Origin of the sequence: Streptomyces sp. NPDC001980 (assembly GCF_040296885.1) — a bacterium.
GTDB lineage: Bacteria > Actinomycetota > Actinomycetes > Streptomycetales > Streptomycetaceae > Streptomyces.
In genome coordinates, this window is record NZ_JBEOYD010000017.1 from 110,811 (window position 1) to 166,443 (window position 55,633).

Sequence of the window (55,633 nt, forward strand, 5' to 3'; positions counted from 1 at the left end):
CCCTGTCTAGAATTGCCTTCATGGTCACGAGAACCGACGCCCCGAGCCGCCGCGAGCAGATCCTCAAGGAGGCCGCCCGGCTCTTCGCCGAGCGCGGCTTCCACGGCGTCGGCGTGGACGAGATAGGGGCCGCGGTCGGCATCAGCGGGCCCGGTCTCTACCGGCACTTCGCGGGCAAGGACGCGATGCTCGCGGAGCTGCTGGTGGGGATCAGCGGGCAGCTGCTGACGGGGGCCAAGCGCCGCCTGGCGGAGGCCGACGGGGACACCGCGCCCTCGGCGGTCCTGGACTCCCTCATCGAGGGCCACATCGACTTCGCCCTCGACGACCGTCCACTGATCACCCTGCACGACCGGGAGCTGGACCGCTTGCGCGACAGCGACCGCAAGCTGGTGCGGCAGCTCCAGCGGCAGTACGTCGAGCTGTGGGTGGAGGTGGTCCGCGGCGTCTACCCGGCGCTCCCGGAGCCCGCGGCCCGCTCGGCGGTCCACTCGGTCTTCGGCCTCCTGAACTCCACCCCGCACTTGGGCCGACCGGGTTCCCTGCCGGGCCGCGGGGCGACCGCGGTCCTGCTGCACCGGATGGCGAGGGGCGCCTTCGGTGCGGCGGCGGAGGCCGACGGCGGCTCCCCGGCGTGACGAGCGTTACCCCCGCCCCGCCCTCTCCCGCCCTGGACCCGCCCCCCTACCCACCGGTACCGTGAGGATCTGAGCAAGCGCTTAGACATGCCGAAGTCCGTGGAGGTGGCGGCCGTGCGCCGTACGTTGTTCGACGAGGATCACGAGGCGTTCCGGGAGACCATCCGCGCCTTCATCGAGGCCGAGGTCGTACCGGTGTACGACGAGTGGTTCGCCGCTGGCCAGGCCCCCCGCGACTTCTACTACAAGCTCGCCGAGCTCGGCGTCTTCGGCATCCGCGTCGACGAGGAGTACGGCGGCGCCGGCATCGACTCCTACAAGTTCGAGGCCGTCCTGTACGAGGAGACCGCCCGTGCGGGCGTCGCCTTCGGCGGTTCCGGCGTGCACGTGCTGCTCGGCCTGCCGTACATAAAGCTGCTGGCGACGGACGAGCAGAAGAAGCGCTACCTGCCGAAGTTCGTCTCCGGCGAGGAGATGTGGGCGATCGCGATGACCGAGCCGGGCACCGGCTCCGACCTCGCGGGCATGAAGACCACCGCCAAGCTCAGCGAGGACGGCACGCACTACGTCCTCAACGGCGCCAAGACCTTCATCACCGGCGGCGTGCACGCCGACCGCATGATCGTCTGCGCCCGTACCTCGGCGCCCACCAAGGAGGACCGCCGGCACGGCATCTCCCTCTTCGTCGTGGACACGAAGGCGGAGGGCTACTCGGTCGGCCGCAAGCTCGACAAGCTGGGCCTGAAGACCTCCGACACCGCCGAGCTGGCGTTCGTCGACGTCAAGGTGCCGGCCGAGGACCTCCTCGGCGAGGAGAACAAGGGCTTCTACTACCTCGGCCACAACCTCGCCTCCGAGCGCTGGGGCATCGCCTTCGGCGCCTACGCGCAGGCCAAGGCCGCCGTCCGGTTCGCCAAGCAGTACGTGCAGGAGCGCGTCGTCTTCGGCCAGCCCGTCGCCGCCTTCCAGAACACCAAGTTCGAGCTGGCCGCCTGCCAGGCCGAGGTGGACGCCGCCGAGGCCGTCGTGGACCGCGCCACCGAGGCCCTGGACGCCGGTGAGCTGACCCCCGCCGAGGCCGCGAGCGCCAAGCTGTTCACCACCGAGGTCGCCCACCGCGTGATCGACCGCTGCCTCCAGCTGCACGGCGGCTACGGCTTCATGAACGAGTACCCGATCGCCCGCCTGTACGCGGACAACCGCGTCAACCGCATCTACGGTGGCACCAGCGAGATCATGAAGACGATCATCGCGAAGGACATGGGCCTGTAAGGTCCCCGCAATTACCGGCCAGTAGAAAAGGTGCCATGAACCAGGCACTAAGTGATCTCCTCGACCTGCTCGACCTGGAGCAGATCGAGGAGAACATCTTCCGCGGCCAGTCCCGGTCCGCCGTCGTCCCGCGCGTCTTCGGCGGACAGGTCGCGGCCCAGGCGCTGGTCGCCGCCGGGCGCACCGTCCCGGCGGACCGGCACGCCCACTCGCTGCACGCGTACTTCCTGCGCCCCGGCGACCCGGGCGCGCCCATCGTCTACACCGTCGAGCGCATCCGCGACGGCCGCTCCTTCACCACCCGGCGCGCGGTCGCCGTCCAGCACGGCCGGCCGATCTTCGCCCTGTCGGCCTCCTTCCAGCTGGACGAGGAGGGCCTCGACCACCAGGCCCCGATGCCCCTCGCGCCCGACCCGGCGACCCTGCCCACCTCGGCGGACCGCTTCCGAGACTACGACCACCTCGACCCGGCCGTCGTGGAGAAGTTCCTTGAGGCCCGCGAGGCGATCGACCTGCGCTACGTCGAGGAGCCGCCGTTCGGCAAGTACGGCGAGCCGCGCGAGCCGCACAGCCAGGTGTGGTTCCGCACCAACGGCAAGCTCGACGACGACCCCCTGCTGCACGTCGTCCTCGCGACATACGTCTCCGACATGACCCTCCTCGACTCCGTCCTGCTCGCGCACGGCCGCGGCGGCTGGGCGGTCGGGGACGTGGTGGGCGCCTCGCTCGACCACGCCATGTGGTTCCACCGGCCGTTCCGCGCCGACGAGTGGCTGCTCTACGACCAGGAGTCGCCGTCCGCGCACGGCGGCCGCGGGCTCGGCCAGGCCCGGATCTACACCCGGGACGGTTCACTCGCCATTTCCGTGATCCAGGAGGGTGTGGTCCGCGTCCCCCGGTAGAACTGGGGCATGGCCCAAGCCGAACACCTCGAACAGACCCGGCAGGGCGGCGGCGAGAGCACCTTCACGGTGATCGTCGCCGCCGTCGCCAACCTCGGGATCGCGCTCGCCAAGGCGGTCGCGGGAGTCATCAGCGGTTCCAGCGCGATGCTCTCCGAGGCGGCGCACTCGGTCGCCGACACCGTCACCGAGCTGCTGCTGCTCACCGCCCTGAAACGCAGCGAGAAGCCGGCCGACGAGGAGCACCCGCTGGGGTACGGCCCCGAGCGGTACATCTGGGCCATGCTCGCCGCCGTCGCCACCTTCGTCGGCGGCGCGGTCTTCTCCCTCTACGACGGCATCCACACCCTGGCCGTGGGGGAGAAGCCGGGCGACCCGCTGGTGTCGTACATCGTCCTCGCCATCGCCTTCGTGCTGGAGGGCCTCTCGCTGCGGACCGGGCTGCGGCAGGCGCGCGGGGAGGCGGCCCGCTTCAAGGCGCCGTTCAAGCTGTACCTCCGGCACACCCCCGACACCGCCGTGAAGGCCGTGGTGATGGAGGACTCGGCCGCACTCGTCGGGCTGGTGCTCGCGGCCGGCGGCCTGCTCGGCGGCCAGCTCACCGGCTCCGGCGTCTGGGACGGCCTCGCCTCCCTCCTCATCGGCCTGCTCCTGCTGTACGTCGCCTGGGTGCTGGGCCGCTCCAACGCCGAGCTCCTCATCGGGCGGCCGCTGCCGAAGCCCGTGCGGGAGCGGATCCGCGCGGAGCTGCTGAAGTCCGAGCACATCGTGGCCGTACTGGAGCTGACCACCCTGGTGCAGGGCCCGGACGAGGCGCTGGTCGCCGCCAAGGTGGACTTCCGGGACGTGTCGACCGCGGCCGAGATCGAGTGGGCGTGCGAGCGGGCCGAGCAGCGGCTGCGGGCCGCGTTCCCCGCGATCGGCCGGGTGTACCTGGACCCCACTCCGGGGCCGACCGCAGAGCCGACTCCAGGCCGGTGAGCTGGGCTGATGACAGTCGGTGACCGCCCCGAGGTGCCGTCGCCTTTATCCCGAATTAAGCTCTATGAGTGAAATGCCGCACAGTGCATGTGCCGCATAGCGGACGTGCCGCGTAGCGGACGTAAGTCCGGCAGAAAGGTATTTCCCATGCGAGTACAGCGCGCGAGGCGTCTCGCCGCGATGTCCGCCGCCGGCCTGATGCTGGCCGGTGGCGCCGCGATCGGCGCCGCGGGTACCGCCTCGGCGGCCCCCGCCTCCACTCACCAGAACGTCGTCGCCGGCGGCAGCTACGGCTGCAACAGCTTCCGGGGCGGCGGGTTCAACAACTGCCGCTACGGATACGGCGGCTACGGGTACGGGTACTACCCCACCACCGTCGCCGTCGTCCCCGTCGTGGTCGTCCCCACCGTCAGTTACGGGTTCAGTGGCTTCGGTGGCTTCGGCGGCCTGGGCTTCGGCGGGCTCGGGTTCTGAGCGACCAGCGTCAACACACCAGGGATACAGGGTCTAGGACCAGGCCACGATGTGCGGCTCCCGCTCCCGGGGGCCGCACATCGGTCTGTCAGGCCAGCCCCGCCTCGGCCAGCAGGTACGCGGTCATCGGGTCGTAGTGGCGCGGGCTGAGCACATGGTCGTCGAGCGGTACGGCCACCTGGAGGGTGCCCTCCGCCTCGGCGAGGAACAGCGCCGGGTCGTTGCAGTCCGCGTATCCGACCGAGTCCAGGCCCACCTGCGCCGCGTAGCCCGCCCAGCCGTGGTCGGCGACGACCAGGTCGGGCCGCGGCCGCCCCTCGCGCTCCAGGCCGCCCAGGATGGCCTTCATCGGCTCCCCGGAGTGCGTGTGCCACAGCGTCGCCCCGTGTTCGAGGACGGCCACGTCGGCGAACTGCATGACGTACCCCTCGTCCGTCTGCAGCCCGTCCGGGATGACCACGATCTCGCAGCCGGCGCTGCGCAGCGCGGCCGCCGTCGCCCGGTGCACGTCCAGCAGGCCGCCCGGGTGGCCGGTCGCGAACAGCACCCGCTGCTTGCCCTCGGCCGCCTTGCGCAGCCGCGCCGCCAGCCGGTTCAGGCCGTCCACGGTCAGCTCGGGGTCGATGGTGTCCTGGCCGTACCGGTACTCGGGGTCGTCGTTCACCCCGACCCGCTCGGCCATCACGGCCAGCACGTCCTGCTCGTCGGTCCAGCGGTCGCCGAGTTCCAGTCCCAGCCACCAGTTGCGCTCGCCGTTGGCCAGGTTGCGGTAGTGGCGCAGGTTGTTCTCGCGGGGTGTGGCGACATCGCCCGCGATGCGGGTCTTCACAAGGTGCTCTACGAGCTCGGCGCGGCTGGGCGTCCCGGGTATCGGCATGGCTCCATTGTGAGGCAGGGCGCTGCGCGTTCGCCCTGCGTATCGCCCGCTGGGACGTGCGTCACTCACTCCTGGCGGAGGGCGAACCACAGCTCCATCCGTACGTCCGGGTCGTCGAGTTCGGCACCGAGCAGTGCCGCGCACCGGGCGATGCGCTGCCGCACGGTGTTGCGGTGGACGGACAGGGCGACCGCCGTACGGTCCCAACTGCCGTGCAGGGAGAGCCAGGTGCGCAGGGTGTCGACGAGGGCGGGGTGCTCCGCGAGGGGACCGAGGAGGGCGCTGGCGTGGGCCTGTGCTTCTTCCCTCGGGACGAGTTCGGCCAGGCCGGGGCGGCTGCCGTGCCTCAGCAGCGAGGTGCGGGTCGCTCGGGCGCGGGCGATGGCGCGGGCCGCTTGCGCGGCTGCGGCCGACAGTTGCTGTGCGGGTACGGGGGCGCTGACGCCGAGGGTCCAGCCGGGCTGTGGCTGAAGGGTTCGGTCGGCGGGGACGAGGACTTGGACGATGTCCCCTACGGGGTCGATGAGGGGCGAGCCGAGTGCGGCGCCCAGTGCTGTGGCGGACAGGAGGTCGGGCGGGTGCGGGTGGGGTGTGGCTGGTCGCGCAGTTCCCCGCGCCCCTACCTCGGCAATGTCCCGCTTCTCGATCGGCGAGGCATGCACCACGAACCAGGTGTCCCCTCCGCCCAGCAGTGGGGCCACCTCCTCCGCCGTGCCGCCCAGCAGGAGTCGTACGAGTGCTGAGGTGCGGGCCGCTCCCGAGCCGCTCTGCTGTTCGCCGGTGAGGAGGGTGAGCAGGACCGTGGCCACCGAGGCGATGGTGTGGTCGCCCGGTTCGCGGGCCGGGGTGGCCACACCGAGGACGAAGCCGGTGCTGAGGGCGTAGGCCGCGAGGTGGGTGCCGGCGGTGGCGTGGGTGGCGGAGGCGGGGGTGCCGGGGCCGGGAGGTCGTACGACCTCCGCGAGCTCGGCCAGGGAGGCGGTCACCGGTGCCTCCGGCCGCCGGCCCGCCGACGCGATCTCCGTGCCCTCCGGGCCGTACAGGGCCGTCCAGCCGCCCGTCCGCTGGGCCAGCTGCCGAAGGACCGACGGCACCGGGTCGGGGCGGGCCGCGGCGGCGGCCAGGCTCTGCTGGGCCTCCGTGACGCGGCGCAGTTCGGCCAGCCGGGCCTGGGCCAGCAGCTGCCAGACCGCGCGGGCGACGGCGGTGAAGGGGGTCTGCGGAGGGACCTCCAGGAGCGGGAGGTCGTAGGTGTCGCAGGCCTCGATCAGGGCGCGCGGGACCGTGTCGTGCACGGGGGCCAGTCCGAAGCCGAGGGCGGCGCCGCCCGCCGCGACGATCCGGGAGACGTAGTCGTCGAAGTAGGTGCCCGAGCCCGCCGCGTCGGGGATGTGCACCCCGGCCGTCAGCAACAGCTCGCCGCCCAGCAGGTACGGGTACGGGTCGGCCATCTCCGAGGTGTGCGCCGCGTGGATGACGAGGGAGGGGTCGGACGGCCCGGCGATCCGGCGCAGGGCCAGGTCCTCGCGGGACAGGAGGGCCGCGAGGGGCACGGCGGGCGTGGGAGGCGCGGGCGGAGCCGCGGGATCCGGCATGGTGTGCGTTTCCTCCATCCCGTACGGCTCGAATGGATGAAACGTACACTTCGCGGCCGCTTTCCGGCCACCTAGTGTCGATGCACGTCACCCACCGGCGAGACCCCCAGCCAAGGAGGCCCTGTGGCCGTCGACTACACCGTGATCGTCCTCTACCTCGCCGGCATGCTGGCCATGGGCTGGTGGGGCATGCGCCGGGCCAGGTCGAAGAGCGAGTTCCTGGTGGCCGGGCGCCGGCTCGGGCCCGTCATGTACTCCGGCACCATGGCCGCGATCGTCCTCGGCGGCGCGTCCACCATCGGTGGCGTGGGACTGGGGTACCAGTACGGGCTGTCCGGCGCGTGGATGGTCTTCACCATCGGCCTCGGGCTGCTCGCCCTCTCCGTCTTCTTCTCCGCCCGGATCGCCCGCCTCAAGGTGTACACCGTCTCCGAGATGCTCGATCTCCGGTACGGCGGCCGGGCGGGCGTGATCTCGGGTGTCGTGATGTGGGCGTACACGCTCATGCTCGCCGTCACCTCGACCATCGCGTACGCCACGATCTTCGACGTCCTCTTCGACATGAACCGGACGGTCGCGATCGTCATCGGCGGCTCGATCGTCGTCGCCTACTCGACGCTCGGCGGCATGTGGTCGATCACGCTGACGGACATGGTCCAGTTCGTGGTGAAGACGATCGGCGTGCTGCTGCTCCTGCTCCCCATCGCCGTCGTGAAGGCGGGCGGCTTCAGCGAGATGAAGGCGAAGCTGCCCACGACGTACTTCGACCCGCTGGGCATCGGTGGCGAGACGATCTTCACGTACGTGCTGATCTACACCTTCGGCATGCTCATCGGGCAGGACATCTGGCAGCGGGTCTTCACGGCGCGCGGCGACCGGACGGCGAAGTGGGGCGGCACGGTGGCCGGCACGTACTGTCTGGTCTACGCCCTCGCCGGGGCCGTGATCGGGACGGCGGCCAAGGTGCTCTACCCGAAGCTGGGCAGCCCGGACGACGCCTTCGCGACCATCGTCAAGGACGAACTCCCGGTCGGGGTACGAGGGTTGGTGCTGGCCGCCGCCCTGGCCGCGGTGATGTCGACGTCCTCCGGCGCGCTGATCGCCTGCGCGACCGTCGCCAACAACGACATCTGGTCGCGGCTGCGGGGGCGGGCCGGGTCCGGTGGACGGGAACACGACGAGGTGCGGGGCAACCGGGTCTTCATCCTGGTCATGGGGCTCGGGGTGATCGGCACGGCCATCGCCCTCAACGACGTGGTGGAGGCGCTGACCGTCGCCTACAACCTGCTCGTCGGCGGCCTCCTCGTCCCGATCCTCGGCGGACTGCTCTGGAAGCGCGGCACGGTCCAGGGCGCCCTCGCCGCCGTGACCGTCGGCGGCCTCGCGGTGATCGGCCTGATGGCGGGCTACGGCATCCTCGCCAACGAACCCGTCTACTACGGACTCCTCTCCTCCCTCGTCGCGTACGTCGCCGTCTCCCTGGCGACCAGGCCGACCGACGCGGCCGTGCTGGCCAACTGGCGGGAACGGCTCGCGGGCCGGGGTGCCCCCGAACTCGTGTCCGAACCGGTCCCGGCCCACCAGTAGAGTCGTAGCAGAAGCAGCGCATAGCGGTACGTACGCGATGAAGCGCAGGAAAGAAGGCAGCACCCCATGAGCAGCAACGAGACACCCCGCGGTCCCGTCGACTCCTCCCGCATCCCGCGGTACGCCGGTCCCGCGACCTTCGCCCGGCTGCCCCGCCTCGACGAGGTCGGCCGTGCCGACGTCGCCGTGGTGGGCGTGCCGTTCGACTCGGGCGTCTCGTACCGGCCGGGCGCCCGCTTCGGCGGCAACGCCATCCGCGAGGCGTCCCGGCTGCTGCGCCCGTACAACCCCGCGCAGGACGCCTCCCCCTTCGCCCTCGCCCAGGTGGCGGACGGCGGTGACATCGCCGTCAACCCCTTCAACATCAACGAGGCGGTCGAGACGATCGAGGCCGCCGCCGACGACCTCCTCGGCACCGGCGCCCGCCTGATGACCCTGGGCGGCGACCACACCATCGCGCTCCCGCTGCTGCGAAGCGTCGCCAAGAAGCACGGCCCGGTCGCGCTCCTCCACTTCGACGCCCACCTCGACACCTGGGACACCTACTTCGGCGCCGAGTACACGCACGGCACCCCGTTCCGGCGGGCGGTGGAGGAAGGGATCCTGGACACCTCGGCGCTCTCGCACGTGGGCACCCGCGGCCCGCTCTACGGCAAGCAGGACCTCACCGACGACGAGAAGATGGGCTTCGGCATCGTGACCTCGGCGGACATCTACCGCCGGGGCGCCGATGAGGTGGCCGACCAGCTGCGGCAGCGCATCGGCGACCGGCCGCTCTACATCTCGATCGACATCGACTGTCTGGACCCCGCACACGCCCCGGGCACCGGCACGCCCGAGGCGGGTGGTATGACGTCCAGGGAGCTGCTGGAGATCCTGCGCGGTCTGGCCGCGTGCAACCTCGTCTCGGCGGACGTCGTCGAGGTGGCCCCCGCGTACGACCACGCCGAGATCACCTCGGTGGCGGCCTCGCACACGGCGTACGAACTGACCACGATCATGACCCGACAGATTGCCGAGGCGCGCGCGAAGTGACCCACGACCACGACCTGGTGCTCCGCCCGACGGAGGCGCAGACGGCCGCAGCCCTGAACCCGCCCGCCGGCCGCAACGGCGGAGACCTGGTCGTGGAGACCCTGGCCGGGCTCGGCGCGACCACCGTCTTCGGGCTGCCCGGCCAGCACGCGCTCGGCATGTTCGACGCCCTGCGCCGCTCCTCCCTCCGCTATGTCGGCCTGCGGGTGGAGAACAACGCGGGCTTCGCGGCGGACGCGTACGGCAGGATCACCGGCGAGGCGGCCCCGCTGCTCCTCTCCACCGGCCCCGGCGCGCTCACCTCGCTGGCCGCGCTGCACGAGGCGGCCTCGGCATCGGCCCCGGTGCTGGCGATCAGCAGCCAGATCCCCACCGCGGGCCTGGGCGGCGGCCGCCACGGCTACCTGCACGAACTCCCGGACCAGGCGGCCTCCTTCCGGGGCGTGGTGAAGTCGGTCCACACCGTCCGCACCCAGTCGCAGATCCCGTCCGCGCTCGCGGCCGCCTGGAAGTCGGCGCTGACCGCTCCGCACGGCCCGGTGTGGGTGGAGATCCCGCAGGACGTGCTCCTCGCGGAGACCGCGCTGCCCGTGGTGACGGCGGTCGACGCGACCCCCGACGAACTCCCCCCGCGCCCCGAACTGACGGCGGTGGCGGCCGACCTGCTCTCGCACGCGGCCCGCCCGGCGATCATCGCGGGCGGCGGAGTCGTACGGGCCGACGCGTCCGGCAAACTTCGCCGGCTGGCCGAGAAGCTGAACGCCCCGGTCGTCACCACCTTCGGCGGCAAGGGCGCGTTCCCCTGGCACAACCCCCTGTCCCTCCAGTCCTGGCTGGAGGACCGCCACACCACGGACTTCCTGGAGGACGCCGACGTCCTTCTCGTCGTCGGCTCGGGCCTGGGCGAACTCTCCTCCAACTACCACACGTTCAAGCCGCGCGGCCGGGTGATCCAGATCGAGGCGGACCTCGGCAAACTGGAGTCCAACCACCCGGCCCTCGGCATCCACGCGGACGCCAGGCCGGCGTTGCAGGCGTTGCTGGAGACGGTTTCCGAACGCGAGGACCCGACGGCACCGGAGCGCGTACGCACACTGCTCGCGAAGGTCTCCGACCGCATCGCCGCCCAGGAACTCACCCTGGAGCAGGACGTGCTGGCGTCCGTCCGCCGCGCCCTCCCCGCCGGTTCCCCGTCCTTCTGGGACATGACGATCCTGGCGTACTGGGCCTGGTCCGCGTTCGACGCCCAGGCCCCGAACCTCATGCACTCCGCCCAGGGCGCCGGCGGCCTCGGCTACGGCTTCCCGGCGGCCCTCGGCGCGGCCGCCGCCGACCCGACCCGCCCGGTCCTGGCGGTGTCGGGCGACGGCGGAGCCCTCTACTCCATCGCCGAACTGGCGACCGCGAGGCAGCACGGCCTCCCGGTCACCTGGCTCATCGTCGACGACGGCGGCTACGGCATCCTCCGCGAGTACATGACCGACGCCTTCGGCGAGCCCACGGCGACGGAACTGACCCGCCCCGACTACGTGGCCCTGGCCGAGTCCTTCGGGGTACCGGGGGTCCGCACGTCCCCGGAGACCCTGGAGACGGACCTGGCGAAGGCGCTCGCCGAACCCGGCCCCTCGGTGGTCGTACTCCCGGCCCTGCTACGGATGTTCGCGCCGACGCACCTGGAGGACTAGAGGACTAACAGGCCCCCGCCCCCACCCCGTCGATGCGGCCGCCGAAGTCGCCGAGGTACTGGGAGCGCCAGTCGCCGTTGAAGGTGTCGCGCTTCTCGGTCGGGTCCCAGTTGATGAAGCAGGCGCGGGTGGAGGCGACGAAGGAGCCGACGTGGTCGTGGAGGTTGGGCGGCATGTCGCGGTAGCCGCTGCGGGCCGTCCACTCCCAGTAGTCGCCGCCGAAGCCCTCGCCGCTCCAGAAGCAGACCGAGCCGTCCGGACAGGACGGGGCGGCGGCCGCGTGCGCGGAGGCGCTCTGGGCGGGGACGACGAGCGCGGTCAGGGCGAGGGCGGCGGCGAGGGACCAGGTGCGAAGCTTCACGGGAGTCTCCGGAAAAAGGAGTTGAGGACGCCCCGGCGGAACTGCCGGGGCGTCCCCATGCTGCTGGGCGGTCACACGGACACGCCCGAGCCCAAGATCGACTTCACCTGTGTGAGGTAAGTAGTACGACCGGTCCGCCTACCAGATCGCGTCGACCCACTCCGGGTGGTCGATGAACGGGTTCCGGTTGTGCTGGTAGGTGTTGTAGATGACGTCGTTGCGGTTCTCCTCGAAGGAGTCCGGCGGGTCCTCGTCGTTCCACTGCTTGAGGACGGACAGCTTGCCGATGTACGGGTTGGAGCCGTTGTTGACCTTGTCGTCGGGCTCCAGGTTCGCGAACCCGTCGTCGCCCTCGTAGCGGACGGCCATGTAGAGGATCATGCGGGCCACGTCGCCCTTGACCGCGTCGCGGGGCTCGAAGGAGTCCGAGTCGGCCTTGCTGCCACCGCTGTTGGTGAAGGTGGAGCCGCCCTCGTCGAAGTCGAGGTTGCCGCGCTTGCCGTTGACCGCCACGTCCTCGGGACGGATGTGGTGCAGGTCCGTGCCGGGGCCGGTGGACGTGGTGAGGTCGCCGTGCGAGATCGCCCACACGTGCTCGCGGTTCCAGTCGCCGCTGTCCCCGCCGTTGAGGGACTTGCTGCGCGAGATGCCCGAGTACAGCAGGATCACGTTGTTGCTGTTGTTCGGGTCCTGGTCGGTCTTCTTCAGGGCGTCCCACAGGGCCGAGTACGACAGCTTCGTGACGTTCGCGCTGATGATCGTGTGCAGGGACGACTTGAGACTCGTGCCCGTCTTGCCGATCGCGTTCTTGTAGTACGTCGAGTCGTACGCGGTGGTCGTGGCGGCGGCCGGGGTCGCCGTCAGCGCCGGGGCGGTGAGGCCCACGAGGACGGCGGCGGTCGCCAGGGCCACCGACTTCCAGCGCCGGATGTGTGTCGCCAGCATAAAGAGTTTCCCATCTACGCGGGTTGACGAGGCGGCAAGAGGAGGGTGACATGGACATGAGGACGTTCAGGTGAACGGGGCGTAAAAAGAGGCCCCCGACTGTGCGGTCGGGGGCCTCGGTGCTGCCGGTGCGTCAGCTGACGTCCGACGGGTCCAGCCGGTAGAGCGTCGACGTGTTCGTCGTCTGCGTCGAAGAAGCCGAGTTCGACGAGGAGTTCGACGACGAACTCGAACTCGAACTTGAACTCTTGCTGTACGCGCTCTCCTTCACCGCCGTGCCGTTCTTCTCCACCCAGGCGGTCACCTGCGAGCTGAGGGTGTTGTTGCCGCCCATGCCCATGCCGCCGCTGCCGACCTGGATGTAGTGCAGCTTGCCCGCCTTCACCAGTTCCTTCAGCTTGGCGACGGTCATCGCGTTGTCGGATCCGGTGAAGCCCCACATGGAGATGACGGGCTCGTTCGAGCTCAGCTCGATCTGCGACGCGGACTGCGAGTTGGAGACGGCCAGCAGCCAGGTGGCGCCGTCCATGTGCTTCTTCAGGTAGGCGATCAGGTCGCTGCTCACGCTGCCGCCCATGCCACCGCCGAAGCCGCCGCCGCCCGCCCGGCCGGTGCCGAGCCCGCCGCGCTCACCGTTGCCGGTACCGGTACCCGTGCCGCCGGGAGCCTCGCCGCCGCCGAAGCCGCCGCTCGGCAGTTCGCCGTTGCCGCCGCCGGGCGTCGTCTGACCGTTGCCGCCGCCGGGGAAGCCGCTGCCCGAACCGCCGCTCGGCGCCTCGCCGTTCGCGCCGCCCGGGAAGCCGCCGCCGGCCTCGGTGTTCTGCCCGCCCTGGCCGCCCTGCTGGGTGCCGCCCGGCAGTTCGCCGCCGCCCGGGAAACCGCCCCGGTTGCCGCCGCCACCGCCCGGCCCGCCGCCGAAGCCGCTGCCCGTCGAGGGGCCCGCGGTCGGGTTCGTACCGCCGCGCATACCGCCGCCGCTGCCGCTGCCGAACGGCAGGGTCGCCGCGTACGCCGTCGGACCCGCGAGCGCCGCGATCACGGCCGCCGCCAGGGAGGCCGCCAGCAGCCGGGCCTTGTTCCCGGACCGGAAGACGATCAGGCCCACGATGCCGGCCACGGTCAGCACGCCGATCAGCGGCCACAGCCAGGTGTTCCAGCCGGAGGCCCGGCGCAGCAGCACGATCGCCCAGATGCCGGTGACGCCGAAGGCGGCCGGGAGGACCCAGATCCACCGCTTGTCGGTGCGGAACGCCTCCAGCAGCATCACGCCACCGCCGCCGCACAGCACCGCGATGCCGGGGGCGAGCGCGGTCGTGTAGTAGGGGTGCATGGTGCCCTGCGCGGTCGCGAAGATCACGTAGTGGAGCAGGGTCCAGCCGCCCCACAGGACCAGCGCCATCCGCCTCAGGTCCGTGCGCGGGGCGCGGCCGCACAGCACCAGGCCGCCGACGAGCGCGATCGCGGAGAAGGGGAGCAGCCAGGAGATCTGGCCGCCGAGGATGTCGTTGAACATCCGGCCGAGGCCCGCGGAGCCGGAGAATCCGCCGCCTCCACCGCCGCCGCCCGCGCCGTTGCCCTCGCCGCCGAAGACGCGGCCGAGACCGTCGTACCCCATGATCAGGTCCCAGGCGGAGCCGTCCGTGGAGCCGCCGATGTACGGCCGGTCGGAGGCCGGGACCAGGGAGACGGCGATCGCCCACCAGAAGCTGGAGACGGCCAGCACGACCGCGGCGAGCGCCAGGTTGACGGCGCGCTTCGCCCAGGTGGCCTTCGACGCGTAGAGGTAGAGCGCGAAGACGGCCGGGAGCGCGATCCAGCCCGCGAGCAGCTTGGTGTTGAAGGCCAGGCCGAAGCAGGCCGCCGAGCCGAGCAGCGGGAGCAGCTTCTCGTCACGGGTGGCGCGGAAGGCGAGCGCCGCACCCGACACCATGAGGAAGACGAGGATGGTGTCCGGGTTGTTGTCGCGGTTGATGGCGACGGTGATCGGGGTCAGCGCCAGCACCAGCGCGGCGACGGTCGCCGCCCCGTGCCCCCACACCCGCTTCACGGTGGAGTGCAGGATCCAGATCGTGGCGAGTGCGACCACGACCTCGGGCGCCATCATCTGCCAGGTGCCGAAGCCGAAGATGCGGCAGGACAGACCCATGACCATGAGCGCGAACGGCGGTTTGTCGACGGTCAGGAAGTTGCCGGGGTCCAGCGAACCGAAGAACCAGGCCTTCCAGCTCTTCGTGCCGGCCCAGATCGCGCCGCTGTAGAAGGTGTTCATGTCGGAACCGGAGAGGTTCCAGGAGTAGAGCACCGCCGCCAGGACCAGGATCACGATCAGCGCGGGGAGCGACCAGCGCGGTGCCTTGGCCGGCAGGGGAGCCGCAGGGGTCGCCGTGGGGGTCGCCGTGGGCGGGCCCCAGTCGGGGGACACGGGCGTGTGGGGGGTGGGATCGGTGGCAGATGTCACCATCCCACCATGCGGGCGGCCGATGGGCGAGGGCTGTGCTGATCCTGGGCGCAGGCTGTGGGTGGATGAGATGTCGGTAAGAGGGCGACCGGTGCGGCCGCCCTCCACGAAGGGGTCAGTGCACGCGGACCGACAGCCGGTAGAACCGCGTCGTCTGCGCCGCGTTCTGGTTGTCGTCGCTGACCAGGAGGACCTTGTACGCGCCCTTCTCGCGGCCGGTGACGACCATGCCCTCGATGTTGTCGAGGAGCGGGTTGGGCTGCGGCTGCTTGGCCGTGGCGCCCAGGGTCGGGCAGCTCGCGATGTCCGTCAGCAGAGTCTTCTTGACCAGCCGGACGCCGGTCTGCCCGGTGAGGTTCGCTATGCCGCTGGTGTCCGTGGCGTGCCGCGGGTCGGCCAGGTAGAGGCGGACGGTGTTGCCGACGCCGGAGGTGAAGCCGCGCTCCAGGACCAGGAGCCGGCCGTCGGGGAGCGCCTGCACCTCGGGGACACCGAGGATCGGGTCGTCGGTGCGGTAGGCGTACTGGGCCGACAGCTTGAAGTGGTCGCCCTTGGAGCGCGTCCAGGTCTGGAAGCGGACGATCCCGGCGGTGTCCCCGGAGATCGCGTACTCCATGGAGGCCAGCAGGGTGCGGCCGCCGTTGAGGAGGGTCAGGCCCTCGAAGGTCTGGTTGGAGGTGGCCCGCCCGGCCGGGGAGACGAGGAGCGAGGACGGTACGGGGAGGCGGTCCAGGATCTTGCCGTCCGCCGAGTAGCGGCGGATGGACGGTTCGGTCTCGGAGGTGATCAGGCGGGTGCCGTCCCGGTCCACGACCAGGCCCTCGGAGTCGAGCGCCGCTCCGTTCTCGTCGGCGAGCCCGACGACCTTCTTCGGCGCGAGGGTCTTCGCGTCCAGGTCGAAGAGGTAGGAGCGGTCGGCGAGGGCGGCCAGGGAGCCGTCCTTGTCCACGGCGAGCGCGGAGAGGTTGCCGACGAAATAGCCGCCGAAGGCCGTCTTGTCGAGGGCGTCGGAGAAGCTGTCGAGGGAGACCGAGGACGAACACGCGTGAGCGGAGGCGGTGTTGGTCGCGTCGGTGCCGGTCGCGACGGCGTTGGCGGACCCGGCGGCGGACAGACAGGTGGCCGCCGCCAGGCCGGCGGTGACGGTGGCGAGTACGGTTCGCAGGCGCATGGCGGTCACCGTAGGGGGAACCGGTGACGGGGTGGAGACCGCCCCGTGAAGGAAAGGGTCGATTTCCGGCCGCCGGGACCGCACTTCGGTACGCGAGCCGCCGCCCCGCCTCAGGAGGCCGCGAGGTCCTTGTGGACGACCTTCGCGACGGCCTGGATGGTGTTGATGCCGTAGCTCATGGTGCTGTTGTCCTGGGTCAGGACGGTCATCTGGTAGTCGTGGCCGCCGCCGGTGAACGTGCCGAGGCTGTGCACCCGCCAGCCGTGCGTGGCGCGCTGCAGCCAGCCGTTCTTGACGTGCACGGCGACGCCGGACGGGGCGCCGTACGGCGTGCCCCACCGCTGGGACGAGATGACCTGCCCCATCAGCTTCAGGATGTAGGCCCGCGAATTGTCGCTGAGCACGGTGTTCTTGGCGGTGACGAGCGCGAGCAGTCGCTGCTCGTCGTGCACGTCGATCTGGGTCAGGCCCCAGTAGCCGTTGGCGCCCGGGGTGGTCTGCGTCATCCCGGCGGCGCTCAGGAAGCCCTTGATCTTCGTCAGGCCGAGCTGCTTCCACAGCTTGGTGGTCGCGTCGTTGTCCGACTGCGTGATCATGGCCTTGGCGAGCGACTGCTCGGTGGTGGTCAGATACCGGTTGTGCTTCTTCGCGTCCCACAGCAGCGTGGCGAGGACGGTCACCTTGACCGTGCTGGCCGAGTCGTAGTGCGTGGTGGAACGGAGCGTGCAGGTCGTCTTCGTCGAACGGTCGTACAGGCCGACGGCGATCGTCCCCTTGCGGTTCGCGATGGCCGTGGTGATGTCCTTCTTCAGCTTCGTGGCGAGCGCCGTCTTGGCCGACGTGCAGCTGACGGCGGGCGCGGCGGCCGAGGCGGGCGCGGCGACGGCCACGCCGGCTATGAGAAACCCGGTGCCGAGCGCGGTGGCGACCAGCCCGCTCCTTCGTCTGTGAGTCATACCCCCGTTGACACACGGATTCGCGCGAATGGTTGTACGAACGGTCAGGGCTTTAAGGAACCGTCACCTGGGCCCACCTCCGGCCCGTCCCACCCGTGCCCGAGGATGAGGCCCATGAGAAACCCGAGTGGGCCGGCAAGGGCGACAGCCGCAGCCATGGTCGTGCTGTTCGCCGCCGCCGGTTGCAGTGGCGACCCCGCCGACGCCGCACCCGCCCCCGTTGCCTCGTCGCCCGCTCCCGCGACAGCGACGCCGGCCTCCGTCACCGAGCCGTGGGGCAACTCCGTCACCAAGGCGCCGCCGTTCCCCGACGGCAAGGTCGTCGCCCAGGCGGCGAACGCCACCGGAGGCCGGGAGATGGAGATCAAGGGCGGTGTCGGGAGCGGCATCCTGACCGTCCTGGTGAACTGCGAGGGCAAGGGAAAACTGACCGTCGCCGTCGAACCGCTGGGCGTGAGCTTCCCGTTCGACTGTGTCGCCGGCCAGATCAACGCCATCGGCAACGCGACGAACATGAACGGCGGCGGGACGCGCCCTCACACGCCGGGCACGGTACGGGTGACGGCGTCGGCGGGCGTGCGGTGGGCGATCACGGTCGGACGCCAGGACGCGTCCCGCGACTGACCGGGTCCGCTCGGCGCAACCTCCGTGACCGCGCCGCGCGTCATGATGCCGGGAGGCACTCGATGCGACGGTTCCGGCCGGGTGAGACCGCTGTGCGGCGGGACGTGTTCCGCCGCAAGGTGTGGAGCGCGCAGGCGTTCCACGTCGTCGAGGACGGGCCCGAGGCGCTAATCGTGGGATGCCGGCCCGGAGCGGAAGTGCTGGCCCCGACCACCTGGATCGAGTGGCTGCTGACCGGCGACCGGGACGTGCGGGTCCAGGCCCTGCCGAACCTCGCCCGCGGAGACTGGCGGCTCGGCCGCTGGTCCTGGCGCGACACTGCGCATCGGCAGTGGGTCCCGCCGGGAGCGTGGTTCAGCGTGAACGCGTTCTACGACGTCTCGGACCGCCATCGGCCGGCCCACTGGTACGTCAACTTCCAGCGGCCGATGCACCGCACGCGGCTGGGCTTCGACACCTTCGACCTCCTCCTGGACCTGGTGATCACGCCCGACCTGTCGCGGTGGGAGTGGAAGGACGAGGACGAGTACGCCCACGGCCGTCGGCTCGGCGTGGTGAGCGATGCCGACCACCGGGCCGTCGAGGGAGCCCGCGAGCAGGCGGTGGCCATGATCGAGGAACGTGACGGACCGTTCGCCGCCGAGGCGAACTGGCGGGACTGGCACACCGAGCCCGGCCGGCCGGCTCCGGCCCTGCCCGAGGACGTCCTGACCTTCGGTCTCAGGTGATCGGCCGACGCTCGGATCTCCCCGCTCCGGGTCCGCACCGCACCTCCGGCGGGGAGAGGAGCACCCGGCGTCGCGACCGATCGATCTCCGCGACGACGACGGACATCTCCTCCCCGGTCCGGAACGCCTCCGGTGAACCGGCCGCAGGTCTGCCGTGGACCTCTCTGAAGGGCACCAGCCCGACGATGCCGTCCCCGACAGCGACGAAGGCGCCGAAGGGGAGCACCTTTTCAACCGCTCCGTGCAGGATCTGGCCGACTTCCGTGCGGTCGGCGAAGACCTGGAAGGGATCGGGCTGCAGCGCGCACAAGGACAGTCGGGCCTCGGCGTTGTGGGTGTCGAACTGCAGGAACTCGCACGCGATGCGTTGCCCGACCTCGACGACATCGGTGGCGGCCTCGATGCGCCGCCAGGACAGTTCGGGGATCGTGATGAACCCGACGCCGGGAAACGCGGGATGGGCGGGCCCGTCGTCCAGGGCCACGAAGACCCCGAACCGCTCGATCGCCGCGACGGTTCCGGACAGGATCTCACCGGGGCGCAGCGACTCCAGGAACGCCCAGAGCTCCGGGCTCTCGAACTGCCAGTCCATGCGCGCCACCCTGACACACCGCCCTGCTGCAAGGGTGCGTATTGCCTTGCCGGGCCTTGAGCTTGTTGACCAGCCGCTCGGCAGTGTTCCGCTGCTTGCACGGGTCGGCGTCGAGGCGGACCTTGCCGGCCTGCCCGCTTCAGCCTGCCGACGTGCGTGCCGTGTCCCTGGTGCGGATGTGCTGGCTGAGAAAGAGTGCGGCGCGGTCCAGCGCCTCGTCGGCTTCGTCCAGGACGCCGGTGAACGCCTGGAAGACATGTGGAACGTCAGCGGTGATGTCCAGGATGACGTCGACTCCGGCCTCCCTCGCGCGCGTGGCCATGCGTGTGGAGTCGTCCAGGAGCATTTCGTTGGTGCCCGCCTGCAGCAGCATCGGGGGGAAGCCGGTCAGGTCGGCGAGGGTGGCGGGGCTGAGCAGGGGCTGGTGGGGGTCCTGTCCCGCGCGATACATGGCTCCGGTGTGTTCCATGCCCTCACGCGTGAAGAACGGGTCGACGCTCGCCTTGGTGTCCATGCTCTCGCCTGTCCGGGTCCCGTCGAGTCCGGGGGAGAACGCCACGATCGCGGCGGGCATGGGCAGGCCCGCGTCGCGGGCGGCGAGGCAGGTGGTGACGGTGAGGCCGCCACCAGCCGAGTCGCCGGCGAACGCGATCGCCGAAGGGTCTTCGCCGCTGTCGAGAAGTGCGCGGTAGGCGCTCAGCCCGTCCTCGATCGCGGCAGGGAACGGGTGCTCCGGGGCAAGCCGGTAGTCCAGCGAGAACGCCCTGAACCCGGTTCTGGTCACCAGATTCCCCGTCAGCGGCATCGCCGTCTCCGGTGAACCGACCACGTAGGAGCCGCCGTGAAAGTAGAGGATCGTCCCGGCCTTCGGAGTGCTGGTCGGCTCGACGAGCACCGCGGGCCGATCGCCCAGCGTCGCAGTCCGGGTGCGGATCCCGGCCGGGACGATCATTTCCCCCATCATCGCCCTGAACCCGGCGCGGAGCTCCTCCACCGACCGAGGGCCCTCCGGCTGAGGCCGTCGGGCCCTCGCGTCGATCTCCGCGCGCTGTTGCCTGCTCATGGTCGCCTCCATCGCAAGTGCATGCCAAGGAACTATATGCCTGGGCATCTAGGTTAGAATACATGCCATGGCATATAAGTCGAGCCGTGGCCCGATCGACCTCCCGGGCTTCTTCGCCGATCTCGTCCGCTGCGAGACACGGCTCTACAACGCGCTGGGCGACCGCCTTCGCGAGCGGCACGGGATCGTCACCTCGCAGTTCGAGTTCCTGTGCTTCCTGCGCGACCACCCCGGATCCCGGGTGGCGGACCTCGCCACCGAATTCGCCATCGGGATCGGTGCGACCAGCAAGGGCATCGACCGCCTGGAGAAGCAGGCATGGGTCATACGGCGAACCAATCCATCGGATCGCCGCTCATCACTGCTGGACCTGACCGCCGTAGGCCTGCAACTCGTCGAGGCGGCAGAGGCGACCTTCACCCGAACACTGGCCGAGCTGACCGCGGACGTCCTCGGCGGTCCCTCGGGACCGGCCGTTGTGCAGGTCCTCTCGGAGCTGCGCTCCGTGCTCGAACGCGACCGGATCGGCCTGCCCACAGGCTGACCGGCATGCGCATCCAGTGCGACTGCCCGTTCGCCGCGTGATGCGCGCCCTAGCGCCGGCTCTCGGCGATCCGCAGTACGTCGGTCAGCGCCTCCCGTATCCGGGCCACCAGGAACCGGAGTTCGGCCTTCGTGACCTGCCGCTCTTCGAGCAGGGCGGCCGAGTGGTCGAGGAGCCCGGCGGCCATCTCCAACTGCACGGACTCGACGGCGTCGGCGGCCCGGGAGAGATAGCCGTCTCCGTCGGTGACCAGGAAACAGGGCTTGCCCTCGGGACCCGCCCAGGGGAGTAGACGCGGAACGCTCACCGGGTGACCCGCGCGTCCTTCGCGAGCATGCCGCACGAACCCATGCCGATCCCGTACACGCCGATCGGATCGACCGGGGGCTGGTGCCCGGTGTGGTGGACGGTCGGGCCGTGCACCCGCGGGCGCCGGAACAGTGAGAGGAGGAAGCGGGTGATGCGGTGGGCCATGGCAGCAACTCCGTTCTGTAGTGATCTGCTCACAGAGTGGGGCGGGCGCGGCTAGCCTGACCAGGGGGTGGAGTGTGGCCAGGCATTTGTCACAAGGGAGTTGGCCATGGCGAACACTTACGGTGACTGGCTCCGGCAGCAGCGGGAGACGGCCGGGCTGACACAGCAGGAGCTGGCCGACATCGCGGTGATGACGCGTTCGCACATCGCGCACATCGAGGCGGGGCGGCGGATCCCCTCGAAGGAGGACGCGCGACGGCTGGACAAGGCTCTGAACACGGGGGATGTGCTGAGCAGTTTCCTGCCGGAGCAGGACGTGACGATCGCCGACTACTTCGGGGCAGTGCGCGAACTCGAACAACAGGCGGTCATGATCCGGGAGTTCGCTCTGGCGTATTTCCCGGGCATCCTTCAGACGAAAAGGTACGCGCGTGCCGTTCTGGGCGCGGCGTTCCCTCCGGTGAGTGATGAGGAGTGTGACAGGCGCCTTGTCACACGCTTGGAGCGCGCGAAGATCCTTGAGGATCCGGCGACTCCCGTAATGTGGGCCGTGCTGGATGAGACGGTCCTACGGCGTCCCGTCGCCGACGGGGACATCATGGCGGAGGCGATCATGCACATCGTCGCCCTCGCGGAGACCGGACGCATCCGCGCGCACGTGTTGCCGTTCGGAGCCGGTCACCATCCACTGATGCAGAACATGCTCACGCTGATGTGGTTCGAGGACCAGCCGCCGGTGGCATACAGCGAGGGAGACCGGATGGGAAGGTTGCACGACTCCCCGTCCACGGTCCGTGAATTGCAGACTCGCTTCGATCTCGCGCTGAGCGACGCACTGCCGCTCAAGGAGTCGCTCGCCCTCCTCAGGTCCACTGCGAAGGACTACGAACACCGTGACTGACCGAACGATCTCGAACGCAGCCATACTCACCGGCTGGCGCAAGTCATCGCACAGCAACGCCGACGCCGGCAGCTGCCTCGAAGTCCTCGACGCCCACCCCTCCGGCATCCCCGTCCGCGACTCCAAGCACCCCCACGGCCCCGCAGTGATCTTCGCGCCCACCGCTTGGCTCCCGTTCCTCGCGGCCGTGAAAGCCACCCCCTAGAGATCGAGGACCACCTCGCCGACCGGTGTGGTGCAGCAGACCAGGGCTGTGCCGGGCTCGGGGAGGTCGAGAGGCGGGGTGGTGTACGCGACGTCGCCTGTCAGCACGGGGGTGACGCAGGTGTGGCAGACGCCGGTGCGGCAGGACCAGCGGGTGGGGATGTCGCAGGCTTCCGCGAGTTCGAGGAGCGAGGCGTGGGCGGGTGACCACGGGGTGGTGACGCCGCTGCGGGTGAAGGTGACGAGGGGGCCGGTGCCCGGGGGACCGGGTGGCTGGTGCGGGCGTGCCGGGGCGGTGGGCGTGACGCCGGGGTTGACGGCGGCGAGCGCGCCGAACCGTTCCGTGCGGATCCGGTCGGGGCGCAGGCCGAGTTCGCGCAGGTGACCGGAGAGGTCGTCCATGAAGGTGGTCGGTCCGCACAGGTAGGCGTCGGCGTCGGCGGGGACGCCCAGGGCGGTGAGCGAGGCGGCGGTCGGACGGCCCCGGGTGACGCGGGCGTCGCCGGGCGGCGGTGTCTCCGAGGTGTAGTGGATGTGCTCGTGGGCACGGGGGAGCCGTGCCAGGAGGGCGTGCGCCTCGTCCGCGAAGGCGTGGTGGGCGCGGTCGTGGGCGGTGTGGATCCACCAGACGGGGCGTGGGTCCCGTACGGCTGCCAGCCGGTGGAGCATGGCGAGCACGGGAGTGACGCCGATGCCCGCGGAGAGGAGGACGACCGGGCCGGTGCCCTCTTCGAGCACGAACGCTCCGCGCGGCCCCGCGACGTCCACGAGGTCCCCGGTGCGGAGCCGGGTGTGGATGTAGCCGCTGACCTTCCCGTGGGGCTCGTGCTTGACGCTGATGCGGTAGCCGCCGTCCGCGGGTGCGGCGGACAGGGAGTAGCTGCGTACGGCGCGGTCGGTGCCGTCGACGGCGAGGCGGAGGGAGAGGTACTGGCCGGGGCGGGCCTCGGCCAGGGGGGTGCCGTCGGCGGTGCCGAGGTGGACCGAGCAGACGTCGGCGGTCTCGGGGGCGATGCGGGTGACGCGGAGGGGCCTGAAGCCCGGCGGTCCCGGCTCGGGACCGGGCTGACCGGACTGCCCGGCGGCGGCGAGGTCCCGGAAGGACTGCTGCCAGCCGGGGCTGAGGGCGGGGATGGCCAGGGCGGTGCGCAGCTTCGCGGGGTCGCGGCCGGGCAGGTAGAGCAGCGCGTCGGTGTCGGCGACGCTGAGTTCTCCCGGGCCCCTGCGGGTGCGGGTGATCCCGTCACCGGCTTGGACCCGTCCCTCGGTGATCACCCGCAGGTAGAAGCCCGGACGGTGGTGGGCGACCAGGAGGGAGGCCATGGCGGGTTCGCCCAGGCGCATGCCGACGCGATAGCAGGTGACCCGGGGCTGGGTCACCTCGAACTCGGCTTCGCCGATCCGGTACCGGTCGCCGATGCACACCTCGTCGTCGGCCAGGCCGTCGACGGTGAAGTTCTCCCCGAACATCCCGAAGGCCAGGTCGTCGCGGCCGAGCCGCTCGCGCCAGTACCGGTAGGACTCCAGCTGGTAGACGAGGACGGCCCGGATCTCGCCGCCGTGCCCGGCCAGGTCGCCCTGACCGTCGCCGTCGACGTTCAGCCGCCGCACCATGCGGCTGCCGTGCACGGGGGACTTCCACGCCCCGGTGCGGACGGTCCTGCCCTGCCAGGAGACGTCCGCGGGCATGCCCACGTTGACGGACAGCAACCTCGCCATGCGGACCTCCTGCGGCGGCCTGCACCGCCACGATCCCCTGAGCACGCATCCTGGTGCCTTCGCCGGGATTCCGCGAACGGAGACGGCCGTCCGTTCCCTTGTTACCGAACTCGGACAGACCCCGATGAACAACCCCCCGCCCAGGTGCCATCTCACCGGGCATAGGACAGAGCGTCCTGATGACTCATGGGGGATTTCGATGACGACCACGCGCCGTGCCCGCCGTACCGCCCGTTCCGCCGCCCTGGTGGCCGTCGCCGCCGCTGCGGCGTTCTCGCTGACCGCCTGCCAGGCAGGAGGGAGCAAGGACGGCGCCGCCGGCCCGGAGCAGAAGGTCTCCGCCGCCACCCCCCACGCCACCGCTGCCGGCGGCTCCAGGGCGACCGGCACCGGCAAGAGCCCGGCCGACGTGCAGACCCGGACGCTCGCCCCGTCCCGCACCGCCGCGCCGTCCGCCACGGCCAGGACGGCGGCCCCGGTCCGTACCCAGACCCTGGCGGACGGCAGCAGGGCCGAGATCTACGAACTCGGTGCCGAGCACTACCGCGCCAGGATCGTCAGCCGTGGCGAGGTCCTGGCCACGATGGAGACCGGCGGGACGGACGCCGGGCTCGACGCCAACGACATGTTCATCGTGCTCACCCTGGGCGGCGAGGTCCACTCCTGGATGGGCGGCGGGCACACCGGACCGGGCACCTTCAAGCTCGCGGGCGGCTGGACGGCCAAGGTCACGAAGGTCGGCGAGCTCCGGTACCGCGCGCAGATCCTCGGCAGGGACGGCTCGGTGGACGGCACGCTGGAGGCGAACCAGCACGACGCCGGGCTCGACGCCAACGGCGTGTACATCGTGCTCAGCGCCGGCGGTGTGATCAGCGCCCACGAGTAGACGCCCTCCCGGTGCCCTGCCCGCCGCCCGCCGCCCCGGTTTTGTTGCGGAGGGATGAAATCCGCTTCGTTTCGTGTTGTGCGATACGGAAGATCAGGGCGAACGGAGGGCACCCGCGTGGCAGCGCAACAGGGGGAGCGGCGGCAGGGCGGCTGGGCGCGCAGGCTGGCGGGGTATGCCTGGCGGCATCCCCGGGACGTCGTGCTCGCGCTCGCGTCCTCGCTGGCCGGTATGGCGGTGCTGGCCGTCGTACCCCTGATCACCAAGGTGATCATCGACGATGTCATCGGTGATCACAGCCGGGCCATGGGGCCCTGGGCCGGTGCCCTGATCGGCGCCGCCGTCCTCGTCTACGCGGCCACCTTCGTCCGCCGCTACTACGGCGGCCGGCTCGCCCTCGACGTCCAGCACGACCTGCGGACCGAGATGTACGACACGCTCACCCGGCTCGACGGACGGCGGCAGGACGAGCTGTCCACGGGCCAGGTGGTGGGCAGGGCCACCAGCGACCTCCAGCTGATCCAGGGCCTCCTCTTCATGCTGCCGATGACCATCGGCAACGTCCTCCTCTTCGTGATCTCCCTCGCGATCATGGCCTGGCTGTCGCCGCCGCTCACCCTGGTCGCCCTCGCCGTCGCCCCGGCCCTGTACTGGATCGCCAAGCACAGCCGCAGCAAGCTGCACCCCGCCACCTGGTACGCCCAGGCCCAGGCCGCCGCCGTGGCCGGCGTGGTCGACGGCGCGGTGAGCGGCGTGCGCGTGGTGAAGGGGTTCGGGCAGGAGGACCAGGAGACCGGGAAGCTGCGGGAGGTCGGGCGCCGGCTCTTCGCGGGGCGGCTGCGCACGATCCGCCTGAACAGCAGGTTCACCCCGGCCCTGCAGGCGGTCCCGGCCCTCGGCCAGGTCGCCATGCTGGCGCTCGGCGGCTGGCTGGCCGTCCGCGGTCACATCACCCTCGGCACCTTCGTCGCCTTCTCCTCCTACCTCGCCCAGCTGGTCGGCCCGGTCCGGATGCTCGCCGTGGTCCTCACCGTCGGCCAGCAGGCCCGCGCTGGCACCGAGCGGGTGCTTGAGCTGATCGACACCGAGCCGACGCTGAAGGAGGGCACGAAGACCCTCCCCGCCGACGCGCCCGCGACCGTGGAGTTCGACGACGTGTCGTTCGGGTACGACCATGAGCGCCCGGTGCTGAGGGGGCTGAGCTTCGAGATCCGGCCGGGCGAGACCCTCGCCGTCGTCGGCTCCTCCGGCTCCGGCAAGTCCACGGTCTCCCTGCTCCTGCCGCGCTTTTACGACGTCACCCACGGCGCCGTCCTGATCGGCGGCCACGACGTCCGCGAGCTGACCCACGACTCGCTCAGGGCCGCGATCGGCCTGGTCCCGGAGGACTCGTTCCTCTTCTCCGACACGGTCCGCAACAACATCGCGTACGGCCGTCCCGACGCGACCGAGGACGAGATCCTCGCCGCCTCCCGCGCCGCCCAGGCCGACCGGTTCATCGCCGAGCTGCCCGACGGCTACGACACCAAGGTCGGCGAGCAGGGCCTCACCCTCTCCGGCGGCCAGCGCCAGCGCATCGCCCTCGCCCGCGCCCTGCTCACCGACCCCCGTCTCCTCGTCCTCGACGACGCCACCTCGGCCGTCGACGCCCGCGTGGAGCACGAGATCCACGAGGCCCTCGCCCACGTGATGCGGGGCCGCACGACCCTCCTGATCGCGCACCGCCGCTCCACCCTCAACCTCGCCGACCGCATCGCCGTCCTCGACGGCGGCCGGCTCGCCGACATCGGCACCGACGAGGAGCTCCAGCAGCGGTCCGCCCTGTACCGCAGGCTCCTCACCGACCCCGACGAGCTCGGCGGGGTCTCCCCGGGGCACGCGCTGCCCCTCGAACCGCACGAGGACACGTCCGTACGGGACGAGCTGGACGCCGAGTTCGACGCCGAGCGCGGCGTGACCCCGCGGCTGTGGACCGGCGACCGTACGCCCCGCGACCTCGCCCTCGCCGGCACCCCGGCCACTCCCGAGCTCCTCGCCCAGGTCGAGGCGCTGCCCCCGGCGACCGACGTCCCCGACATCGACGAGGCCGGCGCCGTACGCCCCGAGGACTCCTACGGCCTGCGCCGCCTGCTGCGCGGCTTCGGCGCGCCCCTGCTGGTCAGCCTCGGGCTCGTCGCCGTGGACGCCGGCATGGGCCTGCTGCTCCCGGTCCTGATCCGGCACGGCATCGACCAGGGCGTCAGCAGGATGGCGATCGGCGCGGTCTGGGCGGCCGCGCTGCTCGGCCTGTTCGCGGTGCTCGCCCAGTGGGTGGCCCAGATCGGCGAGACCCGGATGACCGGCCGCACCGGCGAACGGGTCCTCTACTCCCTCCGTCTGAAGATCTTCGCCCAGCTCCAGCGGCTCGGGCTCGACTACTACGAGCGGGAGCTGACCGGCCGGATCATGACGAGGATGACGACGGACGTGGACGCGCTGTCCACCTTCCTCCAGACGGGGCTGGTCACCGCGTTCGTCTCCGTCGTCACCTTCTTCGGGATCATGGTCGCCCTGCTGGTGATCGACGTACAGCTCGCGCTGGTCGTCTTCATCACCCTGCCTCCGCTGATCGTGGCGACCTTCTTCTTCCGCCGGGCGAGCGTGAAGGCGTACGAACTCGCCCGGGAGCGGGTGTCGGTGGTCAACGCCGACCTCCAGGAGTCGGTGTCGGGGCTGCGGATCGTGCAGGCCTTCCGGCGCGAGCGGGACAGCGGCCGCCGCTTCACCGAACGCAGCGAGAGCTACCGCCGCGCCCGTATCCGGGGCCAGTGGCTGATATCGGTCTACTTCCCCTTCGTCCAGCTGCTGTCGTCGGTGGCCGCGGCGAGCGTGCTGATGGCGGGCGCCCACCGGGTGGAGGCGGCGACCCTGACCACCGGCGCGCTGGTCGCCTACCTGCTCTACATCGACCTGTTCTTCGCCCCCGTCCAGCAGCTCTCCCAGGTCTTCGACGGCTACCAGCAGGCAACCGTCTCCCTCGGCCGCATCCAGGAACTCCTGCGCGAGCCGACGTCCACGGCGGCGGCGGACAGGCCTCGCGAGGTCGGGTCCCTGCACGGCGACATCGCCTTCGAGAACGTGCACTTCGCGTACGGGGCCGCCGACGAGGGCGACGCGGCCCTGGGCGGCATCGACCTGACCATCCCCGCCGGGCAGACCGTCGCCTTCGTCGGCGAGACCGGCGCCGGCAAGTCGACCCTCGTCAAGCTGGTCGCGCGGTTCTACGACCCGACGGGCGGCCGGGTGACGGTCGACGGCACCGATCTGCGCGACCTGGACCTCACCTCGTACCGTCATCGCCTCGGGGTCGTCCCCCAGGAGGCCTACCTCTTCCAGGGGACTGTCCGGGACGCCATCGCCTACGGCCGCCCGGACGCGACCGACGCCCAGGTGGAGGCGGCGGCCCGCGCGGTCGGCGCCCACGAGATGATCGCCACCCTCGACGGCGGCTACCTCCACGAGGTGGCCGAGCGCGGCCGCAACCTGTCCGCGGGCCAGCGCCAGCTGATCGCCCTCGCCCGCGCCGAGCTGGTCGATCCCGACGTCCTGCTCCTCGACGAGGCGACGGCGGCCCTGGACCTGGCGACGGAGGCCCAGGTCAACATGGCCACCGACCGCTTGACGGGCCGTCGTACCACCCTCGTGGTCGCCCACCGGCTGACCACCGCGGCCCGCGCCGACCGGGTGGTGGTCATGGACCACGGCCGGGTCGCCGAGGACGGCACCCACGACGAACTGCTGGCCCTCGACGGCCGGTACGCCGAACTGTGGCGCACCTTCATCGGCCGGCCCGAGGAAGAGGAACCGGAGGAGCCGGTGGGCGCGACCCGCTGACCTCTCTCATCGGCCGCTCAGTACTCCGTTCCCCGGACCGGCCCCTGACGGCCACCGTCACGAGGAGCCCGCACGGGCCCGGGCCGAGGCGAGGAGGCCCGGGTCGTGGGCGTTGACGAGCAGGAGGTCGTGGTCGGCGGCCTGCCGCAGTTCGGCGAGCCGCTCGTGGTTGGCCCGCACTCTGCGCCAGTCGTGGGCGACGGCGCGTTCCATGGCGAGCAGTGACTTCGGCACCTTGCCGGCGCCGTCGACCTGGCCGTGGTGGTAGAACGCGTCGCCGGCGTGGAGCACCCAGTGGTCGCCGGCGTCGACGGCGATCGCGGCGTGCCCGCGGGTGTGTCCGGGCAGGCCGACCAGCACGATGCCGGACGAGATCCCGGTGAGCTCGGTGGCGGCCGCGAACCCGCGCCAGGCCTCGCCCTTCTCGGGGTTGTGGCGGACGAGCGTCGGAGCGTGGGCGCGCTGCGCGGGCCTGTACCGCCCTTTCTCGACGCGGGTGGCCGGGTGGAGCGCCGCGGTGGCCTCGGCGTCGGTGAGGTGGACGCGTGCCCAGGGGAAGTCGGCCAGCCCGCCGACGTGGTCGGCGTCGCAGTGGGTGAGCACGATGTCGCGGACGTCCTTCGGGTCGAGGCCGAGCCTCTCGACCTGCCGGGCGGCCGTCTCGGACTCCTCGAACGCGGGGCGCACGAAGTGCCGGGCCGGTCCGAACCGCCGGCCGGGTGCGGCCCTGTCGAGGAGACCGAGACCGGTGTCGACGAGGGCCAGTCCGGTGCCGGTCTCGACGAGCAGAACGTGGCAGACCAGCCCCTCGGGTGCGCCCCAGGGACGCATGGTGCCGCAGTTCAGGTGGTGGACCTTCATCCGAACGCCTCCATCATCGCGGTCATGGCAGCGGGATCGCCGCCGATGAGGCCGGCGTCGATCTCCTGGATCGGGTTGGTGCCGTCCCAGTTGGCGGCGGCCAGCCTGATCAGGTCGAAGACGACCTTCTTGCTGCCGCCGGCATCGGAGATCTCGATGACGGTGCCGGGGTGGTGCTCGGTCTGCAGGTAGGCGAACCGTCCGTCGGCTCCGCCGATCCGGCCCTCCTGCCCGACGGTGAATCCGGCGGCGAGGGCACGGTCGTAGAGGTCCTGGTAGTTCTCGCTCCAGTAGGCGATGTGCTGGACGCCTTCGTTGCCGGCGGCGAGGAAGTCCCGGTACATCGAGGGTGCGTCGTTGACCGGGGTGATGAGCTCGATCTGGATGTCGCCGCTGTTGGCGACGGCCACGTCCATGACCAGGTCGGAGGGCTTGCCCTGGTAGGTGAAGTCTCCGGGCCTGACGCCCTTGAGGTGGAACCACGGGCCGATGCCCGCCCTGGTGAAGTTCTCCATCGACGCGTGGATGTCGCGGACGACGTAGCCGATCTGCGCGATGCTGCCGAACATGTTCGCCACCGTGCCGGGGGTGGGCGCCGGTCCGGTGTGGGCGTCGGCGAAGGAGATCACGATCTTGCCGGTGGCGTCGCCGGCGCGGAGCCGGCGGGCGGCCTCGTGGGCCCTGGACACCGGGTAGACGGTGTCCAGGCAGGGGGCGATCCTTCCGTCGGCGACCGCGGGCAGCACGTGCTCGCCCAACGCCGCGACCACCTCGCCGAGTTCGGCACGGGTGCGGATGCTGAAGGTGGTGCCGACCAGCTTCTGGCGGCGGAAGGCGACGGTGTCCAGATCGAGGGCGGTCGCGGGTCCGGCGAGCCGCCCGATGCTCATGATGGTGCCGCCGACCGCGGTGGCCGCCGGGAGCACGGCGAACAGGGCTCCGCCGACGTGGTCGAGGGTGACGTCGGCGCCCCGCCCGTCCGTGGCGGCGAGGACCGCGGCGGCGAGGTCCTCGGTCGCGGTGTTCACGGCGACGTCCGCGCCGGCGTCCAGCAGGGCGGCCCGCTTGGCGTCGCTGGTCGTCGTGGCGATGACGGTGCCGGCCCCGAGCGCCTTGGCGAGCTGGATGCCGATCAGGCCGACCGAGCTGGTGCCGCCCACGATCAGAACGGACTTGCCGGTGGTGAACCCGGCCTGGGTGACCAGCGCGTCGTGCTCGGTGACGAGACCGACGGGGAGGGTCGCGGCCTCCTCGAAGCCGAGCCGGTCCGGGATCGGGACGACCAGTCGGGGGTGGCACAGGGCGTAGTCGGCGAACGCGCCGACGGTGATGCCCATGACCCGGGTTCCGGCGGGCAGGTGGGGTGCCAGCAGGCTCCCTGTCTCGACGACGCCCGCGACCTCCATGCCGGCGGTGAACGGCCCCTCGCCCTGGGAGTTGGCGGTGTAGGTGCCTTCGAGAGCGTAGAGGTCGGCCCGGTTCAGACCGGCCGCGTGGACCTGGATGCGGACGGCTCCCAGTTGTGAGGGCAGTTCGGTCTCTTCGAGGCTCCAGTCGTCTCCCTTGCCGCCGATGAGTGCGCGCATGGTGGCCGGAGTCGTCAGGGTGGTCGTCGAGGTCATCGGAGATCTCCTCTGATCGGTGGTCGTCAACGGACGAAGTCGGGCGGCGTGGTCGTGAGCAGCCGCGGGTCGGGTGCGGCACCGGACATCGAGAGGAGTCCCCTGAGGATGCGGAGAAGCTTGAGCAGGCCAGCCGGGCTGCGTTTGTCGACGCCGCCGATCAGTTGCCTGAGAATGGTGAGCTGGTCGAAGTAGATCCGCTCGGTGACGAGGTTCTCGTGCTCGTCGAAGATGAAGTACGCCGTCATACGGGTGCGGTGCTTCGATCCGGTCCGGGGGATCCTGCCGAGCGGCCCGTTGTGGGTGCCCAGCAGCCAGAACTCCACGATCACGGCGTCGACGCTGTGCCGGAACGCGATGATCTCGTGATCCTGGTCGGGGAAGGCCACGCGGGTGTCCTGGTAATACTCGCGGACCTCTCCGTCGCCGTCGTGGACGGTCATCTGGGCGATCAGTTCGTAGTGCGGATGCGGGAACGTCGACAGCGTGGCGTCCCAGTCCTGGCGGACCTCGTCCTGGAAGTGGTCGAGCACGAGCTTCTCGCGGGCGCGCAGCACGGGCTCGGACGGCAGGGTGAATCGCGACATGGTGGCTTCCTCAGGCCGGCTGGGCGCCGTGGGTGATGTGACCGTGGCTGAACGTCGGCGTCGTGCCGGGGTTCGTCCAGGCACCGGTCAGCTCGCTGGAGGGGAAGAACTGCAGGAAGCGCGGGTCGGCCTGGCTGCGGTCGGCCAACGTCTTCTCCAGGACGGTCGAGTTGTACTGGTCGGCGGTGGTCTCGATCGTGTTGGCGTTGAGCACCACCTCCTGCTGCCACCCCCGCGCCCACTTGGCGATGCCCGGCAGTCGGGAGTGCTCGGGGGTGAGGGCCTCGGCGGCGATGACGTTCTCGCTGCTGACCCAGATGCCGGTCGACGTGTTGACGACGAGGCTCTGGTTGCCGAAGACGTGGCCCGGCGTCTTGACCACGGCCACGCCCGGACCGAGAACGATCGAACCGTCGATCGGCAGGAACGCCTCGGGCGGGACGTCGCGGTAGGTGTCCGGCTGGTACCAGGGCCTCTGCAGCGGGTGCAGCTCGGCCATGCCGGCGAGCTCGTCCCGCTGGACGACGACCTTGGCGTGCGGAAACGCGGCCCGCGGGCGGGCGTCGAGATCGTCCTGGTGGGCGGTCGTACCCACCCAGCGGCGCAGGTCCTGCGTGTGCAGGTGGTCGAACATCAGGTAGTCGACGTCGCCCGGCCGGATGCCGAGCCGGGCGAGGTGCCCCAGCACCGTGCCGTGCTCCCGGACCATCCGCCGTTCGAGGACGCCCGGCGTCCTCTGGGCGAGGTTGTCGAAGTAGGGCGTGTAGCGGCCCAGTTCGACGTCGCTCGGTTCGAAGAGCAGCACCCGCGGGCGACCGTCGCTGTCCCGCCACCGGATGACGAGCATGCGGTTGGTGATCGACAGGAACGGGGCGATGGCGCGCGACGCGCGGAACAGGCCGAACCGCGTGGGGTAGGGCAACGTGACCAGATCGCAGGTGACGACGGTGTCCGGCGTACCCGTCAGGGCGAACTCGGCACGGAACGCCCTGGCCTGGGCACGTGCCGTCCGCAACCGGACGCCCGGCGGCTCGGCCGACCTCGACAGGTCGGACAGGGTGTCGATGCCGGCGCCGACCGTCGGCAGGTCGGCCACGTCACCGGGACCCCACGGAAATCGCATCGCCGCTCCTTCCCTCTTTACCCACACTGTGGGTATTAACTGGGCTGAAGCAAATATACCCACGGCGTGGATTAATTCAACGGCGGGCATCATGGTGTGATGACCGAGACACGAGAGCCCCGACGGGGTCGCCCGCCCAAGGGGGCGCCGCTGCTGAACCGCGACGCGATCGTCAAAGCCACCCTTGAGGTCATCGACCTGGACGGCATCGACGCGGTCTCCATGCGCTCGGTCGCCCGCGTCCTCGGCGTCGACCCGAAGAGCCTCTACAACCACGTCGCCGGCAAGGACGGCCTCCTCGACGCGGTGGCCGAACAGATCCTCGGGTCGATGCGCCTGCCCGAGCCCACCGGAGACGTGCGCGGCGACCTGCGTGCCATCGGCCACGCCTTCCGCGACCGCGCCCTCGCCCACCCCCAGGCGGCGCAGCTCGTCCTCACCCGCCAGCTCGTGTCGTTCGAAGGGCTCGCCCCGGTCGACGCCGTCCTCGCCGCCCTCCGCGCCACGGGCTGTCCGCGGCGCGAGGCCGTCTCGATACTCCGCAGCCTGGTCGCCACACTGATCGGCACCCTGCTCCGCGAGGTGCACGCAGGGCCCACCTACGGCGTGACCGACGCTTCCGGCATCGCACAGCGCCAGGCCGTGCTGGAGCGGTCAGGCCTTCCCCGCGTCGCCGAAGCCGCCGCCGACCTCGCTCGCTTCGACAGCGACGCCGAGTTCGAGTTCACCCTCGACCTCGCCCTCGACGCCGTTATGGCCCGCCTGGCCACATCCTGATGTGCCGCGACCGTGCGAGGAGGACGCGGCTGCGGGTCCGCGGCAGCCCCGTGAGCTCATCCCGGTGAGCTCATCCCTGAATGCACGCGGCGAGCGCGGGTCTTCGCGCCGGTGACGACGACCGTGGTGCAGTGCATGGTGAACCGGCCGCCCATCGCGTCGACGGCGGCGACGAAGCCGGTGAGGAGTGACTTCCGTTCATCCGGCGGGAGTTGGCCGTTGCCGCCGAAGGCCGGAACCTGCTCCAGCCACTCGTCGCGGGTGTAGGCGCGGTCTGACGAGGTCGAACGGGCCGTGGCGACGGTCGTCGCCGACGCCGTCACGTAGGGGCGGTGGATTCGCGTACCTGACGGCCGTGCAACCATCCGACATACGTCGGGCGTCCGTACATCAGTACGGTCATGGTTGGTGCACAGCTGCGGTACGGGAGGGGACGACTGTGGACAGTGGTGCGATACGCCGGCGGCTCGCGCTCGGTGTGGCCGTGCTGGCCGCCTCCGGGGCGCTCGCGCTCGTGGCGCCGGCCGAGGCCCAGGCGGTGACGGCCGCGAACTGCGCCGGACGCGAGGTGCGGACCCTGCCCTTCGCCACCGGCACCGTGCACGTCTACCGGCAGGGCGGCTACGTCTGCGCGATCACCCTCCCCAAGGAGTCCGGCGGCAGGCGGATGATGTCCGTCAGCGTCCAGGCCCGCGGCAACCGCCCGGTCGTCGACAAGGGCAAGTACAGCCACCGCGCGGGCCCGGTCACGGTCCACGCGGGGCACCGATGCGTGTGGGTACGGGGCGCGGTGGGCCGGAGCTCGGTCAGCTCGGGCTGGATCCTCTGCTGAGGGAGGGGCGAACCGCCCGTGCGCATACGACGAGAGGTCCGCTGGGTCCTGTGGGGGCTGTGGGGTGCGTGTCTGGTGTTCTGTGTCTGGTTCTTCGCCGAGGTGATCGCACTGTTCCGGCAGGCCGAGTCATGGTGACGGGAGGAGTGTCCGCGGGATGACCGCGACGCCTGCGGACTTCTTGGCACGTGCCCTGGACGCCCCGGGCGAGCCCCCGCTGCGGCCGTTGCCGCCCGTGGTGGCGGAACTGCTGCGTTCGCTGAACGCCCCGCCCCGGCTGGCGGCGCACCTGCGTGCGGTTCATGACGTCGCGGTCGACCTGGTGGACTGGGTGGCGGACCGGTACCCGGACCTGGCCGTGGACCGCGACGCCGTCCTCTTCGGCGCGGCCACCCACGACGTGGGCAAGGTCCGCCATCCCGGGGAACTCGCCGGACCCGGCTCGGCCCACGAGGCCGCCGGTCGTGACCTGCTGCTGAGCCGTGGCTTCCCGCCCGCACTGGCCCGGTTCGCCGCCACCCACGCGGACTGGGACAACCCCGTGGTGACGGTCGAGGACCTCCTGGTCAGCGCGGCCGGCAAGGTGTGGAAGGACAAGCGCGTCGCCGGCCTCGAGGACAGGCTCGTCAGGGCACTGGCGGACGAGACGCGACGGGAGCCCTGGGAGGAGTACCTCGCCCTCGACGACCTGCTCACCCGCATCGGGGCCGCCGCCCCACGCCTGGCTTTCCAGGCAGCCTTCCCGATCCACACCTGACCCGGCGTCAAGATCTGCCTGACATCGCGGACTTACGCACCCTCGTCCCACGCTGCGAGACTCCCGTCTCGCCCGTAACCCCCGGTGTGTATAGTCCCGGCCCATGGAATCCGGTGTCGAGCTTGTGAAGCGCGCGCACGTCGACCTGCTCAGGGTCGCCGCGTCGCTGTGTAGCTGACCCCGCGCGCCCTTCCCCGGCGCTCCTTCTCCCGTTCCGGCACGCCCCGACCTGTCGTCCTCGGCGTGATTCAACGTTGCATCTGCTCCTGTCTGCTCCTTCCTGGAGACTTCCATGACCGTGCGTCTGCACTGGTTCCTGCCCACCACCGGCGACGACCGTGACGTGGTCGGCGTGACCGCCCGCGACTCCCTCCAGTCCCGCTCCACCACCCGCCCGCCCACGCTGGACTACCTCACCCAGGTCGCCCGGGCCGCCGAATCGGCCGGTTTCGAGGCCGTGTTGACCCCGACCGGCAGCGACTGCGAGGACTCCTGGCTCACCACCGCCGCGCTCGTCCCGCAGACCAGCCGGCTGAAGTTCCTCGTCGCCTTCCGGCCCGGCGTGATCGCACCCCCGCTCGCGGCCCAGATGACCGCCACCTACCAGCGATTGTCCGGCGGGCGGCTCCTCCTCAACGTCGTCACCGGCTCCGACGCCGACGAACAGCGCGGCTACGGCGACTTCCTCGCGCACGACGAGCGGTACGCGCGCACCGAGGAGTTCCTCGCGCTGCTGCACACGGCCTGGTCCGGGGAGTCGTACGACTTCGAGGGCGCCCACTACCGGGTCGCCGGGGGCCGGTTGCGGCGGCCGCCGCTGCAGCGCCCGCCCGTCTTCTTCGGCGGCTCCTCCGAGGCCGCCCTCCCCGTCGCCGCCCGCCATGCGGACACCTATCTCACCTGGGGAGAGCCGCCGGCCGCGGTCGCGCAGAAGATCGGGCGGGTGCGGGAACTGGCCGCCGCCGAGGGGCGTGAACTGTCGTACGGCATCCGGCTGCACGTCATCAGCCGGGACACCGCCGCCGAGGCCTGGGCGGAGGCCGACCGGATCCTCGACTCCCTCGACCCGGCGGCGATCAGGGCGGCTCACGAGCGGTTCAGCCGCTCCGACTCCGCCGGGCAGCGGGCGATGGCCGCGCTGAGCGGCGGTCGGACCGACCGGCTGGAGATCCATCCCAACCTGTGGGCCGGGTTCGGGCTGGTGCGGCCCGGTGCCGGTACCGCCCTGGTCGGCAGTCACGAGCAGGTCGCCGAGCGCATCGAGGAGTACGCGGCCCTCGGCATCGAGCACTTCATCCTCTCCGGCCAGCCGCACCTGGAGGAGGCGATCCGGTTCGGCGAGTGCGTCCGGCCGCTGCTCGCCCGTCACCTCACCACCGCCCACGCCTAGAAAGAGGCCCCGTCATGTCCCCTGCGCTCGACAGAAGAGCAGCCCTCCGTCTCTTCGCCGCCTCCGGACTCGGACTCGGCCTCGCCGCCTGCGCCGGCCCCGGCGGCGGCACCGCCGCCGGCGGCTCGAAGCCCTCCGCCCTCGCCACCTCCGGCACCGTCAAGGGCACCGTCTCCTTCGCCCACTGGCGGGCCGAGGACAAGGCCGTGCTCGCCGGTCTGATCAAGGCGTTCGTGAAGAAGTACCCGGACGCCGGCGTCGAGCAGGACATCTCGCCGTCCGCCGACTACCAGTCCACCGCCCTGCGCCGCATCCAGGGCTCCAAGACGGGTGACCTGTTCACCGCCTTCCGGGGCGCCCAGTTCGAGCAGATCGTCAAGGCGGGCGTGTACAGCCCGCTCACCGGCACGGACGTCGTCGGCACGTACCGGGCGAGCCTGATAACCCCGGGCGTGGCCAAGGGAGTTCAGTACGGCCTCCCGTACCAGCTCGTCTTCAACATGCCCCTCGCCAACGCCGACGCCCTCGACAGGGCCGGCCACACCAGCGCCCCCGCCGACTGGGACGGCTTCCTCCAGCTCCTCGACGACCTCAAGGCCAAGGGCTACACCCCCCTCGCCTGGCCGGGCGGCGACGCGGCCAACGCCGGCCAGCTGCTCAACACGATGGTCATGAACAACGCGCCCAGCGACGACATGTTCACGAAGATCGAGTCGGGCCAGTACAAGGCGACCGACGACTGGTTCGTCAAAACCCTGGAGCAGTACGGCGAGTTGAAGCCCTACTTCCAGGCCCGCGCCACCGGCTCCACCACCGACGCCGTCACCCAGCTCTTCGCCCAGGGCAAGGCGGGCCTGCTGGCGGTCGGCTCCTTCCAGATGGCGGCGGTACGGTCACTGGGCGCGACGTTCCCCTTCGACCTGGTCGCTCCCATCACCACCACCGCGGCCGAGGCCAAGCACCAGGGCGTCTTCAACACCACGTTCATCCTCGGCGTGAACAGCGCCTCCAAGGTCCAGTCGGCCGCCTACGCCTTCCTGGAGTTCCTCAGCGACCCCGCCAACGCCGGCACCTACGCCAACGGCACCGGCCAGCACGTCACCGTCCAGGGCGTCGACTACACGAACAAGGACCTGAAGGCCATCGCGCCCTGGCTGACGAAGAAGAACCTGCTCGCCCCCCGCTTCCAGCTCCTCGACCTCGACATCCGAACGGCGGTCGAGAACGCGGCCGTCGCCGTCGTCGGCGGCAAGAAGCCGGCGCAGGCGGCCGAGGAGGCCCAGCGTGTCATCGACCAGAAGCGGTCGTAGCGGGCGGAGGCGTACGCCGCGGGCACTGTGGGTCTTCCCGGTGCCCGCGCTCGTCCTCTACCTGTTCTTCTTCGCCTATCCGACCGTCCAGGCGATCCAGTACGCGCTCACGGACTGGGACGGCTACAGCGCGGCCTACCACAACGTCGGCCTGCACAACTTCACCCGCCTCGCCACCGCCGACGACACCTTCACCAACGCGGCCGAGAACAACCTCAAGTTGACCGTCACGGTCGTCCTCGCCCAGACCGCCCTCGCCCTCCTCCTCGCCCTCTACCTGGTCCGCACCACCCGCGCCTCCACCCTCCTCCGGGCCGTCTTCTTCCTCCCCACCGTCCTCTCCTCCGTCTCCGTCGCCTTCGTCTGGCGCTTCGTCTACGACCCCGACGGCGGCCTCCTCAACTCCGCCCTGCGCGCCGTCGGCCTGGACTCCCTCCAGTCCGTCTACCTCGGCAACCCGCACACGGCGGTCTTCTGGCTGGCGCTGACCCAGGTGTGGTTCCACGCCGGCCAGATGATGGTCGTCTTCATCGCCGGACTCCAGGCGATCCCCGGGGAGTTGTACGAGGCGGCCGAGCTGGACGGCGCCGGCCGCGCGGCCCGCTTCCGCTACGTCACCTGGCCCCTGGTCGCACCCGCGACCGGAATCGTCGTCGCCTACACCACCGTCCAGTCCTTCAAGGCCTTCGACCTGGTCCTCGGCCTCGGCGGCAACCCGCCGTCCCCCGCCCTGGACATCCTCTCCACCCGCGTCTACACGACCTTCTCCAACAACCAGTTCGGCTACGCGGCCGCCCAGTCCCTGGTGTTCATGGCGCTGATCGCGCTGCTCACCTGGGTGCAGCGGCGGGCGATACGGAGGGCCACCCGATGAGCAAGACCCTGCGGCCCGCCGTGCTCACCCTGGGCGCCGTCGTCGTCGTACTCCCGCTCCTGGTGGTGCTGTTCGGCACCTTCAAGACGCTCCCGCAGCTCTTCGACTCGCCGCTGACCCCGCCGGGGTCACTGCGGCTGGACAACTACCGGCGGGCGGTGGACGAGGGCGGCCTCGGCACGGCCTTCGTCAACAGCGCGGTCGTCACGGCGGGGGCGGTCGCGCTGACCCTCGTCGTGGCGAGCCTGGCCGCGTTCTTCTGTGCGCGGGTGCCGGGGCGGGCGGGCTGGATCGTGTTCGGCGTGCTGGTGGCCGGACTCGCGGTCCCGGCCCAGGCGGCGATCGTCCCCCAGTACGTCCTCTTCGACCGCCTCGGCCTCACCGACAGCCTGCTCGGCCTGATCCTCGTCGACACGACGATGACCCTGCCGACGGCGGTGTTCATCCTGGGCGGTTTCCTGCGCTCGATACCGGAGGAGCTCTACGAGGCGGCCGAGCTGGACGGCGCGGGCCCGCTGCGGGCGTTCCGCTCGATAGCCGTCCCGCTGACCCGCCCGGCCCTCGCGACGACGGCCATCTTCCTCTTCGTCATGGACTGGAACGACCTGCTGTATCCACTCCTGTTCATCCGCTCCCAGGACCACCGCACCCTGCCCCTGGCACTGCTGAACTTCCAGGGCGAGTTCCTGACGCAGTACCCGCTGCTGTTCGCGGGGGTGGTGATCGCGTCGGCGCCGGTGGTCGTCGTGTACGTCCTGCTGCAGAAGCATTTCGTCTCAGGACTCACGGCAGGGGCGGTAAGGGGGTAGGAAGCGCCGACTGAAGCGCCCCTTTCAGGGGCGCTGGGGGTACCCCCGGCCGAAGGCTGGGGGAGGAACTGCGCGATCAGCCACATGCGACCCGCACCCGGCGATCCACCGCGCCTGCCGAGCTCTCACCCGCTCTCCCGCACCACCAACCGATGCCCCGCCACCAGCACGGTCGGCCCCGCATCGATCCCCCCGTCTATCCGCCGAAGCAGCGCGGCCACCGCCAACCGGGCCAGCTCCCGCTTGTCCGGCGCCACGGTCGTCAGCGGCGGAGCCGCATACCGCGCCGCCTCCACATCGTCGAACCCCACGACAGCGACGTCCCCCGGAGTGCTCAGCCCCCGCTCCCGCAGGACGGCCAACGCGCCCTCCGCCATCGCGTCGGCGAAACAGAACACCGCGTCCGGCGGCTCGGCCAGATCGAGCAGCGTCCGCATCGCAGCGGCCCCGTCGGCCCGCCCGTAGGCGGCCACCGCGGGCGCGAGCGTCTCCTCGTACCGGAGACCGGCCTCCTCCAGCGCCTGCCGGTACCCGGCGAGCCGGGTCGCGGAAGTCGCCGCATACGGCACGGTCTGGCGGCCGATCACCGCGACCCGTCGGCGGCCCAGCGACAGCAGACGGGCCGTCGCCTCGCGCGCGGCCTCCGTGTTGTCGATGGTGACGTGCGGGCACGGCACCTCATGCACCCGCTCCCCGAGCAGCACCAGCGGCAGCTCGGCCCCCGCCGCCCGCGCGGCCTCGTCGTCCAGCGCGAGCGGGCTGAGGATCACCCCGTCGACCAGGGGGTCCGTCCGCCCCAGGGCGATCTCCAGCTCGGCCGCCGCGTGCCCTCCCGTCACCTCCACGAGGAGCGTGCAGCCGTGTGCGGCCGCCTCCCGGAGCAGGTGCCCGGCGAGTTCGGCGAAGTACGGCATGGCGAGTTCGGGTACGGCCAGCAGCAGCACCCCGCTGCGGCCGGTGCGCAGGCGGCGGGCGGCCGTGTTGGGGCGGTAGCCCAGCTCCTCCACCGCGCGCAGCACCCGGGCGCGGGTGGCCTCCGAGAAGCGCCCGGTGTCCCGGACCACGTTGGACACGGTCCGCATGGACACCCCGGCCCGCTCGGCCACCTCCTTGAGCCCGATCTCCGCACGCATCGGCCCACTTTAGGGCCAGTGACCGGGCTCTGGCCGAGGCCGACATGGAGCGTTCACACGCGGCGGGCGCAGCCCACCGGATGCTCCCCGCCCAGCTGGACGTACAGGGCGGTGGACGCCGGGCAGTCGTCCCGCGTGGTCACCGCCCGCACCACCCGGTACTGGGGCTTCCGCTTCCCCGAGCCGTCGCAGGCGGTCTCCCGGACCTGGCCGCGGCCCGAACCGTAGACGCAGTCACCGACGATGGTGCGCGGCCCGCCGCCCCCGCCCGGGTCACCGGGGTGCGGCGGCTCCAGGTTGCGCATGCAGGCGTAGCCCTGCGGGATCGTTCCGTCGCCGTCCTCGCCGCCGCCCGTGCGCTGGGCGCCGATGTGCAGCACGAAGTCGGTGGTGGCCGGGCACGGCGGACCGTCGGCGACGGTGCCGTCGTACCGGGCGATCACCCGGGCCGCCGCCCGTTCACCGGTGCAGGGCACCTCGGTGAAGCTGGCGGTCCCGAACGAGCTGCACTCGTCGACCGCGAGGAACTGTGCGCCGTACCCGGACGGCGTCGGGCTCGCCGTCGACCGCGCGCTGCCCGCCGGCGCCTCGGACGACGACGTCCGGCAACCGGCCGGCAGCAGCACGACGGCCACCGCCACCAGAACCCCCGCAAAACGCCTGCTCCGCATACCGACCCCCCTGCCAGCGTGGCCCGCGATCACGGTCCGCGTCAGCTGTACGGGAGGCTTTCCGCCCGTTGGAGGCGTTACGCCCGGTTCCGTGACGTACGTCTAATACGTCAGCCCGTGGCCGATCGGGTACAGCACCTGGGCCGGATCGTCCGCCCGCTGCACCGGCACCGGCAGCCTGCCGCGCGGTGCCACCCGGCCCGCGATCACCCGTGCCGCGGCCCGCAGTTCGGCGTCGGTCCAGGAGTAGGCCGCCAAGCAGGCCTGCACAGAGGGGAGTTGGGCGACATCGTAGGGATTGCGCACCGCCACCGCCACCACCGGGCGGCCGGTCGCGACCAGCCGTTCCACCAGCTGCTGCTGTCCGCTGCCCGCCGTCACGTTGTACGTCCCGACGACCACCGCGTCCGCCGTCCTCGCCGCCGCGACCGCCTTGTCGATGTCGGCGGCGGAGGGGTTCGTACCCGTGGGCAACGCGGTCGCGGTGAAGCCGAGCCCGGTGAGGGCGGTGGCGAGCACACCGGTCGGCGGCCCCGTCGTGCCGGACGGCGAGTCCGGGTCGGCACCGACGACCAGCACCGTGCCGTGCGTACGGCGGGACAGCGGGAGCAGTCCGCCCTCGTTGACCAGCAGGGTGGTGGTGCGCTCGGCGATCCGGTCGGCGGCGGCGAGGTGCTGCGCCGACCCGACCACCCGGCCGACGTCCTTCGCGTTGACGTACGGCCGGTCGAGCAGCCCCAGCCGGGACTTCAGCCGCAGGATCCGCAGGATCGACTCGTCCAGCCGGGACTCGGTCAGCTCCCCGTCCTGAACGGCCTTCAGGACGGCGTTCCAGGCGACGTCCAGGGTGGGCGGGTTGAGGAGCTGGTCGACACCGGCCTTCAGGGCGAGCACGGGCACCCGGTCGTCGCCGTACTTCGTCCGGACCCCCTCCATGCCCAGGGAGTCGGTCACCACGACCCCGTCGTAGCCGAGTTCGCCGCGCAGGATGCCGGTGAGGACGGGGTGCGAGAGGGTGGCCGGGTCGCCGGAGCCGTCCAGGGCCGGGAACTGGATGTGCGCGGTCATGATCGAGTCGATGTCGGCCTCGATCGCCGCCCGGAACGGGACCGCGTCCAGCTTCTCCCACAGCTCCCGGCTGTGCGTGATCACCGGGAAGCCGGTGTGGCTGTCGACGGCGGTGTCGCCGTGCCCCGGGAAGTGCTTGGCGGTGGCCGCCACCCCCGCTTCCCGGTACCCCTGCGCCTCGGCGGCGACCAGCGCCCCGACCGTGTCCGGGCCGGCCCCGAAGGACCGTACGCCGATGATCGGGTTGGCCGGGTTCACGTTCACGTCGGCGTCGGGGGAGTAGTCCTGCCGGACACCCATCGCCCGCAGCTCCGCACCGGAGATACGGCCGAGGGTGTGCGCGTCGGCCCGGGAGCCGCCCGCCCCCATGGCCATGGCGCCCGGGAAGAGCGTGGCGGGCTTCCCGATCCGGCAGACCGCGCCGTGCTCCTGGTCGGTGGCGATGAGCACGGGCAGGCCGCGCGGCTGCTCCAGCGAGGCCCGCTGGATCCCGTTCGACAGCTCGGCGATCTGCCGCGGGTTCCGGGTGTTGTGCGTCCAGGTGAAGTAGATGATCCCGCCGATCCGGTACTTCCCGATCAGCTCGGCGGCGGTGCGGACGCCGATCTCCTTGAGGTTGGCGTCGATGTCGGCCTGGTCGGGGTCGGTGGCCGAATGCCCGTAGACCCGCATCACGAACAGCTGCCCGACCTTCTCCTCCGGCGTCATCCGGGAGACGATCGCGCGGAGCCTCTTGTCGTCGGACTTCCGGTCGTCGGACTGCTTGTCGTCGGCGCCGAGGGCATGCGCGCCGGTGCCGACGGCCAGTCCCGCGGTGACGCCCGCGGTCGCGGCGAGGACGGTGCGTCTGGAGGGCACGTGCGCTCCTTCCGGTGGAGAAACCGGCTGAAGGAAACTTCCGTGGGGTCACCAATATTCGGGAAGTTTCTTTCCGTCAAGGGAATGCACGTTATCCGGAGAGGGGCCGCCATCGGCGCATTGGAGGGGGGCACGTCGATGGCGGCGGGCCGGCGGCCGTGGTGCGGCGGAGAGGGTAGGTCAGCGATCGCAGCCAGCAGCGAGGGCCGACACCGCACCACGGAGACTCTTCCGACAGCCTGCGGGTTCGACGGACGGGGCGGGGGAGGGGTTCCCGAGTTCCTGAAGTCGGGAGCAGAGGGACTGCAGATGCGTAGGTGAAGCGCCTCGCCAGGGGCGCTGGGGGTACCCCGGCCGAAGGCTGGGGGAGGAACCGCGCGACAAGCCCCCACCGGCCCGCACACACCGATCCACCTGTTCCAGCCCATGGACAAACGCCCCCGCACCCCCGGGAAACCAGAGATCATCGGCCCATGCCCCTCGTCGCGATCCCCGGTTCCAAGTCCGTCACCGCCCGCGCCCTCTTCCTAGCGGCCGCCGCCGACGGAGTCACCACCCTCGTCCGCCCCCTCCGCTCCGACGACACCGAGGGCTTCGCCGAGGGCCTGGCCCGGCTCGGCTACCGTGTCGGCCGTACCCCCGACACCTGGCAGGTGGACGGCCGCCCGCAGGGCCCGGCGCTGCCCGAGGCCGAGGTCCACTGCCGGGACGGCGCCACCACCGCCCGCTTCCTGCCCACCCTCGCCGCGGCCGGCCACGGCAGCTACCGCTTCGACGCCTCCGAGCAGATGCGCCGCCGCCCCCTCGCCCCGCTCACCCGCGCCCTGCGCGACCTCGGTGTCGACCTGCGCCACGAGGAGGCGGAGGGCCACCACCCGCTGCGCATCGAGGCGGCCGGCGTCGAGGGCGGCGAGGTGACGCTCGACGCCGGGCAGTCCTCGCAGTACCTCACCGCCCTGCTGCTGCTCGGCCCGCTCACCCGCAGGGGCCTGCGGATCCGGGTGACGGACCTGGTGTCCGCGCCGTACGTGGAGATCACGATCGCGATGATGCGGTCGTTCGGGGTGGAGGTGGCGCGGGAGGGCGAGGTCTTCGTCGTCCCGTCCGGCGGCTACCGGGCCACCACCTACGCCGTCGAGCCCGACGCCTCCACCGCCAGTTACTTCTTCGCCGCGGCGGCCGTGACGGGCCGTGAGGTCACCGTCCCGGGGCTCGGGCGGGGCGCCCTCCAGGGCGACCTGGGGTTCGTGGACGTACTGCGGCGGATGGGCGCGGACGTGGAGATCGGCGAGGACCGGACGACCGTCCGGGGCACGGGCGAGCTGCGCGGTCTGACCGTCGCCATGCGGGACATCTCCGACACCATGCCCACCCTCGCGGCGATCGCCCCCTTCGCGAGCGGTCCCGTCCGGATCGAGGACGTGGCCAACACCCGGGTGAAGGAGTGCGACCGGCTCGACGCCTGCGCGGAGAACCTGCGCCGGCTGGGGATCGAGGTCGCCACGGGCGAGGACTGGATCGAGATCCGGCCGGGCACGCCCGCCCCGGCCGAGATCAAGACCTACGGCGACCACCGCGTCGTGATGTCCTTCGCGGTGACCGGGCTGCGCACGCCCGGGATCTCCTACGACGACCCGGGGTGCGTGAAGAAGACGTTCCCGGGCTTCCACGAGGCGTTCGGGGAGCTGGCCGCGGGGTGGGGGATTCCGGTCGCCGGCGCGTGAGCGCGGGGGTCAGGCGGACTCGTTGAGCAGCCGCGCCAGGTGCTCCCGCCCCGCCGCCAGCAGCCCGGGCAGCGGGGCCGCGGCCTCGTACCAGCGCTTCTCGTACTCCCAGCACAGCCAGCCGTCCCAGCCGTGCCGGGAGAGCACCTCGACGCACTCGGAGAGGGGGAGGATCCCGGCGCCGAGCGGCAGCGGGGTGGTGTCGTCGGCCGAGGCGATGTCCTTGACCTGGACGTAGCCGAGGTGCGGGGCGAGCGCCGCGTAGGTCTCGGCGGGCTGCTCGCCGCCCAGCCAGGTGTGCATGACGTCCCAGAGCGAGCCGACCATGCGGTGGCCGACCGGGCCGAGGACCCGGATCGCGGCGGCGCCGGTGCGGTGCGAGTCGTGGGTCTCCAGCAGGACCCGGACGCCGAGCGCGGAGGCGTCCTCGGCGACCGTGCCGAGCCGCCGGGCGGCGATCGCGTCGGACTCGGCGGCCGGCAGGTCCGGGTCGGCGCCCGGGAAGACGCGGACGTAGGAGGCGCCCAGGTCGTGGGCGAGCTGGAGGAGTTGGCGCGTCTCGTCGAGGACCGGGGCGTCATCGCCGGGCGCCGCGACCCGTGCGTACCCGGCGACGCCCAGGACCTCCACCCCGGTCGCCTTGAACTCGGCGGCCACGTCGGACCGCGCGGCCGGGCCGAGGCCGGGATGCACGGGTTCCTCCGGGTGGGCGCGCAGTTCCACGCCGTGGTAGCCGTGGGCCGTGGCGAGCGCCAGTACGTCGGGCACCGGGAGACCGGGGACCCCGAGGGTGGAGAAGGCGAACTTCATGCTCACCAACCTACTTCTCACTCGCCGGTCGCGTGCAGGTCCAGCCGCCAGTCCTGGCCGACCAGGTCCTTTCCGAAGGAGCGGTGCGGTTTCTCGGCGGTGAGGACGAAGCCGTGCCGCTGGTAGATGCGGCGGGCGGCGGACAGCACGTCGTTGGTCCACAGGACCAGTTCCCGGTAGCCGACCCCGCGCGCGAAGTCGGTCACGGCGGTGACCAGCCGGTCGCCGATGCCGAGCCCGCGGGCCTCGGGTTCGACGAGCAGCAGCCGCAGCCGTGCGGTGCCCGGGGCGTCGTCCCGTACGCACATCACGCAGCCCACCGGCCGTCCGGCCCACTCGGCGATCCAGGTCCGCTCCAGGTGCGGGTCGTGGTCCTCGGCGTAGTCGGCGACGATCCGGGCGACGAGGCCCTCGTAGTCGGTGTTCCAGCCGTACTCGGCCGCGTACAGGGCGGCGTTGCGCTGCACGATCCAGCCCAGGTCGCCGGGGTGCGGCTCGCGCAGCACGACCTCGCCGGAGCCCTCGGGGGCGTGCCCGTCGCCGAGGATCGTGCGGATGGTGCGCATCGCCTCGGCGAGGCGTGCCCGCTCGCCGGGGTCGACGGGGCCCAGCAGCGAGCCGACCGATTCGCGGGCCCGCTCGTCCAGCAGCTCTGCGGCGGACCGGCCGCCCGTGGTGAGGGACACGCGCCGCCGCCGCGGGTCCTTCTCCGAGGGCGCGCGCTCGATCAGCCCGGCCTCCTCGAACTTGTTGAGGATGCGGCTCAAGTACCCGGCGTCCAGCGCGAGATCGGACCGCAGGTCGGCCGCGTCGGTGTCGGCGGCGTGCGCGAGCTCGTAGAGCACCCGGGCCTCGGTGAGGGTGTACGGGGCGTAGAGGTGGCGGCCGTAGTCGAGGGCGCCGATGAGGTTGGTGTAGAAGCGGTTGAAGGCGCGGATGTCCTGGACGGTCATGGCTGGACTCCGATGGCTGACTGAGTCAGAGATACCGTGGCTCCGAGGCTATCCCGCCACCCCGCCCGGCCGGAAGGTGCCGGCCCGAACGGCGGCCCCACTGGCTTCACTTGTTCTTTCCTGCCGGGCCGAGGTCCTGCTTTTGACTTCGCCGCGCCCGCGCCGTAGGTTTATACACGAACGTCACTTATGTCCGTTTCAATCAGGACGTGACGTGGTCCGCCGAAAGGCCCGGACGGGTGCGGAGAACCCGGCATCACGGGTGGCGGACGCGCTCAGGGCTGCGCGCAGGCTCTGGAGCGTACGCAGGGCGGCCGACTCGACTCTTCTGACACGGCGGCCGTCGTAACCCATCACACCCTCGGAGAGGGGCGAAACCATGCGCGCGCACACCACACGTATGAAGAGGGTCGCCATCGCTGCGATTTCGGCACCCATCCTGGCGCTCGGCGCCGGAGCCGGAATTGCCAGTGCGGCCACCCACGCGGCGCCCGACCACGTTGTCTCCTACCAGGACAACGGCGGTGGCGGCGGCGGTCACGGCGGTGGCGGCGGCCACGGCGGCGGTGGCGGAGGCCACGGCGGCGGCGGTGGCGGCCATGGCGGCGGAGGCTACGGCGGCGGCGGTCACGGTGGCGGCGGCTACGGCGGCCACGGTGGCTACGGTGGCGGTGGCTACGGCGGCCACGGTGGCGGTGGCTACGGCGGCTGGGGCGGCTGGGGCGACAACGGCTACGGCGGCGGCTACGGCGGTCACGGTGGCGGCGGCTACGGTGGCGGCGGTCACGGTGGCGGCGGCTACGGCGGCGGCGGTCACGGCGGCGGCGGTGGCGGTGGCCACGGCGGCGGCGGTGGCGGTGGCCACGGCGGCGGTGGCGGCGGCCGGTGAGTGACACTCCCTGACACCTAAGGACGGATCCGGGTGCCCGACTCTCGGGCACCCGGATCCGTGCGTCGAAAACCCCCGTATCGAAACCTCTGCATCAACTGCGTCCAGACCCTGGCGGGGCCCGGCCGGACTGCACTTATGGCGGTCCGTCAGGGCGGCCACCAGCCCTCCTGGCGCTACCAGACACGCCTCGTGATCCAGCTGAGCCGCTGCTGGGGCGAAGAGGCACAGGGGCCTGACGGTGGTCGGTCGGCTGCCGGCCGGTGGGGGCTTGTCGCGCAGTTCCCCGCGCCCCTGGGGGCGCGGGGAACTGCGCGAGCACCCCCCGAACACCCGCAGCCGAAACACGACAGTCGGGACGAGGACGAGGACTGGTCGGGGGCACCTGAGCCGCGCCCCCCGCTGTGGGGGTTCTCGTCGCCGGTGGGTGGTCAGGTGCGCGGCACTCCCGAGGACCCCCGCACCATCAGCTCCCCGCGCACCGTCGCGATCCCGCCCGGCGGCGGCTCCTCGCGGCCCATGGCGATGCGGCCGGCCCGCGCCCCCGCCTCCGCCAGCGGCAGCCGGACCGTCGTCAGCGACGGCACCGCGTCGATGCTGAAGGGCAGGTCGTCGAAGCCGGCCACCGACACGTCCGCCGGGATCCGCAGCCCCGACTCCCGCAGCGCCGCGCACGCGCCCAGCGCGACCGAGTCGTTCGCCGCCACCACCGCGGTGAGCGTCGGGTCCCGGCGCAGCAGCTCCAGCGTCGCTTCGTACCCCGCCCGCCGGTCGTACCGCCCGTGCACGGTCCAGCGCGGATCCTCCTCGATACCGGCCTCGGCCAGCGCGGCCCGGTGGCCCTCCAGGCGGTGCCGGGTGGTCGTTCGCTCCTCGGGGCCCGCGATGTAGCCGAGGCGCCGGTGGCCGAGCCCGATGAGGTGCTCGGTCAGCTGCTTGCCGCCGCCGCGGTTGTCGAAGGTCAGCGCCACCGCGTCGGTGTCCGGCGCGGGCGGGCGGCCGCACAGCACCACCCGGGTCCCCGCGTCCGCCAGCTTGCGCAGCTTCGCCGCCACCGCCGCCGCGTGCGGCGCGTCCTCCACGGCCCCGCCGGTCAGGATCACCGCCGCCGCCCGCTGCCGCTGCAGCAGGGTCAGGTACGTCAGCTCCCGCTCCGGCGCCCCCCCGGTGTTGCAGGTCACCGCCAGCCGCTCGCCGCCCGCGCGCCCGCCCGGACCGCCGATCTCGGCCTGGATCGCGCTCGCCATGATCCCGAAGAACGGGTCGGCGATGTCGTTGACGAGGATGCCGACCAGGTCGGAGGTGGCCGCCGCGAGCGCGCTCGCCGGCCCGTTGAGGACGTAGTCCAGCTCGTCCACCGCCCGCAGCACCCGTTCCCGGGTGGTCGCCGCCACGGGGTAGTTGCCGTTCAGTACGCGCGACACCGTCGCGGGCGAGACCTGGGCGCGGGCCGCCACGTCCGCCAGGGTCACCGTCATCTCGTCGTCCTCCGGTCACGCATCTCGTCGTACGTCGTCGTACGCAGCCTGATCGGCAGCCCGATCAACAGCTTGCTCATAGGAAGCCCCCTTGCCGTGCAGACCATAAGGCCATTCACTCCTGTTGTTCGCCCCCTCGAACAACTCGACCCCATCACGGTCTTGTACAGACCAGGGGTCAAAGGCTAGCTTCAGACCATATAGAAAGCGCTTGCTGCGTCGCTGGGACGCACGCGGACGAAGGGAAACACGTGAACCGCAAGACGGTGCGTATCGCCATGAACGGCGTCACCGGGCGCATGGGCTACCGCCAGCACCTCGTCCGCTCGATCCTCGCCCTGCGCGAACAGGGCGGACTCGACCTCGGCGACGGCACGGTGCTGTGGCCGGAACCGGTCCTCGTCGGCCGCCGCGAGAACGCGCTCCGCGAGATCGCCGACCGCCACGGCCTGTCGGACGAGCACATCTCCACCGACCTGGAGGCCGTGCTCGCCGACCCCACCATCGACATCTACTTCGACTCCCAGGTCACCTCCGCCCGCGAGGAGGCCATCAAGCAGGCCGTCGCGGCCGGCAAGCACATCTACACCGAGAAGCCGACGGCCACCGGCCTCGACGGCGCCCTGGAGCTGGCCCGGCTCGCGCACGCCAAGGGCGTCAAGTCCGGCGTCGTCCAGGACAAGATCTTCCTGCCCGGCCTGCTGAAGCTGAAGCGGCTCATCGACGGCGGCTTCTTCGGCCGGATCCTCTCGGTCCGCGGCGAGTTCGGCTACTGGGTCTTCGAGGGCGACTGGCAGGAGGCGCAGCGTCCCTCCTGGAACTACCGGGCGGAGGACGGCGGCGGCATCGTCGTCGACATGTTCCCGCACTGGGAGTACGTGCTGCACGAGCTGTTCGGCCGCGTGAAGTCCGTCCAGGCCCTCACCGCCACCCACATCCCGCAGCGCTGGGACGAGAACGGCAAGCCCTACGACGCGACGGCCGACGACGCCGCGTACGGCATCTTCGAGCTCGACGGCGGCGCCGTCGCCCAGATCAACTCCTCCTGGGCGGTCCGCGTCAACCGCGACGAACTGGTCGAGTTCCAGGTGGACGGCACCGAAGGCTCAGCGGTCGCCGGCCTGCGGAACTGCCGTGTCCAGCACCGCAGCGCGACCCCCAAGCCGGTCTGGAACCCGGACATCCCGGCCACCTACGCCTTCCGCGAGCAGTGGCAGGAGATCCCCGACAACACCGAGTTCGACAACGGCTTCAAGGCCCAGTGGGAGCTGTTCCTCAAGCACGTCTACGCCGACGCCCCCTACCACTGGGACCTGCTGGCCGGCGCCCGCGGCGTCCAGCTCGCCGAGCTGGGCCTGAGGTCGTCGGCGGAGGGCCGCCGCATCGACGTACCGGAGATCGAACTGTGACCATCCACCTTCCCGCCGCGGACGGGTCGGTGCGGGCGTACGAACCCCGCACCGAGCCGTTCGCCCTCACCCCGGGCACCCCCTTCACCTCCCGTACGGTCTTCTCGGCGGCGCACGTCGTCGCCGACCCCTTCGCGGACACGAACCCCGACGCGCCCGCCGCCGTCGACTGGGACGCCACCCTCGCCTTCCGCCGCCACCTGTGGTCGCACGGCCTGGGTGTCGCCGAGGCGATGGACACCGCCCAGCGCGGCATGGGCCTGGACTGGGCGGGCGCGGCCGAGCTGATCCGCCGCAGCGCCTCCGAGGCCCGTGCCGTCGGCGGCGCGATCGCCTGTGGTGTGGGGACGGACCAGATCACCGGCGGCTCGCTCGCCGAGATCCGGGCCGCGTACGAGGAGCAGCTCGCGCTCGTCGAGGAGTCGGGCGCCCAGGCCATCCTGATGGCCTCCCGGGCGCTCGCGGCGGCCGCCTCCGGCCCCGAGGACTACCTCGACGTCTACGGCCACCTGCTGCGCCAGTCCGCCGAGCCGGTGGTCCTGCACTGGCTGGGCCCGATGTTCGACCCGGCGCTGGCGGGCTACTGGGGCTCGGCCGACCTCGACGCGGCCACCGACACCTTCCTGGAGGTCATCGCCGCCCACCCCGACAAGGTCGACGGCATCAAGGTCTCCCTGCTCGACGCGCAGCGCGAGGTCGACCTGCGCCGCCGCCTGCCGCAGGGCGTCCGCTGCTACACCGGCGACGACTTCAACTACCCCGAGCTGATCGCGGGCGACGAGCAGGGCTTCAGCCACGCCCTGCTCGGCATCTTCGACCCGCTGGGGCCGCTGGCGGCCGAGGCGGTCCGGGTCCTGGACACCGGTGACACGGCGGGCTTCCGCGGCCTCCTGGACCCCACCGTGGAGCTCTCCAGGCACCTCTTCCAGACCCCCACCCGCTTCTACAAGACGGGCGTGGTCTTCCTGGCCTGGCTGGCCGGCCACCAGTCCCACTTCACGATGGTCGGCGGCCTGCAGTCGGCGCGCTCCCTGCCGCACTTCGCGCGCGCCTACGAACTCGCCGACGGCCTGGGCCTATTCCCCGACCCGAAGCTGGCCGAGGACCGTATGAAGACCCTCCTCGCCCTGTACGGAGTGAACCAGTGAGCGGCGACCTGTCCCGTTTCTCCATCAACCAGATGACCGTCAAACAGCTGTCGCTGCCCGAACTGGCCGACGCCTGCCTGGAACTGGGCGTGCCGGGTGTCGGCCTGTGGCGCGAGCCGGTGCAGTCCTACGGCGTCGACGCGACCGCCAAGCTGGTCCGCGAGGCCGGCCTGACGGTCACCACCCTGTGCCGGGGCGGCTTCTTCACGGCCATCGACCCGGACGAGCGCGCCGCCGCGCTCGCCGACAACCGGCGGGCGGTCGAGGAGGCCGCGACCCTCGGCACGGACACCCTGGTCCTGGTCTCCGGCGGCCTGCCGGCCGGCTCCAAGGACCTGCACGGCGCCCGGGAGCGGATCGCCGACGCCCTCGCCGAACTCGGCCCCTACGCCGAACAGCACGGCGTCCGCCTGGCCATCGAGCCGCTCCACCCGATGTTCGCCTCCGACCGCTGCGTGGTCTCCACCCTCACCCAGGCGCTGGACCTCGCGGAACGCTTCCCGGCCCACCAGGTCGGCGTCACGGTCGACACGTACCACATCTGGTGGGACGACCGGGCGCCCGAGCAGATCGCCCGGGCCGGTGCGGGCGGCCGTATCCACACCTTCCAGCTCGCCGACTGGACCACCCCGTTGCCGGAGGGCGTCCTCAACGGCCGCGGCCAGCTCGGCGACGGCGCGATCGACATGCGCGAGTGGAAGGGGTACGTGGAGGCGGCCGGCTACACCGGGCCCATCGAAGTCGAGCTGTTCAACGACGGGCTGTGGGCGAGGGACGGCCGCGAGGTACTGGCGGAGACGGCCGGCCGGTTCCTGGAACACACGGCGGACTGACGGGTCGGTGGCCTGCCCGCATCCCCTGATGACGGGCAGGCCACGCCCCTCCTCCGCGACCCCGCACTGCGGACCGCGTTCCTGCACTTCCGGGGCGTCAGCTACTTACCCACCCCGACCTGGCGGGGTTGACCCTCGACCTTGTGCAGGGCCCAGAGTGCCGGGTGTGGAGAACGACATGCGCAGCATCGGGGAGACGGCCCGCGACAGCGGCCTGGGCGTGAGTGCCCTGCGGTTCTACGACCGTGCCGGTGTGCTGGTCCCTGCCTGGGTGGATCCGGTGAGCGGTTACCGCTGGTACGAGCCCGGGCAGCTGGAAGAGGCCCGGCTGCTGGCCCGCCTGCGCCGGGCCGGGATGCCGCTGGCGGACATCCGGCTGGTGCTGGCCGGCTGGTCCGGCCCGGACACCGATCTGGTCCGGAAGCTGCTCAGGGCACACCTGCGCCGTCTCGAACAGGGGCTGTCCGATGCCCGCGACGAGTTCTCCGCGCTCCGAGCGCTACTCGATCACCGGGAGAATGTCATGACCTCGCTCCGCATCGCCGCCGTCCGCCTGTCCGTCGCCGCGCCGGAGCTGGCAGCCGTGCTGGACACGGTTCGCTTCGCGGCGAGCACCGACCCCGAGCTGCCGATGCTCGGCGGGGTGCTGTTCGACATCGAGGGCGAGAGCCTGCATGCGGTGGCCACCGACCGGTACCGGATGGCGGTCGCGCGGGCCGGTGTCGCCGGGCACGACGGGGGCCGGGTGCAGGTCATCGTGCCGACTCCGCTCGCCGACGCGATGCGTGCGCTGCTGGACGGCGAGGGACCCGCGCGACTCTCGCTCGACGGCGACCGCGTGACACTGGAGGCCGGGGACCGGCAGGCGGCCGGCCGGTGCCTCGACCACGACTTCCCCGACTACCGTCGTCTCCTGCCCCGGGCCGGCGGACGCCGCACCGTCGTCGAGGTGGCGGCCTTCCGGCAGGCTCTGGAGACCGGTCCTGTCCGCTCCGGAGAGGCCGGGGCGCCCGGCCTCAGCGTGCTCAGGGTGGAGGACGGCGGTGGGGTGACCGTCTGTGCCGATGCCGACGGAGCCGATGTCGACGAAGACCCGAACCGTGTTGCCGTCAACCGTGAGTTCCTGCTGGCCGCGCTGGCCGCCGGGGCCCGTGACCGGCTGATTCTGGAGTTCGGCGCGTCCACCGCGCCGATCGCGATCCGCCGGCCCGAGGACGAGGGCGCCTTCTCGCTCCTGATGCCGGTCCGGCTGGAGAACTGACGGTACCTGTGTGAGGACTTATTCACACAGGTCGTTTTTATATTCCCTGTTCACGGTCGACTGCCCTTTTTGATTTGCTGTGGCTCACCTGTCAGTTCAGGTTTTTTCCGATCGCCTGGAACCGCGTTCGGCCAGGTCGTGTCTATAGGATTCGAGTCGGCCGCAAGGGCGAGCAAAGGGCCCGGAATTGCGGTTGGAAAAGGCAATTCAAAACCAAGGAGTTCTCTGTGAACATGCGTATCGTCACCGTCGCCGTGGCCTCCGCCGCGCTCGTCGCCGCCGGTGCCACCGCCGCGGTCGCCGCCCCGGCCCCGGCCTCCTCGATCACCCTCAAGGCGAGCGCCACCACCGTCAGGCTGGGCGATGTCGTCACCTTCACCGGCAAGGTCGACCGCATCAAGGAGGGCAGCAAGGTGACCCTCCAGGTCAAGGACGGCAAGAAGTGGGTCTCCCTGCCCGCGACCGCGAAGGTCTCCAAGGCGGCCTACAAGCTCACCGACAAGTTCGACAAGAAGGGCGTCGAGGTCCTGCGCGTGAAGGACGGCAGCACCGTCTCCAAGAACGTGTCCGTCACGGTCCGCTGAATACGTCCGCGGCGCGCCGCGGCTGAATACGTCGGTTTCCCCTGACCGACTTCCCTGAGATCCTGCCCCACCCCGTCCGATCCGGGGTGGGGCAGGTGTCGTGGGGGCGGTTGCGCGTTCGCTGGATCCTATGGCCACCTGTGGTCCAGGTACAGCGAGTGGCGGCCGCGCCGGGGCCGGCAGAAGATGAGAGCGCTGCTCCCGCGCCGTGCCGCTGAGGAGGCCCGGACATGCGCTGGTGGTCGTCGCTGATCAGGATCGGCCGGGACGGGCTACGCATTCAACGGGCGTTCGCGGCCCCGTCGGCGATCGCGCGGGCCGTACTGGCGGTCCTGCTCGCCACGGTTCTCGGCCTGCTGCTGGACGACCCGGTGGCCGGGGCCATGGCCAGTGTCGGCGCGTTCATCTGCGGCATCGGCACGCTGGTGAGCCCGCTGCGACACCCCGTGGTGAACGCGCTCGGGATGGGAGTGGCCTTCAGCGCGATGGCGGTGCTGGGGGCCCTGGTGCACGGCACCACCTGGGCGTTCCTGCTGTTGCTCGGGGTCGCGGCGTTCGCCACCGGGCTCTGGCGGACGCTGGGCGTCGCGTCCGGCATCCGGGGCTGCCTCGCGGTCATCGGGCTGATGATCACGGCCGATCTCGCTCCCGGCGTACACGGCGGCCTGGTGATGGCCGGGTGGATCGCGGTCGGGACCGGGCTCGTCGTGGTGGTGCAACTGCTCCCGCCGTACGGTCCACGGTTCGCCGCCCAGCGCCGTGCCCTCGCCGCCCTGTACCGGTCGCTCGCCGAGGCCTCGGTCGCGGCCGACCCCGCCGCCCCGGGCGGGACCGCTCCGTTCACGGCGGCCCGGCAGGCCCTGGACCTGCTGCCCCAGTTCAGCCGGCCGGCCGCGGCGGCCCTGTTCGGGCTGCTGGGCGAGGCCGAGCGCATCCGCCGGGCGCTGCACACCGTCCGGCTGACGGAACCGGCGGCCGCGGCGGCCGGGAACCAGGAGGCGCTGGCCGCCGCCGCGCAGGTGCTGGGCACCGTCTCCCGTACGGTGGCCTCCGGCCGTGAGCACCGCCCCGCCGACTCGGTCGGCACCCTCCTGGAGTCGTGGGCGGCCGCCTCGCCCGTGCGCGGCCCGCGCGACCTGGCCGCGCGGCTGCGGCAGGCCGAGCAGTTGGCCCGGTCCTCGACCGACGACCGCCTCGGCGATGTGCTGGAGCCCCACGCCGAGGTGCCGGGTCTGTACGCGGGTACCCCTTCCGTGGCGCGCACCGCCCGGCGGATCCGGGCGCAGCTGCGTCCCCAGTCACCGATCTTCCGCCATGCGGTGCGGCT

General features: G+C 71.5%; 54 protein-coding genes (1 of these 54 running past the window's edge). 31 read left to right on the forward strand and 23 right to left on the reverse strand.

Annotation, left to right across the window (positions count from 1 at the left end):
• Positions 1–20: 20 nt before the first annotated feature.
• The 5 genes from ABT137_RS25805 to ABT137_RS25825 all read left to right on the forward strand — a co-directional run bounded on the left by ABT137_RS25805 (position 21) and on the right by ABT137_RS25825 (position 4,267).
• Positions 21–638 (forward strand): SACE_7040 family transcriptional regulator, encoded by a 618-nt coding sequence (locus tag ABT137_RS25805; RefSeq protein WP_351712785.1) that lies wholly within the window; start codon positions 21–23, stop codon positions 636–638.
• A gap of 114 nt (positions 639–752) precedes the next feature.
• A complete protein-coding gene (locus ABT137_RS25810) occupies positions 753–1,910 on the forward strand; it encodes an acyl-CoA dehydrogenase family protein (RefSeq protein WP_351712970.1) in 1,158 nt (385 codons plus the stop codon).
• A gap of 35 nt (positions 1,911–1,945) precedes the next feature.
• Positions 1,946–2,812 carry an acyl-CoA thioesterase gene (locus ABT137_RS25815; protein WP_351712787.1) on the forward strand — a complete coding sequence of 289 codons (867 nt, stop codon included), beginning with the start codon at positions 1,946–1,948 and terminating at the stop codon, positions 2,810–2,812.
• Positions 2,813–2,821: 9 nt separating this feature from the next.
• A complete protein-coding gene (locus tag ABT137_RS25820; protein WP_351712789.1) occupies positions 2,822–3,793 on the forward strand; it encodes a cation diffusion facilitator family transporter in 972 nt (323 codons plus the stop codon).
• Positions 3,794–3,940: 147 nt separating this feature from the next.
• The gene (locus ABT137_RS25825; protein WP_351712791.1) at positions 3,941–4,267 is read left to right on the forward strand and encodes a hypothetical protein; all 327 of its coding nucleotides are present in this window, start codon (positions 3,941–3,943) and stop codon (positions 4,265–4,267) included.
• An 88-nt stretch (positions 4,268–4,355) separates the two neighbouring features.
• Here the strand turns inward: ABT137_RS25825 and ABT137_RS25830 are convergent, their stop codons facing one another.
• Together ABT137_RS25830 and ABT137_RS25835 are read right to left on the reverse strand one after the other, a co-directional pair.
• Entirely contained in the window at positions 4,356–5,144 is a 789-nt protein-coding gene (locus ABT137_RS25830) for a phosphatase (protein WP_351712793.1), read from the reverse strand.
• Between the two features lie 65 nt (positions 5,145–5,209).
• Entirely contained in the window at positions 5,210–6,739 is a 1,530-nt protein-coding gene (locus ABT137_RS25835; protein ID WP_351712795.1) for a PucR family transcriptional regulator ligand-binding domain-containing protein, read from the reverse strand.
• A gap of 123 nt (positions 6,740–6,862) precedes the next feature.
• Here ABT137_RS25835 and ABT137_RS25840 point away from each other — a divergent pair, with 123 nt between their 5' ends.
• The 3 genes from ABT137_RS25840 to ABT137_RS25850 all read left to right on the forward strand — a co-directional run bounded on the left by ABT137_RS25840 (position 6,863) and on the right by ABT137_RS25850 (position 11,046).
• On the forward strand, positions 6,863–8,326 hold the full coding sequence (locus ABT137_RS25840; RefSeq protein WP_351712797.1) for a sodium:solute symporter family protein: 1,464 nt from the start codon (positions 6,863–6,865) through the stop codon (positions 8,324–8,326).
• A gap of 66 nt (positions 8,327–8,392) precedes the next feature.
• Complete coding sequence (gene speB / locus ABT137_RS25845; protein ID WP_351712799.1) at positions 8,393–9,361, forward strand: agmatinase; 969 nt, start codon at positions 8,393–8,395, stop codon at positions 9,359–9,361.
• Complete coding sequence (locus tag ABT137_RS25850; RefSeq protein WP_351712801.1) at positions 9,358–11,046, forward strand: thiamine pyrophosphate-binding protein; 1,689 nt, start codon at positions 9,358–9,360, stop codon at positions 11,044–11,046. The genes speB and ABT137_RS25850 overlap by 4 nt, the downstream gene beginning before the upstream one ends.
• A 4-nt stretch (positions 11,047–11,050) precedes the next feature.
• On the opposite strand, the gene ABT137_RS25855 is transcribed toward ABT137_RS25850, so the two are convergent.
• From ABT137_RS25855 to ABT137_RS25875, 5 genes are all read right to left on the reverse strand, one after another.
• Entirely contained in the window at positions 11,051–11,407 is a 357-nt protein-coding gene (locus tag ABT137_RS25855) for a peptidase inhibitor family I36 protein (RefSeq protein ID WP_351712803.1), read from the reverse strand.
• Between the two features lie 138 nt (positions 11,408–11,545).
• Entirely contained in the window at positions 11,546–12,352 is an 807-nt protein-coding gene (locus tag ABT137_RS25860; protein WP_351712805.1) for an endonuclease I family protein, read from the reverse strand.
• Between the two features lie 133 nt (positions 12,353–12,485).
• Positions 12,486–14,810, reverse strand: coding sequence for an ArnT family glycosyltransferase (locus ABT137_RS25865; RefSeq protein ID WP_351712807.1), 2,325 nt, complete (start codon positions 14,808–14,810; stop codon positions 12,486–12,488).
• A 115-nt stretch (positions 14,811–14,925) separates the two neighbouring features.
• Entirely contained in the window at positions 14,926–15,981 is a 1,056-nt protein-coding gene (locus ABT137_RS25870; RefSeq protein ID WP_351712809.1) for an esterase-like activity of phytase family protein, read from the reverse strand.
• Between the two features lie 110 nt (positions 15,982–16,091).
• Complete coding sequence (locus ABT137_RS25875; RefSeq protein ID WP_351712811.1) at positions 16,092–16,937, reverse strand: serine hydrolase; 846 nt, start codon at positions 16,935–16,937, stop codon at positions 16,092–16,094.
• Between the two features lie 114 nt (positions 16,938–17,051).
• On the opposite strand from ABT137_RS25875, the gene ABT137_RS25880 reads away from it, so the two are divergent.
• The gene (locus ABT137_RS25880; RefSeq protein ID WP_351712813.1) at positions 17,052–17,561 is read left to right on the forward strand and encodes a hypothetical protein; all 510 of its coding nucleotides are present in this window, start codon (positions 17,052–17,054) and stop codon (positions 17,559–17,561) included.
• 62 nt (positions 17,562–17,623) lie between these two features.
• A complete protein-coding gene (locus ABT137_RS25885) occupies positions 17,624–18,289 on the forward strand; it encodes a ribonuclease FAU-1 family protein (RefSeq protein WP_351712815.1) in 666 nt (221 codons plus the stop codon).
• Here the strand turns inward: ABT137_RS25885 and ABT137_RS25890 are convergent.
• Positions 18,282–18,881, reverse strand: a complete 600-nt coding sequence (locus ABT137_RS25890; protein WP_351712817.1) for a S1 RNA-binding domain-containing protein — start codon at positions 18,879–18,881, stop codon at positions 18,282–18,284. The genes ABT137_RS25885 and ABT137_RS25890 overlap by 8 nt on opposite strands.
• Before the next feature lie 139 nt (positions 18,882–19,020).
• Positions 19,021–19,944: an alpha/beta hydrolase gene (locus ABT137_RS25895; protein ID WP_351712819.1), complete on the reverse strand. Its 924-nt coding sequence runs from the start codon at positions 19,942–19,944 to the stop codon at positions 19,021–19,023.
• 67 nt (positions 19,945–20,011) lie between these two features.
• Between ABT137_RS25895 and ABT137_RS25900 the strand changes: the two genes are divergently transcribed.
• Entirely contained in the window at positions 20,012–20,488 is a 477-nt protein-coding gene (locus tag ABT137_RS25900; RefSeq protein ID WP_351712820.1) for a MarR family winged helix-turn-helix transcriptional regulator, read from the forward strand.
• A 49-nt stretch (positions 20,489–20,537) separates the two neighbouring features.
• Here ABT137_RS25900 and ABT137_RS25905 read toward each other — a convergent pair whose 3' ends face one another.
• Entirely contained in the window at positions 20,538–20,795 is a 258-nt protein-coding gene (locus tag ABT137_RS25905) for a hypothetical protein (RefSeq protein ID WP_502984576.1), read from the reverse strand.
• Positions 20,792–20,962: a hypothetical protein gene (locus tag ABT137_RS25910; RefSeq protein ID WP_351712824.1), complete on the reverse strand. Its 171-nt coding sequence runs from the start codon at positions 20,960–20,962 to the stop codon at positions 20,792–20,794. Before ABT137_RS25910 ends, ABT137_RS25905 begins: the two co-directional genes overlap by 4 nt.
• Positions 20,963–21,068: 106 nt before the next feature.
• Here ABT137_RS25910 and ABT137_RS25915 point away from each other — a divergent pair, with 106 nt between their 5' ends.
• Positions 21,069–21,863, forward strand: coding sequence for a helix-turn-helix domain-containing protein (locus ABT137_RS25915; protein WP_351712971.1), 795 nt, complete (start codon positions 21,069–21,071; stop codon positions 21,861–21,863).
• Positions 21,856–22,068, forward strand: coding sequence for a DUF397 domain-containing protein (locus ABT137_RS25920; RefSeq protein WP_351712826.1), 213 nt, complete (start codon positions 21,856–21,858; stop codon positions 22,066–22,068). The genes ABT137_RS25915 and ABT137_RS25920 overlap by 8 nt, the downstream gene beginning before the upstream one ends.
• Here the strand turns inward: ABT137_RS25920 and ABT137_RS25925 are convergent.
• A complete protein-coding gene (locus ABT137_RS25925; protein ID WP_351712828.1) occupies positions 22,065–23,786 on the reverse strand; it encodes an MOSC domain-containing protein in 1,722 nt (573 codons plus the stop codon). The two genes, ABT137_RS25920 and ABT137_RS25925, sit on opposite strands and share 4 nt — an antisense overlap.
• 199 nt (positions 23,787–23,985) lie before the next feature.
• Between ABT137_RS25925 and ABT137_RS25930 the strand changes: the two genes are divergently transcribed.
• Positions 23,986–24,672, forward strand: coding sequence for a hypothetical protein (locus tag ABT137_RS25930; protein ID WP_351712830.1), 687 nt, complete (start codon positions 23,986–23,988; stop codon positions 24,670–24,672).
• A 117-nt stretch (positions 24,673–24,789) separates the two neighbouring features.
• Positions 24,790–28,545: an ABC transporter ATP-binding protein gene (locus ABT137_RS25935; protein WP_351712832.1), complete on the forward strand. Its 3,756-nt coding sequence runs from the start codon at positions 24,790–24,792 to the stop codon at positions 28,543–28,545.
• 57 nt (positions 28,546–28,602) lie between these two features.
• On the opposite strand, the gene ABT137_RS25940 is transcribed toward ABT137_RS25935, so the two are convergent.
• From ABT137_RS25940 to ABT137_RS25955, 4 genes are read right to left on the reverse strand one after another with little or no spacing between them, the layout of a single operon-like run.
• Positions 28,603–29,406, reverse strand: a complete 804-nt coding sequence (locus ABT137_RS25940; RefSeq protein ID WP_351712834.1) for an MBL fold metallo-hydrolase — start codon at positions 29,404–29,406, stop codon at positions 28,603–28,605.
• The gene (locus tag ABT137_RS25945) at positions 29,403–31,028 is read right to left on the reverse strand and encodes a zinc-binding dehydrogenase (protein WP_351712836.1); all 1,626 of its coding nucleotides are present in this window, start codon (positions 31,026–31,028) and stop codon (positions 29,403–29,405) included. The genes ABT137_RS25940 and ABT137_RS25945 overlap by 4 nt, the downstream gene beginning before the upstream one ends.
• Positions 31,029–31,054: 26 nt before the next feature.
• Complete coding sequence (locus tag ABT137_RS25950) at positions 31,055–31,615, reverse strand: ester cyclase (protein WP_351712838.1); 561 nt, start codon at positions 31,613–31,615, stop codon at positions 31,055–31,057.
• 10 nt (positions 31,616–31,625) lie between these two features.
• Complete coding sequence (locus ABT137_RS25955; protein WP_351712840.1) at positions 31,626–32,738, reverse strand: MBL fold metallo-hydrolase; 1,113 nt, start codon at positions 32,736–32,738, stop codon at positions 31,626–31,628.
• Positions 32,739–32,837: 99 nt separating this feature from the next.
• Between ABT137_RS25955 and ABT137_RS25960 the strand changes: the two genes are divergently transcribed.
• Complete coding sequence (locus tag ABT137_RS25960; protein ID WP_351712842.1) at positions 32,838–33,515, forward strand: TetR/AcrR family transcriptional regulator; 678 nt, start codon at positions 32,838–32,840, stop codon at positions 33,513–33,515.
• A 56-nt stretch (positions 33,516–33,571) separates the two neighbouring features.
• Here the strand turns inward: ABT137_RS25960 and ABT137_RS25965 are convergent, their stop codons facing one another.
• Positions 33,572–33,838 carry a hypothetical protein gene (locus tag ABT137_RS25965; RefSeq protein WP_351712844.1) on the reverse strand — a complete coding sequence of 89 codons (267 nt, stop codon included), beginning with the start codon at positions 33,836–33,838 and terminating at the stop codon, positions 33,572–33,574.
• Between the two features lie 116 nt (positions 33,839–33,954).
• Between ABT137_RS25965 and ABT137_RS25970 the strand changes: the two genes are divergently transcribed.
• The 7 genes from ABT137_RS25970 (at position 33,955) to ABT137_RS26000 (ending at position 39,487) form a co-directional block, all read left to right on the forward strand.
• Positions 33,955–34,347 carry a hypothetical protein gene (locus tag ABT137_RS25970; protein ID WP_351712846.1) on the forward strand — a complete coding sequence of 131 codons (393 nt, stop codon included), beginning with the start codon at positions 33,955–33,957 and terminating at the stop codon, positions 34,345–34,347.
• Between the two features lie 157 nt (positions 34,348–34,504).
• Entirely contained in the window at positions 34,505–35,104 is a 600-nt protein-coding gene (locus ABT137_RS25975; protein ID WP_351712848.1) for an HD domain-containing protein, read from the forward strand.
• Between the two features lie 103 nt (positions 35,105–35,207).
• A complete protein-coding gene (locus ABT137_RS25980; protein ID WP_350780434.1) occupies positions 35,208–35,282 on the forward strand; it encodes a putative leader peptide in 75 nt (24 codons plus the stop codon).
• A gap of 114 nt (positions 35,283–35,396) precedes the next feature.
• On the forward strand, positions 35,397–36,494 hold the full coding sequence (locus tag ABT137_RS25985; RefSeq protein ID WP_351712850.1) for an LLM class flavin-dependent oxidoreductase: 1,098 nt from the start codon (positions 35,397–35,399) through the stop codon (positions 36,492–36,494).
• Between the two features lie 14 nt (positions 36,495–36,508).
• The gene (locus tag ABT137_RS25990; RefSeq protein ID WP_351712852.1) at positions 36,509–37,804 is read left to right on the forward strand and encodes an ABC transporter substrate-binding protein; all 1,296 of its coding nucleotides are present in this window, start codon (positions 36,509–36,511) and stop codon (positions 37,802–37,804) included.
• Positions 37,779–38,678, forward strand: a complete 900-nt coding sequence (locus tag ABT137_RS25995; protein WP_351712854.1) for a carbohydrate ABC transporter permease — start codon at positions 37,779–37,781, stop codon at positions 38,676–38,678. The genes ABT137_RS25990 and ABT137_RS25995 overlap by 26 nt, the downstream gene beginning before the upstream one ends.
• Complete coding sequence (locus tag ABT137_RS26000) at positions 38,675–39,487, forward strand: carbohydrate ABC transporter permease (RefSeq protein WP_351712856.1); 813 nt, start codon at positions 38,675–38,677, stop codon at positions 39,485–39,487. The genes ABT137_RS25995 and ABT137_RS26000 overlap by 4 nt, the downstream gene beginning before the upstream one ends.
• 125 nt (positions 39,488–39,612) lie before the next feature.
• On the opposite strand, the gene ABT137_RS26005 is transcribed toward ABT137_RS26000, so the two are convergent.
• The 3 genes from ABT137_RS26005 to ABT137_RS26015 all read right to left on the reverse strand — a co-directional run bounded on the left by ABT137_RS26005 (position 39,613) and on the right by ABT137_RS26015 (position 43,217).
• On the reverse strand, positions 39,613–40,620 hold the full coding sequence (locus ABT137_RS26005; RefSeq protein ID WP_351712858.1) for a LacI family DNA-binding transcriptional regulator: 1,008 nt from the start codon (positions 40,618–40,620) through the stop codon (positions 39,613–39,615).
• A 53-nt stretch (positions 40,621–40,673) separates the two neighbouring features.
• Positions 40,674–41,291 (reverse strand): hypothetical protein, encoded by a 618-nt coding sequence (locus tag ABT137_RS26010; protein WP_351712860.1) that lies wholly within the window; start codon positions 41,289–41,291, stop codon positions 40,674–40,676.
• Positions 41,292–41,393: 102 nt separating this feature from the next.
• A complete protein-coding gene (locus ABT137_RS26015; protein ID WP_351712862.1) occupies positions 41,394–43,217 on the reverse strand; it encodes a glycoside hydrolase family 3 protein in 1,824 nt (607 codons plus the stop codon).
• A 473-nt stretch (positions 43,218–43,690) separates the two neighbouring features.
• Here ABT137_RS26015 and aroA point away from each other — a divergent pair, with 473 nt between their 5' ends.
• Positions 43,691–44,941 (forward strand): 3-phosphoshikimate 1-carboxyvinyltransferase, encoded by a 1,251-nt coding sequence (gene aroA / locus ABT137_RS26020; protein WP_351712864.1) that lies wholly within the window; start codon positions 43,691–43,693, stop codon positions 44,939–44,941.
• Positions 44,942–44,950: 9 nt separating this feature from the next.
• Here the strand turns inward: aroA and ABT137_RS26025 are convergent, their stop codons facing one another.
• Positions 44,951–45,751 (reverse strand): sugar phosphate isomerase/epimerase family protein, encoded by an 801-nt coding sequence (locus ABT137_RS26025; protein ID WP_351712866.1) that lies wholly within the window; start codon positions 45,749–45,751, stop codon positions 44,951–44,953.
• 17 nt (positions 45,752–45,768) lie between these two features.
• On the reverse strand, positions 45,769–46,704 hold the full coding sequence (locus ABT137_RS26030; protein ID WP_351712868.1) for a bifunctional helix-turn-helix transcriptional regulator/GNAT family N-acetyltransferase: 936 nt from the start codon (positions 46,702–46,704) through the stop codon (positions 45,769–45,771).
• A 400-nt stretch (positions 46,705–47,104) separates the two neighbouring features.
• Here ABT137_RS26030 and ABT137_RS26035 point away from each other — a divergent pair, with 400 nt between their 5' ends.
• Positions 47,105–47,593 carry a hypothetical protein gene (locus tag ABT137_RS26035; RefSeq protein WP_351712871.1) on the forward strand — a complete coding sequence of 163 codons (489 nt, stop codon included), beginning with the start codon at positions 47,105–47,107 and terminating at the stop codon, positions 47,591–47,593.
• A gap of 431 nt (positions 47,594–48,024) precedes the next feature.
• On the opposite strand, the gene ABT137_RS26040 is transcribed toward ABT137_RS26035, so the two are convergent.
• On the reverse strand, positions 48,025–49,071 hold the full coding sequence (locus ABT137_RS26040; RefSeq protein WP_351712873.1) for a LacI family DNA-binding transcriptional regulator: 1,047 nt from the start codon (positions 49,069–49,071) through the stop codon (positions 48,025–48,027).
• A gap of 251 nt (positions 49,072–49,322) precedes the next feature.
• Here ABT137_RS26040 and ABT137_RS26045 point away from each other — a divergent pair, with 251 nt between their 5' ends.
• The 6 genes from ABT137_RS26045 to ABT137_RS26070 form a co-directional block, all read left to right on the forward strand.
• Positions 49,323–50,480, forward strand: coding sequence for a Gfo/Idh/MocA family protein (locus tag ABT137_RS26045; RefSeq protein ID WP_351712875.1), 1,158 nt, complete (start codon positions 49,323–49,325; stop codon positions 50,478–50,480).
• Positions 50,477–51,628 (forward strand): dihydrodipicolinate synthase family protein, encoded by a 1,152-nt coding sequence (locus ABT137_RS26050; protein ID WP_351712877.1) that lies wholly within the window; start codon positions 50,477–50,479, stop codon positions 51,626–51,628. Before ABT137_RS26045 ends, ABT137_RS26050 begins: the two co-directional genes overlap by 4 nt.
• 32 nt (positions 51,629–51,660) lie before the next feature.
• On the forward strand, positions 51,661–52,461 hold the full coding sequence (locus ABT137_RS26055) for a sugar phosphate isomerase/epimerase family protein (RefSeq protein WP_351712974.1): 801 nt from the start codon (positions 51,661–51,663) through the stop codon (positions 52,459–52,461).
• 178 nt (positions 52,462–52,639) lie between these two features.
• Entirely contained in the window at positions 52,640–53,722 is a 1,083-nt protein-coding gene (locus ABT137_RS26060) for a DNA polymerase III subunit beta family protein (protein WP_351712879.1), read from the forward strand.
• A gap of 233 nt (positions 53,723–53,955) precedes the next feature.
• Positions 53,956–54,306 carry a hypothetical protein gene (locus ABT137_RS26065; protein ID WP_351712881.1) on the forward strand — a complete coding sequence of 117 codons (351 nt, stop codon included), beginning with the start codon at positions 53,956–53,958 and terminating at the stop codon, positions 54,304–54,306.
• A 230-nt stretch (positions 54,307–54,536) separates the two neighbouring features.
• Positions 54,537–55,633, forward strand: partial view of an FUSC family protein gene (locus tag ABT137_RS26070; protein WP_351712883.1) — the 5' portion only. The gene runs 1,021 nt beyond the window's last position; 1,097 of the gene's 2,118 nt are visible here — the first part of the coding sequence; it begins with the start codon at positions 54,537–54,539; its stop codon lies beyond the right edge, outside the window.

What these genes read in the sequence shown, in the direction of transcription:
- ABT137_RS25805 (WP_351712785.1), top strand. Translation starts at nt 21, where the DNA reads ATGGTCACGAGAACCGACGCCCCGAGCCGCCGCGAGCAGATCCTCAAG.
- ABT137_RS25815 (WP_351712787.1), top strand. Translation starts at nt 1,946, where the DNA reads ATGAACCAGGCACTAAGTGATCTCCTCGACCTGCTCGACCTGGAGCAG.
- ABT137_RS25820 (WP_351712789.1), top strand. Translation starts at nt 2,822, where the DNA reads ATGGCCCAAGCCGAACACCTCGAACAGACCCGGCAGGGCGGCGGCGAG.
- ABT137_RS25825 (WP_351712791.1), top strand. Translation starts at nt 3,941, where the DNA reads ATGCGAGTACAGCGCGCGAGGCGTCTCGCCGCGATGTCCGCCGCCGGC.
- ABT137_RS25830 (WP_351712793.1), bottom strand. Translation starts at nt 5,144, where the DNA reads ATGCCGATACCCGGGACGCCCAGCCGCGCCGAGCTCGTAGAGCACCTT.
- ABT137_RS25835 (WP_351712795.1), bottom strand. Translation starts at nt 6,739, where the DNA reads ATGCCGGATCCCGCGGCTCCGCCCGCGCCTCCCACGCCCGCCGTGCCC.
- speB (WP_351712799.1), top strand. Translation starts at nt 8,393, where the DNA reads ATGAGCAGCAACGAGACACCCCGCGGTCCCGTCGACTCCTCCCGCATC.
- ABT137_RS25860 (WP_351712805.1), bottom strand. Translation starts at nt 12,352, where the DNA reads ATGCTGGCGACACACATCCGGCGCTGGAAGTCGGTGGCCCTGGCGACC.
- ABT137_RS25870 (WP_351712809.1), bottom strand. Translation starts at nt 15,981, where the DNA reads ATGCGCCTGCGAACCGTACTCGCCACCGTCACCGCCGGCCTGGCGGCG.
- ABT137_RS25875 (WP_351712811.1), bottom strand. Translation starts at nt 16,937, where the DNA reads ATGACTCACAGACGAAGGAGCGGGCTGGTCGCCACCGCGCTCGGCACC.
- ABT137_RS25880 (WP_351712813.1), top strand. Translation starts at nt 17,052, where the DNA reads ATGAGAAACCCGAGTGGGCCGGCAAGGGCGACAGCCGCAGCCATGGTC.
- ABT137_RS25885 (WP_351712815.1), top strand. Translation starts at nt 17,624, where the DNA reads ATGCGACGGTTCCGGCCGGGTGAGACCGCTGTGCGGCGGGACGTGTTC.
- ABT137_RS25890 (WP_351712817.1), bottom strand. Translation starts at nt 18,881, where the DNA reads ATGGACTGGCAGTTCGAGAGCCCGGAGCTCTGGGCGTTCCTGGAGTCG.
- ABT137_RS25895 (WP_351712819.1), bottom strand. Translation starts at nt 19,944, where the DNA reads ATGAGCAGGCAACAGCGCGCGGAGATCGACGCGAGGGCCCGACGGCCT.
- ABT137_RS25900 (WP_351712820.1), top strand. Translation starts at nt 20,012, where the DNA reads ATGGCATATAAGTCGAGCCGTGGCCCGATCGACCTCCCGGGCTTCTTC.
- ABT137_RS25910 (WP_351712824.1), bottom strand. Translation starts at nt 20,962, where the DNA reads ATGGCCCACCGCATCACCCGCTTCCTCCTCTCACTGTTCCGGCGCCCG.
- ABT137_RS25915 (WP_351712971.1), top strand. Translation starts at nt 21,069, where the DNA reads ATGGCGAACACTTACGGTGACTGGCTCCGGCAGCAGCGGGAGACGGCC.
- ABT137_RS25925 (WP_351712828.1), bottom strand. Translation starts at nt 23,786, where the DNA reads ATGGCGAGGTTGCTGTCCGTCAACGTGGGCATGCCCGCGGACGTCTCC.
- ABT137_RS25930 (WP_351712830.1), top strand. Translation starts at nt 23,986, where the DNA reads ATGACGACCACGCGCCGTGCCCGCCGTACCGCCCGTTCCGCCGCCCTG.
- ABT137_RS25940 (WP_351712834.1), bottom strand. Translation starts at nt 29,406, where the DNA reads ATGAAGGTCCACCACCTGAACTGCGGCACCATGCGTCCCTGGGGCGCA.
- ABT137_RS25945 (WP_351712836.1), bottom strand. Translation starts at nt 31,028, where the DNA reads ATGACCTCGACGACCACCCTGACGACTCCGGCCACCATGCGCGCACTC.
- ABT137_RS25950 (WP_351712838.1), bottom strand. Translation starts at nt 31,615, where the DNA reads ATGTCGCGATTCACCCTGCCGTCCGAGCCCGTGCTGCGCGCCCGCGAG.
- ABT137_RS25955 (WP_351712840.1), bottom strand. Translation starts at nt 32,738, where the DNA reads ATGCGATTTCCGTGGGGTCCCGGTGACGTGGCCGACCTGCCGACGGTC.
- ABT137_RS25960 (WP_351712842.1), top strand. Translation starts at nt 32,838, where the DNA reads ATGACCGAGACACGAGAGCCCCGACGGGGTCGCCCGCCCAAGGGGGCG.
- ABT137_RS25975 (WP_351712848.1), top strand. Translation starts at nt 34,505, where the DNA reads ATGACCGCGACGCCTGCGGACTTCTTGGCACGTGCCCTGGACGCCCCG.
- ABT137_RS25985 (WP_351712850.1), top strand. Translation starts at nt 35,397, where the DNA reads ATGACCGTGCGTCTGCACTGGTTCCTGCCCACCACCGGCGACGACCGT.
- ABT137_RS25990 (WP_351712852.1), top strand. Translation starts at nt 36,509, where the DNA reads ATGTCCCCTGCGCTCGACAGAAGAGCAGCCCTCCGTCTCTTCGCCGCC.
- ABT137_RS26000 (WP_351712856.1), top strand. Translation starts at nt 38,675, where the DNA reads ATGAGCAAGACCCTGCGGCCCGCCGTGCTCACCCTGGGCGCCGTCGTC.
- ABT137_RS26005 (WP_351712858.1), bottom strand. Translation starts at nt 40,620, where the DNA reads ATGCGTGCGGAGATCGGGCTCAAGGAGGTGGCCGAGCGGGCCGGGGTG.
- ABT137_RS26010 (WP_351712860.1), bottom strand. Translation starts at nt 41,291, where the DNA reads ATGCGGAGCAGGCGTTTTGCGGGGGTTCTGGTGGCGGTGGCCGTCGTG.
- aroA (WP_351712864.1), top strand. Translation starts at nt 43,691, where the DNA reads ATGCCCCTCGTCGCGATCCCCGGTTCCAAGTCCGTCACCGCCCGCGCC.
- ABT137_RS26025 (WP_351712866.1), bottom strand. Translation starts at nt 45,751, where the DNA reads ATGAAGTTCGCCTTCTCCACCCTCGGGGTCCCCGGTCTCCCGGTGCCC.
- ABT137_RS26030 (WP_351712868.1), bottom strand. Translation starts at nt 46,704, where the DNA reads ATGACCGTCCAGGACATCCGCGCCTTCAACCGCTTCTACACCAACCTC.
- ABT137_RS26035 (WP_351712871.1), top strand. Translation starts at nt 47,105, where the DNA reads ATGAAGAGGGTCGCCATCGCTGCGATTTCGGCACCCATCCTGGCGCTC.
- ABT137_RS26040 (WP_351712873.1), bottom strand. Translation starts at nt 49,071, where the DNA reads ATGACGGTGACCCTGGCGGACGTGGCGGCCCGCGCCCAGGTCTCGCCC.
- ABT137_RS26055 (WP_351712974.1), top strand. Translation starts at nt 51,661, where the DNA reads ATGACCGTCAAACAGCTGTCGCTGCCCGAACTGGCCGACGCCTGCCTG.
- ABT137_RS26060 (WP_351712879.1), top strand. Translation starts at nt 52,640, where the DNA reads ATGCGCAGCATCGGGGAGACGGCCCGCGACAGCGGCCTGGGCGTGAGT.
- ABT137_RS26065 (WP_351712881.1), top strand. Translation starts at nt 53,956, where the DNA reads ATGCGTATCGTCACCGTCGCCGTGGCCTCCGCCGCGCTCGTCGCCGCC.